The organism is Rhizobium mongolense subsp. loessense (assembly GCF_900099775.1).
GTDB classification, from domain to species: Bacteria; Pseudomonadota; Alphaproteobacteria; order Rhizobiales; family Rhizobiaceae; genus Rhizobium; species Rhizobium loessense.
In genome coordinates, this window is sequence record NZ_FMTM01000015.1 from 1 (window position 1) to 57,553 (window position 57,553).

The 57,553-nt window shown below is 60.2% G+C and carries 55 protein-coding genes and 1 pseudogene (1 of these 56 cut by a window edge); 27 read left to right on the forward strand and 29 right to left on the reverse strand.

The window, feature by feature from the left end:
- The coding region (locus BLP23_RS29170) for an ABC transporter ATP-binding protein (RefSeq protein ID WP_092588215.1) at positions 1–1,688 on the reverse strand (1,688 nt) is incomplete at its 3' end.
- Positions 1,689–1,724: 36 nt separating this feature from the next.
- Complete coding sequence (locus tag BLP23_RS29175; protein ID WP_092588216.1) at positions 1,725–2,921, reverse strand: aminotransferase class V-fold PLP-dependent enzyme; 1,197 nt, start codon at positions 2,919–2,921, stop codon at positions 1,725–1,727.
- Between the two features lie 102 nt (positions 2,922–3,023).
- Between BLP23_RS29175 and BLP23_RS29180 the strand changes: the two genes are divergently transcribed.
- Positions 3,024–3,863 carry an IclR family transcriptional regulator gene (locus tag BLP23_RS29180; RefSeq protein ID WP_092588217.1) on the forward strand — a complete coding sequence of 280 codons (840 nt, stop codon included), beginning with the start codon at positions 3,024–3,026 and terminating at the stop codon, positions 3,861–3,863.
- 11 nt (positions 3,864–3,874) lie between these two features.
- On the opposite strand, the gene BLP23_RS29185 is transcribed toward BLP23_RS29180, so the two are convergent.
- The 6 genes from BLP23_RS29185 to BLP23_RS29210 form a co-directional block, all read right to left on the reverse strand.
- Positions 3,875–4,387, reverse strand: coding sequence for a RidA family protein (locus BLP23_RS29185; RefSeq protein ID WP_092588218.1), 513 nt, complete (start codon positions 4,385–4,387; stop codon positions 3,875–3,877).
- A 20-nt stretch (positions 4,388–4,407) separates the two neighbouring features.
- Entirely contained in the window at positions 4,408–5,616 is a 1,209-nt protein-coding gene (locus tag BLP23_RS29190; RefSeq protein WP_092588219.1) for an amidohydrolase/deacetylase family metallohydrolase, read from the reverse strand.
- On the reverse strand, positions 5,617–6,486 hold the full coding sequence (locus BLP23_RS29195) for an ABC transporter permease (protein ID WP_092588220.1): 870 nt from the start codon (positions 6,484–6,486) through the stop codon (positions 5,617–5,619).
- On the reverse strand, positions 6,486–7,427 hold the full coding sequence (locus tag BLP23_RS29200; RefSeq protein ID WP_167364028.1) for an ABC transporter permease: 942 nt from the start codon (positions 7,425–7,427) through the stop codon (positions 6,486–6,488). The genes BLP23_RS29195 and BLP23_RS29200 overlap by 1 nt, the downstream gene beginning before the upstream one ends.
- A 79-nt stretch (positions 7,428–7,506) precedes the next feature.
- Entirely contained in the window at positions 7,507–9,033 is a 1,527-nt protein-coding gene (locus BLP23_RS29205; RefSeq protein WP_092588221.1) for an ABC transporter substrate-binding protein, read from the reverse strand.
- Positions 9,034–9,192: 159 nt separating this feature from the next.
- On the reverse strand, positions 9,193–10,068 hold the full coding sequence (locus tag BLP23_RS29210) for a sigma-70 family RNA polymerase sigma factor (protein WP_092588222.1): 876 nt from the start codon (positions 10,066–10,068) through the stop codon (positions 9,193–9,195).
- Between the two features lie 112 nt (positions 10,069–10,180).
- On the opposite strand from BLP23_RS29210, the gene BLP23_RS29215 reads away from it, so the two are divergent.
- Positions 10,181–10,639: a carboxymuconolactone decarboxylase family protein gene (locus BLP23_RS29215; protein WP_092588223.1), complete on the forward strand. Its 459-nt coding sequence runs from the start codon at positions 10,181–10,183 to the stop codon at positions 10,637–10,639.
- A 53-nt stretch (positions 10,640–10,692) separates the two neighbouring features.
- Here the strand turns inward: BLP23_RS29215 and rhaI are convergent, their stop codons facing one another.
- Positions 10,693–11,985, reverse strand: a complete 1,293-nt coding sequence (rhaI, locus tag BLP23_RS29220) for an L-rhamnose catabolism isomerase (protein ID WP_092588224.1) — start codon at positions 11,983–11,985, stop codon at positions 10,693–10,695.
- A gap of 80 nt (positions 11,986–12,065) precedes the next feature.
- Between rhaI and BLP23_RS29225 the strand changes: the two genes are divergently transcribed.
- Positions 12,066–12,224 (forward strand): YqaE/Pmp3 family membrane protein, encoded by a 159-nt coding sequence (locus BLP23_RS29225; RefSeq protein ID WP_074064766.1) that lies wholly within the window; start codon positions 12,066–12,068, stop codon positions 12,222–12,224.
- Positions 12,225–12,227: 3 nt separating this feature from the next.
- Here BLP23_RS29225 and BLP23_RS29230 read toward each other — a convergent pair whose 3' ends face one another.
- Positions 12,228–14,324, reverse strand: coding sequence for a bifunctional rhamnulose-1-phosphate aldolase/short-chain dehydrogenase (locus BLP23_RS29230; RefSeq protein ID WP_092588225.1), 2,097 nt, complete (start codon positions 14,322–14,324; stop codon positions 12,228–12,230).
- Between the two features lie 197 nt (positions 14,325–14,521).
- Between BLP23_RS29230 and BLP23_RS29235 the strand changes: the two genes are divergently transcribed.
- From BLP23_RS29235 to BLP23_RS29270, 8 genes are all read left to right on the forward strand, one after another.
- The gene (locus BLP23_RS29235; protein ID WP_092588226.1) at positions 14,522–15,334 is read left to right on the forward strand and encodes a DeoR/GlpR family DNA-binding transcription regulator; all 813 of its coding nucleotides are present in this window, start codon (positions 14,522–14,524) and stop codon (positions 15,332–15,334) included.
- Between the two features lie 50 nt (positions 15,335–15,384).
- A complete protein-coding gene (rhaS, locus tag BLP23_RS29240; protein WP_092588227.1) occupies positions 15,385–16,380 on the forward strand; it encodes a rhamnose ABC transporter substrate-binding protein in 996 nt (331 codons plus the stop codon).
- Positions 16,381–16,453: 73 nt separating this feature from the next.
- Positions 16,454–17,989: a sugar ABC transporter ATP-binding protein gene (locus BLP23_RS29245; protein ID WP_092588308.1), complete on the forward strand. Its 1,536-nt coding sequence runs from the start codon at positions 16,454–16,456 to the stop codon at positions 17,987–17,989.
- 9 nt (positions 17,990–17,998) lie between these two features.
- A complete protein-coding gene (locus BLP23_RS29250) occupies positions 17,999–19,000 on the forward strand; it encodes an ABC transporter permease (RefSeq protein ID WP_022717881.1) in 1,002 nt (333 codons plus the stop codon).
- Positions 18,997–20,007, forward strand: coding sequence for an ABC transporter permease (locus BLP23_RS29255; protein ID WP_092588228.1), 1,011 nt, complete (start codon positions 18,997–18,999; stop codon positions 20,005–20,007). Before BLP23_RS29250 ends, BLP23_RS29255 begins: the two co-directional genes overlap by 4 nt.
- Positions 20,004–20,324: an L-rhamnose mutarotase gene (rhaM, locus tag BLP23_RS29260; RefSeq protein WP_092588229.1), complete on the forward strand. Its 321-nt coding sequence runs from the start codon at positions 20,004–20,006 to the stop codon at positions 20,322–20,324. The genes BLP23_RS29255 and rhaM overlap by 4 nt, the downstream gene beginning before the upstream one ends.
- Positions 20,321–21,703 carry an FGGY-family carbohydrate kinase gene (locus tag BLP23_RS29265; protein WP_092588230.1) on the forward strand — a complete coding sequence of 461 codons (1,383 nt, stop codon included), beginning with the start codon at positions 20,321–20,323 and terminating at the stop codon, positions 21,701–21,703. Before rhaM ends, BLP23_RS29265 begins: the two co-directional genes overlap by 4 nt.
- 82 nt (positions 21,704–21,785) lie before the next feature.
- Positions 21,786–22,553, forward strand: coding sequence for a fumarylacetoacetate hydrolase family protein (locus tag BLP23_RS29270; RefSeq protein ID WP_092588231.1), 768 nt, complete (start codon positions 21,786–21,788; stop codon positions 22,551–22,553).
- Here BLP23_RS29270 and mmsB read toward each other — a convergent pair whose 3' ends face one another.
- Genes mmsB through BLP23_RS29305 form a run of 7 tightly spaced genes read right to left on the reverse strand, consistent with a single transcriptional unit; the run spans position 22,554 to position 29,635 of the window.
- On the reverse strand, positions 22,554–23,435 hold the full coding sequence (gene mmsB / locus BLP23_RS29275; RefSeq protein WP_092588232.1) for a 3-hydroxyisobutyrate dehydrogenase: 882 nt from the start codon (positions 23,433–23,435) through the stop codon (positions 22,554–22,556).
- 10 nt (positions 23,436–23,445) lie between these two features.
- On the reverse strand, positions 23,446–25,041 hold the full coding sequence (locus tag BLP23_RS29280; protein ID WP_092588233.1) for a GMC family oxidoreductase: 1,596 nt from the start codon (positions 25,039–25,041) through the stop codon (positions 23,446–23,448).
- Positions 25,042–25,058: 17 nt separating this feature from the next.
- Positions 25,059–26,048 carry a branched-chain amino acid ABC transporter permease gene (locus BLP23_RS29285; protein ID WP_092588234.1) on the reverse strand — a complete coding sequence of 330 codons (990 nt, stop codon included), beginning with the start codon at positions 26,046–26,048 and terminating at the stop codon, positions 25,059–25,061.
- A 1-nt stretch (position 26,049) separates the two neighbouring features.
- A complete protein-coding gene (locus tag BLP23_RS29290; protein ID WP_022717889.1) occupies positions 26,050–26,937 on the reverse strand; it encodes a branched-chain amino acid ABC transporter permease in 888 nt (295 codons plus the stop codon).
- Positions 26,938–26,941: 4 nt separating this feature from the next.
- Entirely contained in the window at positions 26,942–27,643 is a 702-nt protein-coding gene (locus tag BLP23_RS29295) for an ABC transporter ATP-binding protein (RefSeq protein WP_092588235.1), read from the reverse strand.
- A complete protein-coding gene (locus BLP23_RS29300) occupies positions 27,643–28,425 on the reverse strand; it encodes an ABC transporter ATP-binding protein (RefSeq protein ID WP_022717891.1) in 783 nt (260 codons plus the stop codon). The genes BLP23_RS29295 and BLP23_RS29300 overlap by 1 nt, the downstream gene beginning before the upstream one ends.
- 4 nt (positions 28,426–28,429) lie before the next feature.
- Entirely contained in the window at positions 28,430–29,635 is a 1,206-nt protein-coding gene (locus BLP23_RS29305) for an ABC transporter substrate-binding protein (RefSeq protein WP_092588236.1), read from the reverse strand.
- A 251-nt stretch (positions 29,636–29,886) separates the two neighbouring features.
- Between BLP23_RS29305 and BLP23_RS29310 the strand changes: the two genes are divergently transcribed.
- Positions 29,887–30,831, forward strand: a complete 945-nt coding sequence (locus BLP23_RS29310) for a LysR family transcriptional regulator (RefSeq protein ID WP_092588237.1) — start codon at positions 29,887–29,889, stop codon at positions 30,829–30,831.
- Here BLP23_RS29310 and BLP23_RS29315 read toward each other — a convergent pair whose 3' ends face one another.
- Positions 30,832–31,170 carry a cupin domain-containing protein gene (locus BLP23_RS29315; RefSeq protein WP_092588238.1) on the reverse strand — a complete coding sequence of 113 codons (339 nt, stop codon included), beginning with the start codon at positions 31,168–31,170 and terminating at the stop codon, positions 30,832–30,834.
- Positions 31,171–31,332: 162 nt separating this feature from the next.
- On the opposite strand from BLP23_RS29315, the gene BLP23_RS29320 reads away from it, so the two are divergent.
- Positions 31,333–32,520, forward strand: coding sequence for an acyl-CoA dehydrogenase (locus BLP23_RS29320; RefSeq protein WP_092588239.1), 1,188 nt, complete (start codon positions 31,333–31,335; stop codon positions 32,518–32,520).
- Here BLP23_RS29320 and BLP23_RS35000 read toward each other — a convergent pair.
- On the reverse strand, positions 32,517–32,651 hold the full coding sequence (locus BLP23_RS35000; protein ID WP_267890115.1) for a hypothetical protein: 135 nt from the start codon (positions 32,649–32,651) through the stop codon (positions 32,517–32,519). The genes BLP23_RS29320 and BLP23_RS35000 overlap by 4 nt on opposite strands.
- Positions 32,652–32,774: 123 nt before the next feature.
- On the opposite strand from BLP23_RS35000, the gene BLP23_RS29325 reads away from it, so the two are divergent.
- Positions 32,775–33,236 carry a DUF4126 domain-containing protein gene (locus BLP23_RS29325; RefSeq protein ID WP_092588240.1) on the forward strand — a complete coding sequence of 154 codons (462 nt, stop codon included), beginning with the start codon at positions 32,775–32,777 and terminating at the stop codon, positions 33,234–33,236.
- Positions 33,233–34,600: an FAD-containing oxidoreductase gene (locus BLP23_RS29330; RefSeq protein WP_092588241.1), complete on the forward strand. Its 1,368-nt coding sequence runs from the start codon at positions 33,233–33,235 to the stop codon at positions 34,598–34,600. Before BLP23_RS29325 ends, BLP23_RS29330 begins: the two co-directional genes overlap by 4 nt.
- Before the next feature lie 40 nt (positions 34,601–34,640).
- Here BLP23_RS29330 and BLP23_RS29335 read toward each other — a convergent pair whose 3' ends face one another.
- The 10 genes from BLP23_RS29335 to BLP23_RS29380 all read right to left on the reverse strand — a co-directional run bounded on the left by BLP23_RS29335 (position 34,641) and on the right by BLP23_RS29380 (position 44,769).
- Entirely contained in the window at positions 34,641–35,684 is a 1,044-nt protein-coding gene (locus tag BLP23_RS29335) for an NAD(P)-dependent alcohol dehydrogenase (protein WP_092588242.1), read from the reverse strand.
- Positions 35,685–36,062: 378 nt separating this feature from the next.
- The gene (locus BLP23_RS29340; RefSeq protein ID WP_092588243.1) at positions 36,063–36,809 is read right to left on the reverse strand and encodes an ABC transporter ATP-binding protein; all 747 of its coding nucleotides are present in this window, start codon (positions 36,807–36,809) and stop codon (positions 36,063–36,065) included.
- Entirely contained in the window at positions 36,806–37,663 is an 858-nt protein-coding gene (locus BLP23_RS29345) for an ABC transporter ATP-binding protein (protein ID WP_092588244.1), read from the reverse strand. Before BLP23_RS29345 ends, BLP23_RS29340 begins: the two co-directional genes overlap by 4 nt.
- A complete protein-coding gene (locus tag BLP23_RS29350; RefSeq protein ID WP_092588309.1) occupies positions 37,660–38,595 on the reverse strand; it encodes an ABC transporter permease in 936 nt (311 codons plus the stop codon). Before BLP23_RS29350 ends, BLP23_RS29345 begins: the two co-directional genes overlap by 4 nt.
- A 5-nt stretch (positions 38,596–38,600) precedes the next feature.
- Positions 38,601–39,698, reverse strand: coding sequence for an ABC transporter permease (locus BLP23_RS29355; RefSeq protein ID WP_092588245.1), 1,098 nt, complete (start codon positions 39,696–39,698; stop codon positions 38,601–38,603).
- A 6-nt stretch (positions 39,699–39,704) separates the two neighbouring features.
- Positions 39,705–41,291, reverse strand: coding sequence for an ABC transporter substrate-binding protein (locus BLP23_RS29360; protein ID WP_092588246.1), 1,587 nt, complete (start codon positions 41,289–41,291; stop codon positions 39,705–39,707).
- 81 nt (positions 41,292–41,372) lie between these two features.
- On the reverse strand, positions 41,373–42,314 hold the full coding sequence (locus BLP23_RS29365; RefSeq protein WP_092588247.1) for a dihydrodipicolinate synthase family protein: 942 nt from the start codon (positions 42,312–42,314) through the stop codon (positions 41,373–41,375).
- Positions 42,315–42,330: 16 nt separating this feature from the next.
- On the reverse strand, positions 42,331–43,206 hold the full coding sequence (locus tag BLP23_RS29370; protein WP_092588248.1) for an SMP-30/gluconolactonase/LRE family protein: 876 nt from the start codon (positions 43,204–43,206) through the stop codon (positions 42,331–42,333).
- A complete protein-coding gene (locus BLP23_RS29375) occupies positions 43,203–44,033 on the reverse strand; it encodes an NAD-dependent epimerase/dehydratase family protein (RefSeq protein ID WP_092588249.1) in 831 nt (276 codons plus the stop codon). The genes BLP23_RS29370 and BLP23_RS29375 overlap by 4 nt, the downstream gene beginning before the upstream one ends.
- A gap of 22 nt (positions 44,034–44,055) precedes the next feature.
- Positions 44,056–44,769 (reverse strand): FadR/GntR family transcriptional regulator, encoded by a 714-nt coding sequence (locus BLP23_RS29380; RefSeq protein ID WP_092588310.1) that lies wholly within the window; start codon positions 44,767–44,769, stop codon positions 44,056–44,058.
- 334 nt (positions 44,770–45,103) lie between these two features.
- Between BLP23_RS29380 and BLP23_RS29385 the strand changes: the two are divergent.
- The 12 genes and pseudogenes from BLP23_RS29385 to cysT all read left to right on the forward strand — a co-directional run.
- Positions 45,104–45,550: pseudogene (locus BLP23_RS29385) on the forward strand (enolase C-terminal domain-like protein); the annotation flags it as partial.
- A gap of 54 nt (positions 45,551–45,604) precedes the next feature.
- A complete protein-coding gene (locus BLP23_RS29390; RefSeq protein ID WP_092588250.1) occupies positions 45,605–46,792 on the forward strand; it encodes a galactarate dehydratase in 1,188 nt (395 codons plus the stop codon).
- A 305-nt stretch (positions 46,793–47,097) separates the two neighbouring features.
- On the forward strand, positions 47,098–47,220 hold the full coding sequence (locus BLP23_RS35005; RefSeq protein ID WP_267890116.1) for a hypothetical protein: 123 nt from the start codon (positions 47,098–47,100) through the stop codon (positions 47,218–47,220).
- Positions 47,221–47,235: 15 nt separating this feature from the next.
- Positions 47,236–47,325 (forward strand): K(+)-transporting ATPase subunit F, encoded by a 90-nt coding sequence (locus BLP23_RS29395; RefSeq protein ID WP_022717970.1) that lies wholly within the window; start codon positions 47,236–47,238, stop codon positions 47,323–47,325.
- 33 nt (positions 47,326–47,358) lie between these two features.
- Complete coding sequence (gene kdpA, locus BLP23_RS29400; RefSeq protein WP_092588251.1) at positions 47,359–49,062, forward strand: potassium-transporting ATPase subunit KdpA; 1,704 nt, start codon at positions 47,359–47,361, stop codon at positions 49,060–49,062.
- A 209-nt stretch (positions 49,063–49,271) separates the two neighbouring features.
- The gene (gene kdpB, locus BLP23_RS29405) at positions 49,272–51,359 is read left to right on the forward strand and encodes a potassium-transporting ATPase subunit KdpB (RefSeq protein WP_092588252.1); all 2,088 of its coding nucleotides are present in this window, start codon (positions 49,272–49,274) and stop codon (positions 51,357–51,359) included.
- A 12-nt stretch (positions 51,360–51,371) separates the two neighbouring features.
- Entirely contained in the window at positions 51,372–51,941 is a 570-nt protein-coding gene (gene kdpC / locus BLP23_RS29410) for a potassium-transporting ATPase subunit KdpC (RefSeq protein WP_092588253.1), read from the forward strand.
- Positions 51,942–52,000: 59 nt separating this feature from the next.
- The gene (locus tag BLP23_RS29415) at positions 52,001–54,709 is read left to right on the forward strand and encodes a sensor histidine kinase (protein ID WP_092588254.1); all 2,709 of its coding nucleotides are present in this window, start codon (positions 52,001–52,003) and stop codon (positions 54,707–54,709) included.
- A complete protein-coding gene (locus BLP23_RS29420) occupies positions 54,706–55,398 on the forward strand; it encodes a response regulator transcription factor (protein ID WP_092588255.1) in 693 nt (230 codons plus the stop codon). The genes BLP23_RS29415 and BLP23_RS29420 overlap by 4 nt, the downstream gene beginning before the upstream one ends.
- Positions 55,399–55,439: 41 nt before the next feature.
- Positions 55,440–55,895: a PTS sugar transporter subunit IIA gene (locus BLP23_RS29425; RefSeq protein WP_092588256.1), complete on the forward strand. Its 456-nt coding sequence runs from the start codon at positions 55,440–55,442 to the stop codon at positions 55,893–55,895.
- A 263-nt stretch (positions 55,896–56,158) separates the two neighbouring features.
- Complete coding sequence (locus BLP23_RS29430; RefSeq protein WP_092588257.1) at positions 56,159–57,184, forward strand: sulfate ABC transporter substrate-binding protein; 1,026 nt, start codon at positions 56,159–56,161, stop codon at positions 57,182–57,184.
- An 8-nt stretch (positions 57,185–57,192) separates the two neighbouring features.
- Positions 57,193–57,553: the 5' end (the start) of a sulfate ABC transporter permease subunit CysT gene (cysT, locus tag BLP23_RS29435; RefSeq protein ID WP_092588258.1), read on the forward strand. Its footprint extends 497 nt past the window's final position; 361 of the gene's 858 nt are visible here — the first part of the coding sequence; the start codon lies at positions 57,193–57,195; the stop codon falls past the right edge of the window.

A 57,553-nucleotide genomic window follows, 5' to 3' on the forward strand; every position in this document is an offset into this window, starting at 1 on the left:
GCCATCAGCGTCTTCGTATAAGGGTGCTGCGGGTTGGCGAAGATGGCAGCACGCGGGCCGATCTCGACGATCTCACCGAGATACATGACCGCAACACGGTGGCTGACGCGTTCGACGACGGCCATGTCATGCGAGATGAACAGGAAGGCGAGGTTGAGGCTCTGCTGCAGGTCCAGCATCAGATTGATGACCTGCGCCTTGATCGAGACGTCGAGCGCCGAGACGCTTTCATCGGCGACGATCACCTTCGGATCGAGCGCCAGCGCCCGGGCAATGCAGATGCGCTGACGCTGACCACCGGAGAACTCGTGCGGAAAGCGCGACGCCATATCGGCTGAAAGGCCGACCTTTTCCAGAAGGTCGGCAGCCTTCTCTTTGGCCTGCTTTGCCGTTCCCATTTTGTGTTCAAAATAAGGCTCGGCGATCGCCGCACCGACGCGGATTCGCGGATTGAGGCTGGCGAACGGATCCTGAAAAATCATTTGCACGGTCTTGCGCATCTCGCGCATTCCGTTCTTGTCGAGTGCCAGAACGTCCCTGCCCTCGGCCTTCACTGAGCCGCTTTGCGGTTCGATCAGCCGCATGATGGCGCGGCCGGTCGTCGACTTTCCGCATCCGGATTCGCCGACCAATGACAGCGTCTCACCGGCAAAGAGATCGAAGGAAACATTTTCAACGGCATGCACGCGTCCGCTCAAGCGGCCGAAGAGACCAGAGTGGATATCAAAGCGCTTGGTGAGGTTCCGCACCTCCAAGACAGGCCTTGCCGAAGCAGCAACCGTGTCGCCGACTTCCACCGGAACGTCGCATTCGCCCGTTGCTGCATTGACGACGGGAAAACGCAGCGGCCTTTCGTGTCCCTGCATTGAGCCCAGCACCGGCACGGCCGAAAGCAGCGCGCGCGTGTAGGGGTGACGGCCGCGATGGAAAATGTCGGCCGTCGCGCCCGTTTCAACCTGCTCGCCGCGATACATCACCACAGTTCTGTCGGCTATTTCGGCGACGACGCCCATGTCGTGGGTGATGAAGAGAACAGAGGTTCCTTCCTCCTCCTGCAGCATCTTGATGAGATCGAGGATTTGCCCCTGGATGGTGACGTCGAGCGCCGTAGTCGGTTCGTCGGCAATCAGCAGCTTCGGTTTGGAGGCAAGCGCCATGGCGATCATCACACGTTGGCGCATGCCTCCGGAAAAACGGTGCGGATATTCGTCGAAACGCGAGGCGGCGGAGGAAATGCGGACCTTTTCCAGAAGCCGGATCACTTCGCCTCGCGCTTCGGTCTTCGACATGGGCGAATGGCAAAGCAGCGCTTCGGAAATCTGGTCGCCGATCGTAAAGAGCGGATTGAGGCTCGTCATCGGCTCCTGAAAGATCATCGAGACGTCATTGCCGCGCACCTGCCGCATGGCACTTTCCCGAAGTGCCAGCAGATTGCGGTCTCCAAGCATGATCTTGCCTTCGATCCGGCTCGTATCGGGCTGCAGCAGCCGCATGATCGACAGCGACGTGACGCTCTTGCCAGACCCCGACTCGCCGACGATTGCAACCGTTTCGCCCGGCGCCACACGAAAGGAAACATCGCGGACGACAGGCTTCCACTCTCCCTCGACCAGAAACGATGTCGTGAGATTCTCGACGGAGAGAACGGGTTCTACCTGCTGGATCGCCTGCGCCTGAAAGCCTGCCATGTTCGATTCCTCTTGGATGCCTCAAAACCGGGAAGATCAATCCGGCCAGCGCAACACAGCGTCGAACCGGCGCTTGCCGCGGTTTTCGATGGGGGTTGCGATGATCTCGTTGGAGGCGCGCGCCTTGTCCAGTTCTTCGGCCAAGCGGTTTGCAACGATCTTTTCCTGGCCGGGGTGCAGATTGCAGGCGTCGAGATAGAAATACTGATGCTCGACTTCGTGGTCGCGTACGATGATCGGTGGCGTCCCGCGCGCCAGCGCGTCGGCCAAATCCCAGGCGGTGATGTGGGTTTCCTCCGGTTTGAGGATGACCCGCAGGCGATCAAGCGGATTCTTGGTCGGATCGGGTTCGAGCAGCGCAGTTACGCCGGGGCGGTCGTCCAGCATCTGCTTCCAGAGATTGAGGTAGCCGGTTTCGCGCTCGCGAATGCCGGCGTGGTCACGCTTTTCCCAAGCCTCCAGGGCGGCCATGACGCCGAAAATGCTCTCCTTGCCGACCTTCATGCCGCGGCCGATGCCCATGTTCTGCAGGAAGGCGTTGCGCACCAGGTCCTTCTTGCCGGCGACGATGCCGGACGTCGGACCGCCGAGGAATTTGTGGCCGGAATAGAGCGCGATATCTGCGCCCTGCTCCAGAAAAACACGCAGGTCATACTCCGACGCCGCATCGACGATGACCGGCACGCCCTTGGCGTGGGCGATCTCGACGAATTCCTTGAGGTTCAGAAGGCCATAGTCGACGACGTGGTGGGACACGACGTAGACGACCGCAGCCGTCCTTTCGGTGATTGCATTTTCCATGTGAAAACGATGGGTCGATGTCGCCTGACCGATCAGCACCGCCTTGGCGCCTGCAAGGCGGATCGCCTGATCGACGGGTGCGCCATAGCTCACAACATGGCCCATCTGCACCAGAACCTCGTTCTTTTCTGGCGTTACGTCCGGGAGTTTCTCGATCGCCAACAGGTCGTTACCGGTGATAGCACCTGCGACGGCCAGGGAAATGCCCGCGGAGCAGGATGCCGTCACGAAACCGGCTTCCGCACCCGTCAACCGCGCAATGACGGCGCTGGCCTTGCGCTGCAGATCGTTGATTTCGACAAATTGCGGCAGGATCGACGACATGGCCGCGATTGCCTCGGGGACGACGATTGATGCGCCGAGGCTGGTCATCGTGCCGGAAACGTTGATGACCGGACGAAGGCCGATCGACGCGCGAATGTCATCAGACATATGTATCTCCAGATTGAATGGCGAGATGGCGATTGTTGCAGCTTGTATCGTCGACCGCTATCCCATAGTAATGTAATAGACTCATGCCCGCATACGAGGAGCGTGGAATTGGACGGCAAGACATCATCAGTAGTTTACTCCGAAAACGAGGCACCTGTTGACGAACCCGGCGGTAAGGGCGCACGTCGCTCGCGGGTGAGCGGTATCGACCGCGCGCTGCAGGTCATTGATCACCTTTACGAAACCGGCTCTCCGACGGGAGTCTATGCAATCGCTAAGGCTGTGAAGGCGCCTCTCTCGACGGTCTACGTCATCGTTGATGATCTGGTCGAAAAGAACATGCTGACGCGCAATGGCGACGGCACGATCTGGCTCGGTCCGCGGCTCTACCATTACGGCCTTGCCTATGCCCGCTCGCTCGATTTCATGAGCGTCGCGACGCATGAGATGCACGATCTTTGCCGCCAGGTGGGCGAAACCGTTCAGGTTTGCGGCCGCGACGGCGACTATATGCTCGTGCTTGCCATGGCCGACGGCCCGAGCCATTTCCAGGTCGCTTCGCGTGTCGGCACACGCGTCCCGCTGAACTGGACCGCATCGGGCCGCCTGCTTGTCGGCCACCTGCCGCAAGAAGAGCGCATCGAACTTTTCAAGCGCTGCGCCAAATCCTCGCCGACCGGCCGCGCCGAGATGGACCCCGGCGTGCTTTCCGCCTCGGCGGCTGCGGCGTTTCAGTCCCGCCTGTCGATCCAGGCTGGCGAGTCCGACTATGCGGTCGCCTGCATCGCTTCGCCGATCTGCGACAGAGATGGCCAATGCGTCGCGACCATTTCCATTGTCCTTCCAGAACAGAAGGCTTTTTCCGACGAGAACCACTATACCGCGCACGTGCGGACATCGGCCGAACGCATCGAAAAGATCATGGGCTGGCGCAACCACTAGGCTTTCCCTCTTCAATCACGCAAGGCGATGATCGCCTCGATTTCGACTGTGATGTTACCCGGCAGCGAGCCGAAGCCAACCGCCGAACGGGCATGACTGCCGGTGTCTTTTCCAAAAACGTCGACGAAGAGATCCGAGCATCCATTGATAACGCTTGGATGGTCTGCAAACTGGGGTACGGCGTTGACCATGCCGAGCAGCTTCACGACGCGCTTTACCCGGGAAAGATCGCCAAGCGCATCGTGCATGACGGCGAGAAGATTGATGCCGGTGAGCCGCGCATGTCTATAGGCATCCTCGACGCCGATTTCAGCGCCGACCTTGCCAGAATAAAGAAAGCCATCGGCCTCGCGCGGCCCCTGACCGGAGAGGTAGAGAATATTACCCTCCAGCACATGGGTCACGAAATGGGCGATCGGCGGCGGCGCGGGGGGAAGCTCTATACCGAGCGCGGCAAGCCTTTCATAAGGCGAGCTTGCCGGCTTGGCGTTGGCTGGAGACATGTTCACGCAAACTCCTGTCATGCGGATTTCTGTTTTGGCTTTTAGCGGTAGGAATAACCGTGGCTGTGGCGCACGAGCCTGCGGGCACGCGGAATGTAACGGCTTGCGGCAATCGCCTCGTTGCCGATCACCGCATAGCGAGGCTCGAACAGCTTCTTAAGAACAGAAACGTCGCCGTTGGAATCGGTCGCTTCGACATCGGAATCGACGAGATCGAAGACCGTGAAATCGGCGCGCTGTCCGACGGCAAGCCGGTTTTCCATCGAAAGCTTGATGACGGAGGCAGGCGCATGCGTGACCGCTGCCACCACCTTGTCGAAAGGCATGCCAACGCAAAGCAGCTTCGACATGGTCGTCGCCAGATCCCAAACCGGAAAATTCATCGAATGGCCATGCAGGTCCGTCGAGATCGAGAAGGGCAAGAGGCCGCGCTTGATTGCGGCTTCCGCGACCTTGAAGGAGAAGGAGGCGCCGCCATGGCCGATGTCGAGGCGGATGCCCTCGCCCGCGCAACGCTGCGCGAGGTCGAAAAGGTCCTCGTCTTCCATGATGCTCGAACCGGCCTTGCCGTTGAAGCAATGGGTGATGACGTCGCCGGGACCCAGGATCTCCAGCACTTCATCATAAAGAGCCGGTGGCTCGCCGACATGCACCATCATCGGAACCTTGAGAATCTTGGAGATCTTCTTGCCGAGCTTTACCGGCGTCACACCCCACGAGCCGGTGATGACGTGGCTGGCGCGCACCTTGATGCCGACGATGTGCTCGCTGTTTTCAGCATAGCATTCAAGGATGCGGTCAAGATCAATATCGCGGATGTCCCGCAATTCAGCGACGCGGTTGCAGGCGACGAGACCGATCGAACCGAGGTTCAGGAAGGCTTTTATGCGCTCGCGCGATGGCTCGATGATATATTCGCGGAAACCGTGGAAATTGGCCTCACCGGCAGAACCCGCATCGACCAGCGTGGTTACGCCGCGCTCGGCACCGCATTCGGACGGACGGACCGAGATATCGGTGCCACCATGCCAGATATGGACGTGGAGATCGACCCAGCCCGGTGAAATCCAGGCCCCCTTGCCATCGACGCAGATCATCTCGTGAGAGACTGAAAGCTGCGGACCGACCTGTGCGATCCGGCCGTTGCCGTCGATGAGGATGTCAACTGCATTGCCTGCGACTTCAGCACCAAAGGCCATAGGCTTCACATTGGTGAGGAGGAGCGGCTCGCGCGCTTGTTCCCCGGTCATTCAAAGGTCCTTTCGAAGTTTTGGATCGAGCATGTCGCGCAGCCCGTCGCCGACCATCTGCAGTGAGAGCACGGAAAGAACGATGGCGACGCCCGGAAACAGCGTCATCCAATCGGCCTGGCCGATATACTGCCGCCCGGCGGCGATCATCGTTCCCCAGGTCGGAATTTCGGGGCTGACGCCAAGGCCGAGGAAGGAAAGGCCGGCTTCAGCCAGCATGGCGCTGGCAAAGAGGAAGGTGCCTTGCACGAGGATCGGCGAAAGCAGATTGCGCAGGACATGCCGGGTCATGATGTGGAAGGTTGAAATCCCGAGTGCTTGCGCGGCCTCGACATAGGGCAGTTCGCGGATGACCAGCGTCGATGCACGGACAATGCGTGCAAGGCGTGGCGAATAGACGATCGACAACGCTATGATGACCGTGGTTAGCGACGGTCCAAGGGCGGCGACCAACGCGATGGCCAACAGAATGTCCGGAAAGGCCATCATCGCGTCGATCAGCCGGGCGATTGGCGTGTCGAATTGCTTGAAGAAGCCCGCAAGCAGACCGAGGCTCACCCCGATCAGCGCCGAAAGCACGACGACGGCAGCGCCGACGAGCAGTGACAGGCGCCCAGCAAAGATCGTTCGCGAGAAGACGTCGCGGCCGAATTCATCCGTTCCAAAGAAGAAGATTCCGCTCGGCGGCTTCAGCCGGTTGACGATCGAAAGCTTGGAGGGCGAATATGGAGTGACCCATGGAGCAAGGATTGCCAAGAGCACGAAGATCGTGAGGATGAGCATGCCGAAGGCAACGGTCTTGCGCTTCAGGAAACGCCGGAGAAACTTGCTGCCCTCGCTTAAGGCGGGCCGCGTTGAAATATCCGTCATCAGTAGCGCACCCTCGGATCGACCAAAAGATAGAGCATGTCGATCGCAAAATTGATCAGCACGTAAAGGGCTGCAACGATGAGCAGCGCTCCTTGGATGACCGGGTAATCGCGACGAAGGACCGCCGAGACGACCAGATTGCCGACACCTGGAAGGCCGAAGACCGTTTCGGTCACGACCGCGCCTGAAATCAACACCGCCGCAGTCAACCCGATAACGGTCAGGATCGGGATCAGCGCGTTCTTGAGCGCGTGCTTGAGGATCACCCGGCGTTCGATCAGGCCTTTGGCGCGTGCCGTGCGGATATAGTCGTCGCCGAGCACGTCAAGCATCGAAGCACGTGTGAAACGCAAGATCAGCGCCGAGGAAACAATACCGAGCGCAAAGGCTGGCAATGTCAGGTGATACATGCGCCCAAAGAAATTCGCGCCCGGACCGCCATAGCCCGAAACCGGAAAGAAGTTGAAGCGCGCGGCGAAGAACTGCATCAGAATCAGGCCGAGCCAAAAACTCGGAATGCTTGCCGCAAACATTGCAAGCGTCGTGGCCGCCTGATCGACGAAGGAACCGCGGCGATAGGCGGCATAAATACCGATCGGCAGCGCGATGACGCAGGCAATCGCCAGCGAGAACACCGTCAGGAAAAACGTCGGCTCGGCGCGGTCTAGAAGGGCTGCGGTGACCGGCATGTTCAAGAAGATCGATTGCCCGAGGTCGCCTCTCAGGAGCTGGCTGATGTAATAGACATATTGCACCAGGAGCGACTGATCGAGCCCGAGACGACCGCGAAGCTCGGCGATATCCTGAGGCGTTGCATCTGGCCCCAGCATGACGGCTGCCGGATCACCTGGCGTCACGCGCACGATGACAAAGACAATCGTGACGACGAGGAACATCACAACGATCATGCCGAAGAGGCGCTGAAGAATGTAACGGATCATTGAAATGTGGTCCCTATGCCCAGCCGGGCACCGTGGAAGAGAGACACCGGCCGGCGACCGGCATCCCGAGGATCAGTCGTCACTTCTTGATCGAAGCGTTCCAGAAATACGGCCACGGAGCCGGATCGACACCTTCGAGCTTGTTCGATTCCGCCGAGACGGCGTTGAAGTCGCCGATCTTCATGAATGGCGCATCGTCATAGATCGCCTTTTGGACATTGGCCCAGAGTTCGATGCGCTTGGCAGAATCGACTTCAGAGGTGAAGGCATCGACGGCTGCCTTGCGGGCAGGCGTATCCCACCACCCCGGCGAACTGGTCGAGAGCGAGCCGATCAGCGCCGGCTCCGGCAGGAACGGGCTGTGGCTGATATAAATGTCCCAGAGCTTCGGATCGGCGCGGCGCTGCGTCAGGGTCGCCCAATCGACGACCTGCATGTCGACGGTAAAGCCCGCGAGCTTCAGATACTCCGCTGCAACCTGCGCCATCTTGTAGTGGAATTCGTACTGACGGCTGGTGAGGATACGCAGCGGTTCGCCGTTGTAGCCCGTGTTCTTTAAGGCTTCGGCAGCCTCTTCGGGCTTTGCAATATTGTAATTGCCTTCAACGCCGGCATCGGTGTGCCAGGAATAGGCTTCCGGATAGATATCGCCGTCCAGCGTGTAGAAATCGGTGCTGCCGAAGGCAGCGGCCAGCATGTCCTCCATGCTGAGGGCCTGGCGGATAGCCTTGCGGACCTCGATGTTCTTTGCAATGCCCTCCTTGGTGTTGAAGACGAAGACCGGATAGCCGAAGGGCTTGAGGATGATCGGCTGCGAGGCCGTCGATGCCTTCAGCTTGTCGAAGGATTCGACCGGGATGGAATCGACATAGTCATACTGGCCGGAGACGGCAGCCTCGACGCGGGTGTTCGGATCCGGCACCGGAACGAAACGGATTTCATCGAGATACTGGTGACGCGCGCCGCCATAGCCGTCGCTCTCGCCATCACGTGACTTGTAGCCGCTAAAGCGAACGAGCTGAATATACTGGTCGGCCTTGCGCTCCTTCAGCATGTAGGGACCGGTTCCGATGAATTCCTTCATCGGCTCGTCCTGCTTGTCGGAAGGGATGATGATTGCAGCGGAATTGTTGAAGGCAAGCAGAGAGGTCAGCGGCGCATAGGGCTGTCTCAGGGTGATCTTGACGGTTGCCGGATCGACTGCAGCGATCGCTTCGATGAAGCCTGCAGCCTGCTTGCCGCGCGAAGCGATCTTTGTCCAGCGGGTGAGCGATGCGACGACATCTTCCGACGTCATGTCGCTGTTGTCATGGAACTTGATGCCGGTGCGCAGCTTGATCGTGTAGCTTTTGCCGTCCCCGCTGATATCGGGCAGGCTTTCGGCCAGAAGCGGTGTGACGTTCCACTTCTTGTCGAAGGTATAGAGTGTCTCGAAGATGTGCTGTGTGACGATCCCGACGAGGTCGGCAGTCGAGGACATCGGATCAAGCGTCGGCGGCTCGCCGATCGTCGCGACATTGATGATACCGCCTTTTTCCTGCGCCATCAGGGTGGTCGGCAAGGAGGCGAGTGCCGTGCCGAGAAGGACTGCGACTAGAGTCTTCATTTCATGCTCCCGGTTTGTTGTTCCATAGTTATGTTATATAAGTCTTTATAATAGAATATCGGCCATAGTGGTCCTGTCAACCGGGAATGTGGACCTATGCGCAGAAATCAGAAGGCGCGCTAAGGGCTGGTGCTGCGCGCCGTCGTAAGCCGGGCTGACCTATCGGTCGAACAGGCGGTATTTGATCCGCTCGATATGATCCGGATCGGCGATCGCCTCGATCGTGGCGATCTTCTCGCCATCGAAACCGATTTTGACGACGATGCGCAGTTGATCCTGGATGCGAACGATGAAACCGAGGCCGCCGTCTACGAAAGCCGGCAGCGCGCCGCGCGCCCTCCCGTCGAATGTCGTTGCAACCGCCTGCGCGCCACGCAGTGCGCCGGCATGTCCGAAACGAGCGGCCGTCGCGTCAGGCGCGAAGACAACATCGGGATGAAGAACAGCAAGCAACGCCTGGAAATTGCCGTCGCGCGAGGCGGCGAGGAACGCCCGGACGACCTCTTTCTTGTGCTCGATGCCGGCCTCGGGCGCCTCGGTCGTCCCCTGCACGCGGCGGCGGGCACGGCTTGCGAGCTGGCGGGTTGCTTCCGGTGTGCGGCCGATGACCGGCGCAATCTCGTCAAAGGGCAGATCGAACATGTCATGCAGGACAAAGGCGACACGCTCTGCCGGCGCAAGCTGTTCCAGCACGACGAGCAGCGCGACGCCGATGGAGTCCGCCAGCACGATCTCCCGCTCGGGGTCGGCGGACTTCGCGGTATCGGCGATCTTTTCGTGCACCGGCGGATCGAGCGGTTCTTCGCGCCGGGATTTCCTGGAGCGCAGCATATCGAGGCAGATGCGCGCCACGACCGTCGTCAGCCAGCCGCCGAGATTGCCAACCTCGCTGGTGTCCGAGCGGCCGAACCTGAGCCATGCCTCCTGCACCGCATCCTCCGCCTCCGCACGCGAGCCGAGCATGCGGTAGGCGACAGTCTTCAGATGCGCGCGGTTGGCCTCGAATTCGTCCGCCAGAAGTTTTTTCTCGTCCATCGGTCACATTCCTTCATCGCGTTACGTCACCACCATGACGAACGAATTCCGGCCGATGTGACAGACAAGCGGCCGGCGGCGTCATTCGTTGAAACATCGCAGGAGACATATCATGCAATCGAGAATGGGAAATCCGGCCGTCGTCATCCCCGAAGCCATGCAGGCGCTGCTCGCTTTCGGGAATATTGCTCAAAAGTGCGGCCTTTCGCCAAAGCTGCTCGAGCTCGTCAACCTGCGCGCCAGCCAGATCAACGGCTGCGGCGTCTGCGTCGACGGTCATCCGCGCATCGCCCGCAGGCTCGGAGAGACCGATGAACGCCTCTTTGCCGTTTCCGCCTGGCGTGAGACGCCTTACTTCAGCCCGGCAGAACGCGCGGCCCTGGCGCTGACCGAAGCCGTCACCCGCGTCAGCGACCGCGCCGATCCGGTGCCGGACGAAATCTGGGACGAGGCGGCACGCCATTACGACGCCAAGAGCCTTGCGGCCCTCGTGATCGCCATCGCCAACATTAATGTCTGGAATCGGCTGAACGTCGCGACGCGCCAGATCGCCGGCGATTGGAAGCCCTGAGGCTTTCCTGTGGCCGCCGCTGTCGTCGCGGCGGCCCCAACGCCCTGGGAGGCCTAGATGATACCGCCGCCGCCAGCCACTGAAGCCGGACGTTCGGCGGAAACCTTTTTCCTGTAGCCGCTGGCGCGATAAGCAGCGACCGGATCAATGGCGCCGCCGGCGCGTCGACGCGCTTCGGCGAGGATCGGCTCGACGTCGGTGCGATACGCGCGCTTCAGCGTTTCCGCAGCCATCAGCGCATCATTTTCATTCTGATGGCAAGACAGCGCCTCGCGATCGACGATCAGGGCCTGCGCATAGGCGCGGCGGATTTCGTTTGCGCTATTGATAAGGCTTTCGATCGGGTCTGTGACATTATGCGACTGATCGATCATGTGAGCCGGATGGAAGCCCTTCACCCCGCGATACTCGGCGTCGACCAGTTCATTGAAGACGAGGAACAGACGGTAAGGCTCGATTGCACCGGCATCGAGGTCATCGTCACCATATTTCGAATCGTTGAAGTGGAAACCACCAAGCTTGCCAAACTGAATCAGCCTGGCCACGATCATCTCGATGTTGGTGTTCGGGGCATGATGACCGAGATCGACGAGGCACTGGGCTTTCGGCCCGAGTGTCTGCGCGATCAGATAGTTGGTGCCCCAGTCCTGCACGACGGTCGAATAGAAGGACGGCTCGTACATCTTGTGCTCGGAAAACAGCCGCCAGTCGTCGGGCAGCCCCTTGTAGATCTCCGCCATCGCTGCAAGATAGCGCTCGAAAGCCTTGGTAAAATTGCTCTGGCCAGGGAAATTCGAGCCGTCGCCGATCCAGACCGTCAGCGCTTTTGAGCCGAGCGCCTTGCCGATCTCGATGCATTCCAGATTGTGCTCGATGGCCTGCTGTCGCGTCGCGGCGTCCGTATGGCTGAGCGAGCCATATTTATAAGAGCGCTCCTGACCCGGCGCGTCCGAGAACGTGTTGGAATTCATTGCATCGAAGCTAAGGCCGAGCGCATCGCCTTTGGCCCTCAACTCACCGGCATCAGCCTTATCCCAGGGGATGTGCAGCGAAACGGTCGGCGTTGCCTGCGTCAGCTGATGAATGACGGCGCAGTCGTCCAGCTTGTCAAAGATGCCACGCGGTTCGCCGCTTCCGGGAAAGCGGGCAAAGCGCGTACCACCCGTACCGACGCCCCAAGAAGGAACAGCCACGAAGAATGCTGCGACCTTCGTCGTAATGGCGTCGATATCAACGCCGCGGCGTCCAAGATTTGCGCCGAGCGCGTCGTAATCGGCCTTGAGAGCCGCCGCGCGCTTGGCATTTTCCTCGGCAATCAGATGCTGCGCAATCTTAAACTCGGCCATCAAATCCTCCCTGAAAACGCGAACCATAGGCCCTGTTCTGCGTTGTATTGCTTTATCTCTCAGCCACCAAAGAGGCGCTAGTGGACGTTATCCGCATCCTTCTCGCGATCATCCTGCCGCCACTCGGTGTCTTCCTGCAGGTCGGGCTCGGCCTGCATTTCTGGCTCAATATCCTACTGACGCTTTGCGGCTACCTGCCCGGGATCATCCACGCCATTTGGGTGATCCTCCGGAAGTAGATCCTAGCGCGGGAAGCTCTGGGCGTTGCCGGCATCCACGTTGATGATGTTGCCGGTGGATTTCGCCGAAAGATCCGACGCGAGGAAATAGATCGCCTCGGCGATATCTTCGGGAAAGACGTTGAGCTTCAGCATCGAGCGCTTGCGGTAGTGTTCCTCCAGGTCGTCGACTTCGATCTTCGAAGAAGCCGCACGCTGTTCGCGCCACTCGCCGTTCCAGATCTTCGAGCCGCGCAGCACCGCATCCGGATTCACGGTGTTCACGCGAATGCCTGCTTCTGCCCCCTCCAGCGCCAGGCAACGGGCCAAATGGATCTCCGCAGCCTTCGCTGTGCAATAGGCAGCCGCATTCGGCGAGGAGGCAAGGCCGTTCTTGGAGGCGACGAAGACCACGTTGCCGCCGAGGTTCTGACGGCGGAACAGGCGGAAGGCTTCGCGCGAAACCAGGAAATAGCCGGTCGTCAGAATATCGATATTCTTATTCCACATCGAAAGCTCGGTGTTTTCGATGGGCGCTGAAGACGCAATACCGGCGTTCGAAACGAGTATGTCGATGCCGCCGAACTCGACGCAGGATTCGGCAAAGGACGAGACCACGGCATCTTCCTTGGTGACGTCGAGCTTCACGCTGCGTACCGCATCGGCACCGTACGTCTTCACAAAATCGGCTTGCGTCGCCTCCAGTGCCGGCTGATCGATATCGGCAAGCACCACGCAGGCACCCTCGCCTACCAGACGGGCCGCCGTCGCACGGCCGATACCGCCGGCACCGCCTGTGACAAAGGCCACCTTGCCGGCAAGGCTCTTCGGCTTCGGCATGCGCTGCAGCTTTGCCTCTTCCAAGAGCCAGTATTCAATATCGAAGGCTTCCTGTTCAGGCAGACCCTGATATTCGGAGACCGTCGAGGAACCGCGCATCACGTTGATGGCGTTGACGTAAAATTCGCTCGCGATGCGGGCCGTTGCCTTGTCGCGGGCAAAGGACAGCATGCCGACGCCGGGGATGAGGAAAATGACCGGATTGGCATCTCGCATCGCCGGTGAATTGCCGTGCTTGCAGTCATTGTAATAGCGCGCGTAATCGACACGATAGTCTTCCAGCGCCTTGTCGAGACCGGCAACGATCGCCCCTACGTCCGGTTTTGCCGGGTCGAAGTCGAGGATCAGTGGGCGGATCTTGGTACGCAGGAAGTGGTCCGGGCAGCTGGTACCAAGCGCGCCGAGCGAGCGGAGATCCTTCGAGTTGACAAATTCGAGTACGCCTTCCTGATCGTCGAAATGGCCAAGCTTGCGCTCCTGCTTGCCGATCCGCCCGCGGATTTCCGGCATCAGGCGGGCAGCGATGGCCCGGCGTTCAGCCACCGGCAGGCTTTGGGTCGCCTGGCCGCCGAAGATCTTCTTGCCTTCGGTCTGCTGGGCGAACCATTCGATGGCCTTGTTGATAATGGCGAGCGTCAGCTCGTAGCAGGCCCTGGCGTCGTTCGCCCAGGTGAAAAGGCCGTGGCTCTCGAGGACGACACCCTTGGCATCCGGGTTCGCCTTGACGAATGCTTCAAGATCGAGACCGAGCTGGAAGCCGGGGCGGCGCCAGGGCAGCCAGCCGATTTCCTCGCCAAAGACCTGCTTCGTCAGTTCCCTGGAATTCTTGGCTGCAGCGATCGCGATGATGGCGTCCGGATGCATGTGGTCGACATGCGTGAAGGGCACAAATCCATGCAGCGGCGTGTCGATCGAGGCGGCGCGGGAATTCAGATTGAAGGTGCAATGCGGCAAAAAGCCGACCATGCGATCTTCGTCTTCGACGCCCTTATAAATGCTCTTAAGCGAATCAAGCTTGTCCTGATAAAGCGTCGCAAAGCCGTCGAGCTTAATGGTCCCGACATCGCCGCCAGAGCCCTTGACCCAAAGAACCTTGACCTTCTCGCCGGTCAGTGGATCCGTTTCCATCACCTTCGCCGAAGTATTGCCACCGCCGTAATTGGTGATGCGCTTGTCAGCGCCAAGGAGGTTCGAGCGGTAAAGCAGCTTGCCGGGTTCATCGAGCCCTGCTGCGTAAGAATCATCCCAACGGTTCTCAAGAAGCCGGACGGTGGCCGCCATGTCATCCTCCCTTGTGTGTCTTAGGCGCAGCCGAAAGCCACGCTGTATCCTGTGATGATATCGCTCATCAAAATGCATATTGTCAATCAAAAACCATCAAAAACAATTATTGTGCAGCGCAGTATGAGATTTTTTGATCGTTTTTGATTGACAGCTTTTAACGGATACGAAATAAATACGGACAGGGGAGGAGCCAAATGCACGAACGCGAACGCCATCGCATCATCCTGAGCGCTGTCCAGGAAAAGTCGGTCGTCACGATCCAGGATATTGCTGAGCTCACCGAAGCTTCCGAGGCCACGATCCGGCGTGACATCGCGGCTCTCCATGTGCAGGGCAAGATCCGGCGGGTGCGCGGCGGCGCAGAAGCCGTCCATCCGCCGCAGCTCGGCAATCTTGCGGGGCGTCCCTTCAGAGTTTCAGAATCAGTCAATATCGATAAAAAACGCGCAATTGCGCGTGCCGCCGTGGATCTGTGCGACCCGGGCGATGCGATCATCATCAATGGCGGCACGACGACGTTTCAGATGGTCCACTTCATGTCGGCGCACCGCATGCAGGTCATGACCAATTCGTTCGCGATCGCCGAACATCTGGTAAAACATTCCAAGAATACGGTGACGGTGCCGGGCGGTGTGATCTACCGTGAACAGAGCCTCATTCTGTCGCCCTTCGACAACGACGCCATCCGCAATTTCTATGCACGCCGCTTTTTCATCGGAGCCCAGGGCGTCGGCCCGCTCGGCATCATGGAAGCCGACGCGCAGATCATTCAAAGCGAACAGAAGCTGATGCATCAGGCCGACGAACTCGTCGTGATGGTCGATTCCAGCAAATTCCGCCGTCGGTCGAGCCTCATTCTGTGCCCGCTCGACCGTGTTTCGGCGATCATCACCGACGACGGCATTCAGGAAGATTCCGTCAGGATGATCGAGGATGCAGGCATCAAGCTCGTCGTCGCGAGCGCTGGCCTGCAATCGGCAAAGGAGGATTCCTCGTCGGTCGCCTGAGAGCGCCGGCCAGGTGTAGTTAGTCTCAATCAACGTGGGAGGATGAAAGCATGAAACTCGCAAAGAAGCTCGCGGTGGGCGTTGCACTCGCCGTCGCCATGCTGGCAGGCACGGCCAGTGCTGCCGACATGAAGATCGGCCTCGTCGTCAAGTCACTCGGCAACGGATTTTTCGACGCGGCCAACAAGGGCGCCCAGGAAGCCGCCAAGGAGCTCGGCGGCGTCGAAGTGATCTATACCGGCCCGACCTCGACGACGGCCGAAGGCCAGATTGAAGTCATCAATTCGCTGATCGCACAGGGCGTCGATGCCATCGCGATTTCGGCGAACGACCCGGACGCAGTCGTTCCGGCTTTGAAGAAGGCGACCCAGCGCGGCATCAAGGTCATTTCCTGGGATTCCGGTGTTGCTCCTGAAGGCCGCATCCTGCAGCTCAACCCGTCGTCCAACGAACTGATCGGCAAGATGTGCCTGACCCTTGCGAAAAATCACCTCGACGGCGGCAAGGGTGATTTCGCGATCCTTTCGGCAACGACCACCTCGACGAACCAGAACATCTGGATCGATCAGATGAAGAAGCAGCTCAAGGACTTCCCCGGCCTGAACCTCGTCACCACCGTTTACGGCGACGACCTTTCCGACAAGTCCTACCGCGAAGCCGAAGGCCTCTTGAAGTCCAACCCGAATGTGAAGGTCATCGTCGCTCCGACGACGGTCGGCGTTCTGGCGGCATCCAAGGTCGTCGAAGACAAGGGCCTCGTCGGTAAGGTCTATGTCACGGGTCTCGGCCTGCCGTCCGAAATGGCCGGTGCGATCAAGTCGGGCGCCACGAAGGAATTCGCCATCTGGAACCCGATCGACCTCGGCTATTCGGCCGCGCAGATCGCCTATCGCCTCGTCAAGGGTGAAACTGACGGCAAACCGGGCAGCGAGATTGAAACCGGGCGTATGGGCAAGATCAAGGTTGGCGACAACGGCGAGGCCGCCATGGCAGATCCCTTCGTCTATAACGCTTCAAATATCGACCAGTTCTCCAAGGTCTTCTGATCTGAACCATCACGCATAAAGCCCGGCGGCCTTGGGCCGCCGGGATTTCTCATTCGACACCGGTAAGGCGCTGATGAACACTGCCCTTCAACAACCCGCCGCGGACCGCAAGGCCGCAGATGCGCCCGCCATCCTCGAAATGCGAGGCATTTCGCAGATCTTTCCCGGCGTAAAGGCGCTCGACAAGGTCAGCATCGCACTCTACCCCGGCAAAGTGACCGCGCTGATCGGCGAAAACGGCGCAGGCAAGTCCACTCTCGTCAAGATCCTGACCGGCATCTACAGGCCGAACGAAGGCGAGATCATCGTCGACGGCCAGCCCGTCACCTTCGCCAGCGCGCAGGCCGCAATCGATGCGGGCGTCACTGCCATCCATCAGGAAACTGTTCTCTTCGACGAATTGACGGTTGCCGAAAACATCTTCCTCGGCCATGCGCCGCGCACAAAATTCCGCACCATCGACTGGAAGGCGATGAACAGCCGCTCGAAAGAGCTGTTGACTTCACTCGAAAGCAGCATCGATCCGACAATCCGGCTGAAGGACCTCTCGATCGCACAACGTCATCTGGTGGCAATTGCCCGCGCGCTTTCGATCGAGGCCCGTATCGTCATCATGGATGAGCCGACGGCTGCCCTTTCGCGCAAGGAGATCGACGATCTCTTCCGCATCGTTCAGGGCCTGAAGGAAAAGGGCAAGGCGATCCTTTTCATAAGCCACAAGTTCGACGAACTTTACGAGATTGCCGACAACTTCGTCGTCTTCCGCGACGGCCGCGCTGTCGGAAACGGCAGGCTGAAGGAAACGCCGCAGGACGCGATCGTGAAGCTCATGGTCGGCCGCGATGTCGAGAACGTGTTTCCGAAGTTTCCGGTAGAGATCGGCGGCCCCGTTCTCGAAGTCCAGGATTACTGTCACCGGACGGAGTTCCGCGATATTTCCTTCACGCTTCGCAAAGGCGAGATCCTCGGCGTCTATGGCCTGATCGGCGCTGGACGCTCGGAACTCTGCCAGTCGCTTTTCGGCATCACCAAGCCGCTCTCCGGCAGGCTCATGCTCGACGGCAAGAAAATTTCGATGGCATCGCCGCTCGACGCCATCCGTGCCGGCATTGTGTATGTGCCGGAAGAGCGCGGCCGCCACGGCCTGGCACTGCCAATGCCGATCTATCAGAACATGACGCTGCCTTCACTGGCGCGCACCTCGCGCAAGGGCTTCCTGAAGGCTGCCAACGAATTTGCGCTCGCCCGCAAATACGCCGAGCGGCTGGACCTTCGCGCAGCCGCACTGTCCGTCCCCGTCGGCACGCTGTCTGGCGGCAACCAGCAGAAAGTCGTCATCGGAAAATGGCTGGCGACGCAGCCCAAGGTCATTATCCTCGATGAGCCCACCAAGGGCATCGATATCGGTTCCAAGGCGGCGGTCCACGGCTTCATCAGCGAGCTTGCCGCCGAAGGGCTCTCGATCATCATGATCTCCTCCGAACTGCCGGAAATCATCGGCATGTCGGACCGTGTCCTGGTGATGAAAGAGGGGTTGTCGGTCGGTCTGTTTGAGCGCGCAGAGCTTTCGCCAGAGACACTGGTGCGCGCAGCGACCGGAAATGCATGAGGTGATGGAATGGCACGACTGATCAGAAAACGCGAAACCCTGCTTTTCCTCATCATCGTCTTGATGATCGCGGTCTTTTCGGCGCGCGCTGCAGATTTTGCGACGCCCTCCAACCTCGCCGGCATCTTCAACGATACCTCGATCCTCATCATCCTGGCGCTCGCGCAGATGACCGTTATCCTCACGAAATCGATTGACCTTTCGGTCGCCGCCAATCTCGCCTTCACCGGCATGGCAATCGCGATGATGAATGCCGCCTTCCCTGATCTGCCGCTGGTCGTCCTGATCCTTGCAGCGATCGCGATCGGCGCCTGCCTCGGTGCGATCAACGGCTTTCTTGTCTGGGCCCTTGAAATCCCCCCGATCGTCGTCACGCTCGGGACGCTGACCATCTATCGCGGCATGGCCTTCGTGCTCTCCGGCGGCGCCTGGGTGAACGCCCATCAGATGACACCGACCTTCCTTTCCGTGCCCCGCACGCCGCTCCTCGGCCTGCCAGTTCTGAGCTGGGTGGGGATCGCAATCGTGCTCCTGATGTATATTCTGCTGAAGTATACCCAGTTCGGCAGATCGGCCTATGCGACTGGCGGCAACCCGACGGCGGCCGTCTATGCGGGAATCGATACCGGTTGGACGAAATTCCTGGCCTTCGTGCTGTCGGGTGCGCTCGCCGGCCTTGCAAGCTACCTGTGGGTCTCGCGCTACGCGGTCGCCTATGTCGATATCGCCAGCGGCTTCGAGCTCGACAGCGTCGCCGCCTGCGTCATAGGCGGCATCTCGATCGCCGGCGGCGTCGGGTCAGTTATCGGCACGGTGCTCGGCGCACTCTTCCTCGGCGTCATCAAGAATGCGCTTCCCGTCATCGGTATTTCGCCCTTCACCCAGATGGCGATCTCAGGCACCGTCATCATCCTCGCCGTCGTCTTCAATGCCCGACGCGAGCGCAGTCGCGGCCGTATCATCCTGCGCGACAAGGCAGCTGCAGAAACTCCAGCCGAGGTCGTCGCATGAGCACCGTTTCCGCCCCAACCGAAAAGCGCGTCATTCCCGATCGTCTCGGCACACCGTTCCGCCGCATCATGGCCAGCTGGGAAGTGCTGCTTTTCGGCGTTGCCATCCTGATCTTCGTCTTCAACTCCATGGCATCGCCCTACTTCCTGAATGCATGGAACCTCTCGGACGCAACCTTCAATTTCACCGAAAAAGCGATGATCGCCTTTGCCATGGCGCTGCTTGTGATCGCAGGCGAGATCGATCTTTCGGTTGCAGCCATCATCGCGCTTGCATCGACGGCCATGGGAGCGGCCGCGCAGGCCGGCATCGCCACGCCGGGCCTCGTGCTGATCGGCATCGGTACCGGGCTGGTTTGCGGGGTTTTCAACGGCGTCCTCGTCTCCGTGCTGAAACTGCCGTCGATCGTCGTCACCATCGGCACGATGAGCCTCTTCCGCGGCATCTCCTATATCGTGCTGGGGGACCAGGCATACGGCAAATACCCCGCCGATTTCGCCTACTTCGGCCAGGGCTATGTCGTCTGGGTCTTTTCCTTCGAATTCGTGCTGTTCTTCGTGCTGGCGATCCTCTTTGGCATCTTGCTGCACGCCACGAACTTTGGCCGCCAGGTCTATACGATTGGCAATAACGATTTTGCTGCCCGCTTCTCCGGGATTCCGGTCGAACGCGTGAAATTCATCCTCTTCATGCTGACCGGTGTCATGAGCGGTATTGCAGCCGTGTGCCTCACCTCGCGCCTTGGCTCCACCCGTCCCTCGATTGCGCAGGGTTGGGAGCTCGAAGTCGTCACCATGGTCGTGCTCGGCGGTGTCTCGATCCTCGGCGGCTCTGGCACGATCGGCGGCGTCGTCATCGCGGCCTTCGTCATGGGTCTCGTTACCTTCGGCCTCGGCCTGCTCAACGTTCCGGGCATCGTCATGTCGATCTTCATCGGCCTGCTGCTCATCACCACCATTGCCATTCCGATTATCGCCCGACGTATCAAAGCCATGAGTTCCAAATGACCCTTGAAAGACACGCCTTCAAGATGAGACTCAATCCAGGCATGGAAGCCGAATACAGGAAGCGGCACGACGAGATCTGGCCGGAGCTCGTCGAGCTGCTGCACAAGTCCGGCGCGAGTGACTATTCGATCCATCTCGACCGCGAGACGAACACGCTCTTCGGCGTGCTGACGCGGCCGAAAGATCATACGATGGCGAGCCTGCCGGAACATCCCCTCATGAAAAAGTGGTGGGACCATATGGCCGACATCATGGAAACCAATCCGGACAATTCACCGCTACAGAGCGACCTCGTCACCGTCTTCCACATGCCATGAGCAAACCACCCGCTTACCGGCGTATCGCCGTTCTCGATATTGGCAAGACGAATGCAAAAGTCGTCGTGCTCGACAGCCAAACCGGCATGGAAATCGCAGCCGCAAAGACGGCGAATACAGTTGTCCGGTCCGGCATTTATCCGCACTATGATATCGGGACCCTTTGGGGTTTTGCGATCGATGCGCTGAAGTCTTTCGCGGCAAAGCCGGGATTCGATGCGATTTCGATCACGACCCATGGCGCCTCAGCAGCACTGCTCAGCGCCGACGGCACGCTTGCGATGCCGGTTCTCGACTACGAGCATGAATATCCGCAAGAGATCCGAGACGCCTATACGGCGCTGCGCCCTCCCTTTTCGGAGACTTATTCACCGCGCCAGTCGATGGGGCTGAATGTCGGCGCCCAGCTTCATTATCAAAAGACCGCCTTTACGCAGGAATTCGCGAAAGTGGCAACGATCGTCACCTATCCGCAATATTGGGCGGGACGGCTGACGGGCGTTACAGCCAACGAACTGACCTCGCTCGGCTGCCATACAGATCTCTGGAACCCAAAAACAGGCGAATATTCCTCGCTCGTCGATCGGCTCGGCATTCGCAATCTCATGGCGCCGATCCGCTCGGCTTTCGACGCACTCGGCCCCGTCCTGCCGGACATAGCCGCCGAGATCGGCCTCACCACAGACATCCCGGTCTATTGCGGCATCCATGATTCCAACGCCTCGCTGCTGCCGCATCTCGTTGCGCGCACGGCGCCCTTTGCGGTTGTCTCGACTGGCACATGGGTCGTAAACTTCGGCGTCGGCGGCGATCTCACCCATCTCGATCCGAAGCGCGATGCGCTCGCCAATGTCGATGCCTTTGGCCGGGCCGTGCCGTCCTCCCGCTTCATGGGCGGCCGCGAGTTCGAAATTCTTTCCGCAGAAATCGGCAATGTTCCGCTTGAAGACGTTGCGGCAGCTCTCGGCCCCGTCGTTGCAGGAAACCTGATGCTGCTGCCGAACGTGGCCCCCGGCTCCGGCCCCTTTCCCGACCGCAAAAGGCACTGGCTGAATGCCGATGGCGCAAGCCCTGCGCAACGCTACGCCGCCATGTGCCTCTACCTCGCTTTGATGACCGAGGCCTGCCTCGCCCTGATCGGCACCAATGGGCCCGTCATCGTCGAAGGGCCGTTCGCGCTGAACGAGACGTATCTCAAGGTACTTGCGGCATTGATGGGACGCGACGTGATCGCACTGCCCGGCTCGACCGGCACCAGCCAGGGCGCCGCGCTGCTGACCGGCATCAGATCCGCGCCCGGTCCGGAACGACGTTTCACGCCGGCGGCGATTGCCGGTCTCAAGGACTATCGCTGCGCCTGGCAAAAGGCGATGGAATAACGGTCTTTCGATTCGTGCTCTTTACCTGATCTTAGGCCGGCAGCTAATGTCGGGTCGTTCAAACTCAGGGGGAGGAAATATCATGACGGATTCAAACGCGGTCTTCGATCCGCGTGGCCTTGCCGCGCGGCTTCGCAGCCTCCACAACGCGGGCAAGCAGGCGCCGACCGCCGATTTCGTACTTCCAACCGACCTCCGCCACGCCATGGACGCGCAGAATTTCCTTGCCGCCGAGCAAGGCATTCCCAGCAATGCGTGGAAAGTGGCGGCCTCGCCGGATGGCCAGGCTGTGGCTGCGCCGCTTCATCCCTATATCGAAGCCGATTCCGGCGCCGAAATTCCCTGGGCGGAGGGCACGAAACTTGAAGCGGAGATTGCCATTCGCCTCGGCACGGATCTGCCGATCCGCGACAGCGGCTACAGCCGGGACGCAGTCGCCGATGCAGTCGCGACCGTCCATCTCGGCGCAGAACTCCTGGTTTCCGCCATTCAGGAGGGCGGCAGGGCCTCCTTTTTGCTTTTCCTTGCCGATCGCCTCGGCAACAGCGGCTATGTGCTTGGTCCGCCCGTGCCAAAAACGCTCATCGACACGGCGACCGGAACGCCGCTGAAAGTCACCTTCAATGGCCAGCCGATCTACGATGCCCCCGCGCAGCATCCGAAGGGCGACGTGCTCACCTGGCTTGTCGGCTACGCGAATGACAGGTTGCGGCCGAAAAGCTCGCTGAAAGCGGGAGCGCTGATTACAACGGGTACCCTCTGTGGCGCGATCGAACTTCATTCGCCGGGCGAGGTCGACATCCTTCTCGGCGAGACCAGCAAGCTGCACCTTTCGCTCGTCGCGAAATAATCAGACCTTGTTGCGAAACATCTCGATGATGGCGGAAAAGTCCCTTGCGCCATTGCCCTGCTTTTCGAAGAGCGCGTAAAGCTGCGCGGCTTCGGCACCAAGCGGGGTTGACGCGCCGCTCAAAAGTGCCGCCTCCTGCGAAAGGCGCAGATCCTTCAGCATCAAGGCAGCGGCAAAGCCCGGCTGATAGCCATTGTTTGCAGGCGAGGTCGGAACCGGTCCCGGCACCGGGCAATAGGTATTGATGGACCAGCACTGACCGGACGATGTCGATGCAACATCAAAAAGCGCCTGGTGTGAAAGGCCGAGTTTTTCAGCCAGCACGAAAGCCTCGCAGACGCCGATCATCGAAATTCCGAGGATCATATTGTTACAGATCTTGGCCGCTTGCCCAGCACCGGCCTCGCCACAGTGGACGATCTTCTTGCCCATGGCTTCAAGGATCGGCCTGGCCTTGGCGAAACTCTCCTGCGAACCACCCGCCATGAACGTCAGCGTTCCCGCCGCAGCCCCGCCCGTTCCGCCGGAGACGGGGGCGTCGAGCGAAAGGCAGCCCGCCGCCTTGGCCATCGCATGGGCCTTGCGCGCGCTTTCGACGTCGATGGTCGAGCAGTCGATCACCAGGGTTCCGGCGGGAATGGAAGCGAGAATGTCCGGCCATGCGGTCAGCACATGTTTACCTTGCGGCAGCATCGTGACGACAGTCTCGGCACTGGCCACCGCCTGGCTTACGTGGCTTGCGGGTTTCACGCCGGTTTCCTCTGCCGCCTTGAGAACCGGCACGGCGAGATCGAAGCCCGTCACCTCATGCCCGGCCTTGACGAGATTGGCCGCCATCGGCCCGCCCATGTTTCCAAGCCCGATAAATGCAATCCGTGCCATCATGGCCTCCCTATCTGTTATCTTCGAGGATCATCGCTGCCGCCTTTTCGGCGATCATGATCGTTGGAGAATTCGTATTGCCTGACGTGATCGACGGCATGATGGAGGCATCCGCGATCCTGAGCTTGGCGAGCGCGCGCAGCTTCAGGCGCGGATCAACGACGCTGTCTTTGTCTGCACCCATCCGGCAGGTTCCGACCGGATGGAAGATTGTCGTGCCGATGTCGCCGGCCGCCCGCTCCAGATCGGCCTCCGTCTGATAGGAGGGACCGGGTTTGAACTCCTCGGGCTGAAAGCGCGCAAAGGACGGCTGTGAAACGATCCGCCGTGTCAGCCTTATCGATCGAACAGCTATGTCGCGATCCCGCTCCGTCGAGAGGTATTTCGGAGCAATCGTCGGCTGCGTTGCAAAATCCGGGCTTGCAAGATGCACGGAGCCACGGCTTTCCGGCCTGAGATTGCAGACGCTTGCGGTGATCGCCGGAAAGGCGTGCACCGGATCGCCGAACTTGTCGAGCGAGACCGGCTGCACATGATACTGCAGGTCGGGTGTTTCCTTGTCTGGCCCCGAGCGCGTGAAGATGCCAAGCTGGCTCGGTGCCATGGCCATTGGTCCGGAACGGCGGATCAGGTATTCGAGCCCGATCGCCGCCTTGCCGATCAACTTTGTCGCCTTCTCGTTCAGCGTCGGCACGCCGGTGACCTTATAGGCGAGGCGAAGCTGAAGATGGTCCTGCAGGTTCTCCCCGACCCCCTTGACCTCGGTAACGACATCTACGCCGGCATTGTTGAGCACGTCGCCGCGCCCGATGCCGGAGAGCTCCAGGATATGCGGCGAGCCGATGGAACCGGCAGAAAGGATCGTCTCTTTGGCCGCATATGCGCGCTTGGCCGTGCCGTCGTGCTGGAACTCGACGCCGGAAATGGCACCCTCCTCCACAAGCAGCCGCCGCGCTTGCGCCTTCACCAGGACAGTCAGATTGGTGCGCTTCATAGCCGGCCGGAGGAAGGCCTTTGCCGTGTTCCAGCGAATTCCGGAGCGCTGGTTGACGTCGAAATAGCCGGAGCCTTCGTTGCTGCCGCGGTTGAAATCCTCCGTAATCGGAATGCCGGCTTCCCGAGCTGCCTGCTGGAAGGCGTCGAGCACGGCCCAGCGCACCCGCGCTTTTTCGACGCGCCATTCGCCACCCGCACCATGCATCTCGTCGGCGCCGCGGTAATGATCCTCCGATCTCCGGAAGAAGGGCACAATATCGCTCCAGCTCCAGCCGCTGCATCCCATCTGCCGCCAAAGGTCGTAGTCGCGCGCCTGGCCGCGCATGTAAATCATGCCGTTGATCGACGAACAGCCGCCGAGCACCTTGCCGCGCGGATAGCCCAGAGCCCGGCCGTTCAGCCCTTCCTCGGGTGCCGTGGTAAAGCACCAGTCGGTGCGCGGATTGTTGATGCAGTAAAGATAGCCGACCGGTATGTGTATCCAGTGGTAGTTGTCGCTGCCGCCGGCTTCCAGCAGGAGCACGCGGTTATTGCGGTCTTCGGATAGCCGGTTCGCCAGCACACAGCCCGCACTGCCAGCGCCGATGATGATATAGTCGTAGCGATCCATCTGATGTCACCGGCCGCTCAACGGCGATACACGAAGCCCAGTTTCCGGCCGATCCACGAGGCGTAGAACTCGCCGACGATCCCGCGACGGAAGATCAACACGCAGATCATGAAAACGACGCCGGTGATGATCGTGACGGGGAATTCCGATGTCGCGAGATAGTTCTGCAGTGTCACGACAAGCCCCGCCCCGAAGATCGGACCAATCAGCGTGCCGATGCCGCCGAGAAGCGTCATCAAGATCACCTCGCCCGACATCTGCCAGGCGACGTCCGTCAGCGTCGCGAACTGGAAGACCAGCGACTTCAAGGCTCCAGCCAACCCGGCAAGGGCTGCCGACATCACGAAGGCGCCGAGCTTGTAACGCGCCACCGAATAGCCGAGCGAGATCGCTCGGTTCTCGTTTTCCCGGATCGATTTCAGGATCATGCCGAAGGGCGAATGGATGAAACGCCAGATCAAAAGCATGCCGATGACGAAGACCGCCAGGACGAAGTAGTACATGCTGGTCGAATTATTCAAATCGATGAAGCCGAAGAGATGCCCCCTCGGGACGGACTGGATGCCGTCCTCGCCTTCTGTGAATTCCGCCTGCAGGCAGAAGAAGAAAAACATCTGCGAAAGCGCAAGCGTGATCATCGCGAAATAGATGCCCTGACGGCGAATGGCGAGATAGCCCATGACGAGGCCGAGGAGTGCAGCACCCGCAACGCCGATCAGGATGCCGAGTTCGGGGGGCACCCCCCATGCCTTGACGGTGTAGGCAGTGAAATAGGCGGCCCCGCCAAAGAAGGTCGCATGCCCGAATGAAAGCAGCCCGGTATAGCCGAGCAACAGGTTGAACGCGCAGGCAAAGAGCGCAAAGCACAGCAGCTTCATCAGGAAGATAGGGTAGAAGAAGAACGGCGCGAGCAGCAGGAGCAAAAGGCCGATGATCAGGAAGCCGGCCTGTACCGACAGTGCGGTGCGGCTCTTTTCTGCACGAATGGTTTCGGTGATGTCGGTCATCTTACGCATCCCGGCCGAAGAGGCCCGCGGGCCTGACGAGAAGCACGATCGCCATGATCACGAAGATCACGATGTTCGAAGCTTCCGGATAAAATACCTTGGTTAGCCCCTCCGCAACGCCCAGAACGTAGCCGGTGACGATCGCCCCCATGATCGAGCCCATGCCGCCAACCACGACAACGGCGAAGACGACAATAATGATGTTCGACCCCATCAACGGCGAGACCTGGTAGATAGGTGCGGCCAGTACGCCGGCAAAGGCTGCAAGACCGGCACCCAAGGCATAGGTCAGCGTCAGGAGAACCGGTACGTTGACACCGAACACCTGCACAAGCACGGCATTTTCCGTCGCCGCGCGAAGATAGGCTCCGAGCTTGGTCTTCTCGATAAGAAGCCAGGTGCCGATGCAGACCACCAACGACATGACGACCACCCAGCCGCGATAGATCGGCAGGAACATGAAACCGAGGTTGGTACCACCGGCAAGGGCTGACGGCGTGGCATAGGGTTGACCGGAAGACCCGTAGAGATAGCGGAAGGTCCCTTCGATCGCGAGCGCCATGCCGAAGGTGAAGAGCAATCCGTAGAGTGGATCGAGATCATAGAGCCGCCGCAAGAAGAGCCGTTCCACGACGGCACCGAAAAGGCCGACTGCAAGCGGAGCAAGAACAAGTGCGGGCCAATAGCCGATGCCGCCATAGGCGAGCATCAGATAGGCAACGAAGGCGCCGAGCATATATTGCGCGCCATGCGCAAAATTGATGACGCGCAACAGGCCGAATATGATTGCCAGGCCAAGGCTCAAGAGCGCGTAGAAAGAGCCGTTGATGAGGCCGATCAGCAACTGGCCGAGCAGTGCCTGAACGGGAATTCCGAATATCATCGTCATGGCATCAGACTCCCAGCACCCGGTGCAGCGTATCCATCCGCTGCGGCAATTCGCCGACCGGGAACTCGGATACCATCTGGCCATGGTCCATCAGATAGAAGCGGTCTGCAATGCGGCTTGCAAAGCGGAAATTCTGTTCGACGAGGAGTATGGTCATGCCGCGCTCCTTCAGCTTCTTCAGGACCTCACCGATCCGTTGGACGATGACGGGCGCAAGACCCTCTGTCGGCTCGTCCAGCAGCAGCATCTTGACACCGGTGCGCAAGACGCGAGCGATCGCCAGCATCTGCTGCTCGCCGCCGGAAAGCTTGGTCCCGGCGCTCGCGCGGCGCTCGTAGAGGTTCGGAAAAAGCTCGTAGATCTCGTCGAGGCTCATGCCGCCTTCGGCAACGACCGGCGGCAATAGCAGGTTTTCCGACACGGTCAGTGTCGAAAAGATGCCGCGCTCCTCGGGCACGAAGCCGATGCCCTTGTGTGCGGTCTTGTGCAGCGGCACCTGCATCATATCGGCCCCGTCGAAGCTGATCTTGCCCTTGCGGGCCCGGACGATGCCGGTGATCGTGCGAAGCGTCGTTGTCTTTCCGACGCCGTTGCGGCCGAGGATAGTAATCGTTTCACCTTCGCCAACGCGCATGTCGACGCCGTGCAGGATATGGCTTTCGCCGTACCAGGCATTGAGACCGCGAACTTCCAGCAGGGCAGCCATCAACCTTCCTCCGTGCCCATATAGGCCTCACGGACGCGCGGATCCTGGCTGACGGAGGCATAATCGCCCTCTGCGAGGATCTCGCCACGCTGAAGTACGGTCACCTGCTGGCAGATATTCGCAACGACGGAGAGATTGTGTTCGACCATCAGTACCGCGCGCACGCGGGCAACCTCGCGGATGATGGCCGAAACGACGCTGACGTCCTCCTGCCCCATGCCGGCCATCGGCTCGTCGAGAAGCAGAACCTTCGGATCGAGCGCAAGCGTCGTGGCGATCTCCAGAACGCGCTTGCGGCCGTAGGAAAGATCGGCGGCGATATGGTCGCGCTCCTTGGAAAGGCCGACACTTGCCAGCAACTGTTCGGCGCGGTCGTTCAGGCGATCGAGGGCAGACACCGGCCGCCAGAACTGGGTGGAGAGATTGTTCGGTCGCTGCAGGGCGACGCGCACATTGTCGAGCACCGACAGGTGCGGGAAGACCGCCGAAATCTGGAAGGAACGCACCAGCCCCATGCGCGCCACCTTGTCCGGCGGTGTCCTGGTGATATCCGTCCCCATCAGCGTGATCGTGCCGTGTGTCGGCTGCAGGAACTTGGTCAGCAGGTTGAAAACCGTCGTCTTGCCCGCGCCATTTGGTCCGATGAGGGCATGGACGCTTGCATCATGCACGTCGAGATCGACATTCTTGACGGCCGTGAAGCCGCCGAAATCCCGGCGAAGGCCGCGGGCGGAGAGCACCACCCGCGGCGTTGCATTCGTCTGTGTTGCGGGAACCGCCATGGGCTTATTTCACCAGAACGCAGCCGCTCTTGGCGGGATCGATATAGGCGTCCTTGCCGGGGATGGTGGCGAGAACGTTGAAGTAGTCCCAGGCCTCCTTGCTCTCGTCCGGCTTTTTCACCTGCAGGAGATACATGTCATGGATCATGCGGCCGTTCGGGCCGACGGTGCCGCCGCGGCCAAAAACGTCGTCCACCGGCATTTCATGCAGTTGCTTCGCAACAGCCTCCGTTTCGTCCGTTCCGGCCTTCTGGATTGCCTTCAGGTACTGAAGCACGGCGGAATAGGTCCCCGCGTGGATCATGTTCGGCATCTTGCCGGTGCGATCGAAGAATTTCTTTCCGAAAGCGCGGCTCTCGTCGTCACGGTTCCAGTAATAACCTTCGGTGAGCGTCAAGCCTTGAGCGGCCTCGAGACCGAGGCCGTGGACGTCAGCGAGCGTGAACAGCAACGCCGCGAGGCGCTGGCCACCCTGCGTGATGCCGAACTCGGCCGCCTGCTTGATTGCGTTTGACGTGTCGAGGCCTGCATTGGCAAGGCCGACGACCTTGGCGCCGGAAGACTGGGCCTGCAGCAGGAACGACGAAAAATCCTGGCTGGCGAGCGGATGGCGGACGGAGCCGACGACAGTGCCCCCATTGGCCTTGACGAAATCACTCGTCTGCTGTTCCAGCGAATAGCCAAAGGCATAGTCGGCCGTCAGGAAGAACCAGCTGTCGCCACCCTGCTTCACAAGTGCGCCACCGGTGCCGACAGCAAGGGCATGCGTGTCATAGGCCCAGTGGAAGCCGTAGGGCGAACAGGCCTTGCCCGTCAGATCCGTGGTTGCCGCACCCGTGACGATGTCGATCTTCTTCTTCTCTTTGCCAATTGCCTGGACAGCAAGCGCAACCGACGAGGTCGTCAGTTCCATGATAGCGTCGACCTGCTCGGTGTCGTACCACTGCCGGGCGATGTTCGATGCGATGTCCGGCTTGTTCTGATGGTCGGCGTCGACGATCTCGATTGGAGCGTCGAGCACTTTGCCGCCGAAATCTTCGACCGCCATCTGGGCGGCTTCAACGGACGATTTACCACCAAAATCGGCATAGACGCCGGATTGGTCGTTCAGGATGCCAATCTTTACCTTGCCGTCGGAAGCACCATCAGCGAGTACGGCGGTGCCGCTGGCAAGCAGGAATGCCACGGACGCAATGAAATTCTTTCGCATATGTCTCTCCTCCCAGAGATGGCCAAATCGCGCGTCTGTTCAAAATTGGCCAGCCGCTCTCCTCAAACCAGCCGACGCTTCGCCTACGATCAAGGAAAATCCGCCTTGAGGCAACCGCTGGTTTGCAGTTAATTACAAACAGTATCTGTTCGTTTTTGAACAGAAGGTTGAAACCGACACTTAGGGCGCTTTCCATTCATGGGCAGCGACCGGCGATGAGACCAAAGACGTAGACGGACGCGCGACGCTGCATGAGCAATCCTCCGCAATTTACTTGGGACGACCTTCAGTTTTTTCTAGCCGTGGCGCGCACCGGCCAGCTATCGACGGCTGCGAGGCAGCTGCGCAGCAGCCATGCCACCGTCTCGCGGCGCATCGACCGGCTTGAATTTGCCCTGAAGGTCAAGCTTTTCGAGCGCAACGCGCGCGGCTACGTGCTGACGGCGATGGGCACGCGTTTCGTAGACACCGCCGAAAGAATGGAACAGGAGACCGAACGCCTGCGCGCCGATCTTGCCGCAGGGTCGATGACGCAGCGCGGCGTCGTGCGGTTGAGTGCGCCGGAGGGTTTTGCGAATTTCTTCTTTGCGAGCGTGCTGCCGAAATTCGCAGCACACCATCCGCATCTGTCGCTTGAGCTTGTGACGATCCAGCAGATCATGTCACTGTCCCGCAAGGAGGCGGACATTACCGTCGTCTTGGACGAGCCGAAGGGCGGACCGTATTTTTCAGAGAAGCTGACCGACTACCATCTGCAGGTCTACGGCTCGCGGGATTATCTTGCCAAGAGCCCGCCGATCACCTGCCGCGACGACCTGCTGAACCATCCTTTCATCAGCTATATCGAGGAGATGATCTTCGCGCCGGGGCTTGATTATCTCGGCGACGTGCATCCGCGCATCAAGCCGCAGTTCCAAAGTTCCAGCATCTTTGCGCAGCTGACGGCCACGCGAAACGGCCTGGGGCTTTGCGTGCTCCCCTACTTCTTCGCAAGCCTTTATCCGGAGCTTGTGCGCGTCCTGCCCGATGAGGTGGACCTCTGCCGCAACTATTGGGTTACTTGTCATCAAGATATGAGACAAGCGCCACGCGTGCGCGCCGTCATCGACTTTCTGCGCGAGGCCGTGAAAGGCGAAGACGCACGTTTCATCCCGCCATTTGCGGCCGCAATCCACTCCGGCCGAAAGCCCGGATGACTATTTCAGAAATTCTGCGCGGTGCGGTGTGAAGGTGTCGATCAGCCGCCCCTTCTCCAATGCCTTGACGCCGTGAACAAGGTCCGGCGGCACGATGAAGCTACCGCCTTTTTTCAGCACCTCGGTCTTCCCGTCGATGGTGACCGCGAAGCTGCCTTCGGCAACATAGCTCGCCTGGATGTGAGGATGCGAATGCGCAGCACCGATTGCATCTTTTTCGAAGGCAACTTCAACCATCATCATCTCGGGCAGGTAGACCATGATCCGGCGCGTGACGCCCGGCTCCGGACTGATCCAGTCAGCGCCTTCGGCATGCACGAAAAGAGCGCTCGATGTCATGTTCGCCTCCTCACTTCGATTCCGATCGGGCCGCAAGTTGGAGCATTGAAGTCTGTTTGAAAAGGGCGCATCGGTATATTCCGTCCAATTGACGCCGAAGCTGGCCGGGTTTATGGCGGGGCTTGATCAGGCTTGCCTGGAAAATGGTGAGGAGACGCCGTCATGCAGCATAGCCGCGAAACCTTCGACTGGGCCGATCCCTTCCGGCTGGAAGAACAGCTGACCGACGAGGAGCGCATGGTGCAGGACACGGCACGCGCCTACGCTCAGGAAAAGCTCGCTCCCCGGGTACTCGATGCCTTCCGCAATGAAAGGACCGATCCGACGATCTTCCGCGAAATGGGCGAACTCGGCCTGCTCGGTCCGACGATTGCGCCGGAATACGGCGGAGCAGGCTTGGGTTATGTCGCCTACGGCCTGATTGCCCGCGAAGTCGAGCGCGTCGACAGCGGCTACCGCTCAATGATGAGCGTGCAGTCGTCCCTCGTCATGGTGCCGATCGAGGCCTTCGGCTCAAATGCGCAGAAACAGAAATATCTGCCCAAGCTTGCAACCGGCGAATGGATTGGCTGCTTTGGGCTCACCGAACCGAATCACGGCTCCGATCCGGGCTCGATGGTGACGCGCGCCAAGAAGGCCGATGGCGGCTATAGCCTCACCGGGTCCAAGACCTGGATCACCAATGCGCCGATTGCCGATGTCTTCATTGTCTGGGCCAAGACGGAGGACGGCGTGATCCGCGGCTTTATCCTGGAAAAGGGCTGGAAGGGCCTTTCAGCGCCCGCCATTCACGGCAAAGTCGGTCTGCGCGCCTCAATCACCGGTGAGATCGTGCTCGACAATGTTTTCGTGCCGGAGGAAAACCTGCTGCCCGATGTGACCGGTCTGAAGGGTCCGTTCACCTGCCTGAATTCCGCCCGTTTCGGCATTGCCTGGGGCGCGCTCGGTGCGGCCGAAGCCTGCTATGCGACGGCCCGGCAATACACCCTCGATCGCAAGCAGTTCAACCGGCCGCTTGCCGCCAATCAACTGATCCAGAAAAAGCTTGCCGATATGGCGACCGAGATCACGCTCGGCCTGCAGGGTTGCCTGCGGCTCGGCCGCATGAAGGAAGAGGGCCACCCGCCGGTGGAACTCACCTCAATCCTCAAACGCAACTCCTGCGGCAAGGCACTCGACATTGCGCGCACTGCCCGCGATATGCTCGGCGGCAATGGCATCTCCGACGAATTCGGCGTCGCCCGCCACCTCGTCAATCTCGAGGTCGTCAATACCTACGAGGGTACGCATGACATCCACGCCCTCATCCTCGGCCGCGCGATTACGGGAATCCAGGCCTTCGCGAACTAGCGTCCCGCCCGGCGGCGCCAGAGCGTATAGGCAACCGAAACCAGAACGCCTACCACGATGCCGAGCGTAATGCTGCCGTAGGTGGCACCAAGCCCTACCCCCGGCGATGCCGATCGCGAACGGAAATGCAAGATCCATTCCAAGCTCCTCTGCGCATTTCGCAAATGGGCCGTGGGGCGTGAATTGCAACCGTTTGGAGATTGTGCAAGGCTGCCGTCGCCGATACAGCGCCAATAGGGGAAGGGGTTTCTCATATGCTTCTATTCCTTGCATTTTTGATCGGAATTATTGCCGGCCTCAGGGCCATGACTGCGCCCGCCGCCGTTGCCTGGGGCGCTGCACTTGGCGGGTTCGACGTTTCTCAAACGTCTCTCGCCTTTATGGGGTACCGGTGGACGCCGTGGATTTTCACGGTGCTTGCCGCCGTCGAAATGATCACCGACCAATTGCCGACAACGCCGAGCCGCAAGGTGCCGATGCAGTTCGGCGCCCGTATCATCATGGGCGCATTGGCAGGCGCCACGATCGGCGCTTCGGGTGGTTCCCTGACAGCCGGGCTTATTGCGGGCATCGTCGGTGCCGTTGTCGGAACGCTCGGCGGTGCCTTTGTCCGCGGCAGGCTTGCGAAGGCTTTCGGCAAGGATTTGCCGGCGGCACTTATCGAAGATGTCGTCGCCATCGGCGGCGCGCTGTTGATTGTGGCGGCCGTGCCATGAAAAGTTACGACGCGATCTTTATCGGGGCCGGTCAGTCCGGCCCCTTCCTCGCCGCCCGCATGTGCGAGAAGGGCATGAACGTAGCGCTGATCGAGCGAAAATATCTCGGCGGTACCTGTGTCAATGCCGGCTGCATGCCGACGAAGACGCTGGTCGCCAGTGCCCGGGCCGCCCATGTCGCGCGTCGCGGGGGCGACTACGGCGTGAAGATTGCTGGCAAGATCGCGATCGACATGACGATCGTGCGCCAGCGCGCCGAAACCGTTACCATGAACGCCCGCAACGGCCTGATCAGCTGGCTTGACAGCATGGAAACAATGGACGTGATCTATGGCCAGGCCAGATTTGCCGGTCCGAAGACAGTCATCGTCAACGACGAGATGCTGTCGGCGCCGCAAATCTTTGTGAATGTCGGTGCCCGCCCGGTCATTCCGGATTTTCCCGGTATCGAGGACATCGACTATCTCACAAGCACGTCGATCATCCACCTCGACACGTTGCCACGCCACCTCGCCGTCATCGGCGGCAGCTATATCGGTCTCGAATTCGCGCAGATGTACCGCCGCTTCGGCGCCGAAGTCACGATCATTGAACGCGGGCCGAAGCTTGCCTCACGTGAAGACGAGGATATCTCCGATGCAATCGCGGAGATTCTCGGCGCCGAAGGTATTGCGGTTCATACTCAGGCAGATCATATCGCATTCGTAAAGAATGGCGATGCTGTTGCCGTCAGCACCGGCGCCGGCAAGCCGGCGATCGAGGCAAGCCATGTGCTGATTGCAACCGGCCGCAGGCCGAACACCGACGATCTGGGCCTCGATGCCGCCGGCGTTTCGATGGACAAGCGCGGCTACATCACGGTGGACGACAGGCTGATGACCAATGTCGAGGGCATCTTCGCGCTCGGCGACTGCAACGGCCGCGGAGCCTTTACGCATACGTCCTATAATGATTTCGAGATCGCCGCAGCTAACCTGATTGATGGTGGCGATCGCAAGGTGAGCAGCCGCATTCCCGCCTATGCACTTTATATCGATCCGCCGCTCGGCCGCGTCGGCATGACAGAGAAGGAAGCGCGCGCTTCCGGCAAAAAGATCATGGTCTCGTCCCGCCCGATGAGCCGCGTCGGTCGTGCCAACGAACGAGGCGAGACCATGGGTTTCATGAAGATCGTCGCTGAGGCCGAAAGCAAGCGAATTCTCGGTGCCGCAATCCTTGGCATCGAAGGCGACGAGGCAATCCACGGCATCATCGATGCCATGAATGCCGGAACGACCTACCCTGCCCTGCAATGGTCGGTGCCGATCCATCCGACCGTTTCGGAACTGATCCCGACGGTGCTTGGAGATTTGAAGGCGGTTTGAAATATTTCCTTCTCTGCGACGCAAAGAAGTTTAGAGGTCCTTATTCCATGACGATCTGCAGCTTGACATCCGTCGGCCGCGCTTCGACGGCACGATCGAAAGCCTTGATCGAATCCTCGAACTGGAAAACCCCCGAAATCAGCGGCTTGAGGTCGACGCGGCCGGAGCCGAGAAGTGCGATCGAGCGCTCGTACTGATGCGCGTAGCGGAAGACCGTTTCGATGCGGATTTCCTTGGTCGAAGCCGTCGAAACGTCGAAGCCGACAGGGGTCACCGGCAGGCCGACGGCAACGATGACCCCTCCGGGTCGCGCCAGATCCATGATCGTTTCCCAGGCCTTTGGCGACCCGGAGCACTCGAAGATCACGTCTGCGCCCCACCCGGCGGTCAGCCGGCTCACCTCTTCGGTGAGACTATTCTCGCGGATGTTGACCGGAATGACGCCCTGATACTGCGCGGCGATGTCGAGCTTCGGCTGGGCGAGATCGGCAACAATCGCGCGGGCACAGCCTCCAGCAAGCGCGGCAATCGCCACCATCGTGCCGATCGGGCCGGCGCCGAGGACGACGGCCGTGTCGCCGGGTGCGATTCTTGCTTTGGCCGCGGCCTGCATGCCGACCGCAAATGGTTCAACCATCGCGCCCTCCGCAAAGCTTACATTGTCCGGCAGCTTGTAGGTATAGTTGGCGGGATGAACCACTTCCGGTGTCAGCACGCCGTGAACCGGGGGCGTCGCCCAGAAGGTAACAGCAGGATCGACATTGTACATGCCAAGCCGGCTTGCCTTGGAGTTCGGATCGGGAATGCCGGGTTCCATGCAGACGCGGTCGCCGGCTTTTAGATGTGCCACGCCTTCACCGACTTCGACCACTGTACCAGCTGCTTCGTGCCCAAGCACCATCGGCTCACTCACCACAAAGGGCCCAATCCTGCCGTGCGTGTAATAATGCACGTCCGAGCCGCAGACGCCGACGGTATGGATCTTAATCTTCACCTGTCCCGGCCCGGTTTCCAGCGGTAGATCGATATCGCGAAGGGCAAGCTCATGCTGGCGCTCCAGCACCAGCGCACGGACTTTGGCCATATGTCGGTTTCCTTCCCTGATAGTCGTTCGATTCACCCGGACGTTAATCGACTATACGACCCTTGAGGCCCGCAGTTCAACAAAATTGCGAGGCTTTTGCTCACAGTGCGATGAATTGCTCAGTTTATCGCGGTGATCGGGAACTGCGCAAGCTTGCCGCCGATGGCAAGCGGGCCGAGATCGAATCCCGAAGAAGCCGAGCCTGGCCATCAGCGCCGACCTCCGCCTTTGGTGCGGTGTCATCGCCGGAATTAAAGCACGCTTGCCGCCTTCAGCCTGGGGATTGCCGATACGGGCAGCAGATGATTGAAATATCGCACGTTTCTGTCCCTCATGGCTGCGAAGGCAATCCGGAGCTATCTGTTTTTTCGCTCCCGATCAATGCGTCCTTCCGTAGTTTCTGCTCGCATCCAGCAGGTGCCGAGAGTAGCCATGTTCGACGGCTCCTTTTCGCAGCCGTTCGATATCCACCTCTTCGACGATCTCGCCTGCCTCCATGATGGCGACGCGACCGCACATGTGCGACACGACGGCCAGATCGTGGCTGACGAGCAGATAGGTCAGACCGCGCTCCTTGCGCAGATCCTCCAGCAGATTGAGAATTTCCGCTTGAACCGAGACGTCGAGCGCCGACGTCGGCTCGTCGAGCAACAGCACGGCCGGATTAAGCACGAGGGCTCGGGCGATGGCCACGCGCTGACGCTGCCCTCCGGAAAGTTGGTGCGGGAAGCGGTAGGTGAGCGATGGATCGAGGCCAACCGCCAGCAGCAGGGCATCTACGTCCACCGAATTGGTGGCAAGGCCCTGGTTGCGGAGCGGCTCCTTAAGCTGCGAGCGGATTGTCTTGCGGGGATGAAGTGAACCGTAAGGGTCCTGAAAAACCATCTGCACTCGGCGGAAGAACTGCCGGTCGCGCTGCCGGTCCAACGTATCTCCATCCAGCTTGATCCCGCCTTCGTAGTTCGGGTTGAGACCGGATATTGCCCGCAGGACAGTGGACTTTCCGCAGCCGGATTCACCAACCAGACCGAATGCCGTGCCCCTGTCGATGCGAAGGCTGACGTTCCTGACGACCGGCCTCTGACCGGAACCGAAACGAATCGTGAGATTGTCAATTTCGATCAATGCGGCGTCTCCAAAGTGATGTCATCGAACCAGGCCGGATCACGCTTCAGTACCGGCAGTCGGGCGGGCGGATTTTCGATCGACGGCAAGGATGCCAGCAGGCCTTGCGTATAGGGATGCCTTGCATTCTCAAGTTCAGAAGCCTTGAGAACCTCGACGACCCGCCCGGCATACATGATGAGCACGCGGTCGCAGAAGTTCCGGACGAGGTTCAGGTCGTGACTGATGAAGATCAGCCCGAGGTTGCGGCGGGCGACGAGTTCATCAAGCAGCGCCAGGATTTCGAGCCGCACCGTCACATCGAGGGCAGACGTCGGCTCGTCGGCAATCAGAACCTCGGGTTCCACAATCAGCATCATCGCGATCATGACCCTCTGACCCATGCCGCCTGAAATTTCGTGAGGATAGAGCCGAGCCACCCTTTCGGCATCACGGATCTGGACCGCTTCGAGCATCTCGATCATTTTCCGGTCAGCCTGTTTTGCAGTCGACTTCGGATAGTGAAAGCGAAAGGTTTCGGCGATCTGCTCGCCGATGCGCATAACAGGGTTGAGCGAATATTTCGGATCCTGCAGGATCAGTCCGATGCGCCGTCCCCTGATTGTCATCATCATACGCTCGTCGGCCTTGAGCAGATCCACGTCGCGAAACGTCATCCGCTCGGCGCGGACGATTGCCTTCGGCGGCAGCAACTTCATGACGGCGCGCCCGACGGTCGACTTGCCCGACCCGGATTCGCCGACGATGCCTAGCTTTTCGTGTCCTAGCGAGAAACTGACGCCGCGCACGGCGCGCACGGTTCCGCCGCCGAAGGCGATCTCGAGATTGCGGATGTCGATGAGGGAAGACGTCATTCCGAACCTCTCGGGTCAAGAACGTCGCGAAGGGCATCGCCGACAAGATTGAACGCAAGGCTGACCAGCGCGATGGCAATGCCGGGCGCTGCAATGACCCATGGACTGTCGAGCATGAATTCACGCCCGGTCGCGGCCATTGCTCCCCATTCCGGCCAAGGCGGCTGCGCGCCAAGACCGAGGAACCCGAGGCCTGCCGCCGTGATGATGATGCCGGCCATATTCAGGGTCACGCGAACGATCACCGAGGGAATGCACATCGGCAGGATGTGGCGGGTGATGATCGCCATTGGCGTCGCCCCTTGCAGGCGCACGGCGGCGATGAAATCGGCCTTGCGCAGACTGAGTGTCTCGGCGCGCGCGAGCCGGGCGATTGGTGGCCATGCCGTCAACGAAATCGCGATGATCGCGTTGGTGATGCCGGGACCGAGTGCCGCCGCAAATCCCAACGCAAGCACCAGGCCTGGAAAGGAAAGGAAGATGTCGGTGATGCGCATCAGCACTTCATCGACGATGCCGCCGAAATAACCCGAACAGGTGCCGATCAAAAGGCCCAAGGGAGCGACGATGACGGAAACCAGCATGATGATGTAGAGCGTCGTGCGCGCACCGTAGATGACCCTTGAAAAGACATCGCGGCCAAAATTGTCGGTGCCGAGCCAATGTTGTGCCGAAGGCGGTGCGAGCCGCCCTGCCATATCCTGGACGATCGGATCGTAACGCGCAAGCAATGGCGCAGCGAGCGCGACCAGGATCAGCAGGGCGATGATTCCGAGCCCTGCCAGGCCGAGGGGATGAAGTCGGAACTTGAGCCAGCCCTGGTGGAATTGCTGCGCTGAGGACTGAAACCGGCCCTGCGGCTCGGGCGCTAGCAACCATCTGCGAAGGCTGCTTGCGTTGACTCGATCTGCATGTTCGGCGGACAGTGTCATCGGCATCACCGTGTTCTCGGATCAAGAATGCGATAAAGGACATCCGAAAGGATGTTGATGGTCAGGAAGACGGCGCCGATCGTCAGCACAGCGCCCATCACGACGTTCATGTCGTTCATCTGAAGTCCGCGGGTGAGATACTGGCCGAGTCCCGGCCAGCCGAAAACGGTCTCGATGAGCACTGCCCCTTCAAGGAGGCCCCCGAAGGTGAGCGCCATGATGGTCAGAAGTTGCACGCGAATATTTCTGAAGGCATGACGCCAGACGACCTTGCGCAGTCCAAGCCCCTTTGCTCTCGCCGTTGTAATGTATTCCTGCCCGAGCTGCTCCAGCATGAAGCTGCGAGACATGCGGCTGATATAGGCCACCGAATAGTAGCCAAGGATCGTGCCCGGCAGGATGATGTGTCCGAGCGCGCTTCGAAATACGTCCCACTGTCTCTCGATTGCCGAATCGATCAGGAGAAAGCCGGTCACCGGCGTGACGAGCCCCTCGTAAAATACGTCAACCCGGCCAGATGCGCCGACGAGCTTCAACTTCGCATAGAAGACGAAAAGCGCCATCAACCCGGTCCAGAAGATCGGAATGGAGTGGCCGGCAAGCGCGATGATGCGTGCGATGTGATCAATGATCGTGCCGCGCCTGACAGCAGCGGTGATACCGAGCGGAACGCCGACAAGGGCGCCGACAATCATGGCGATGACGGCAAGCTCAATGGTTGCGGGGAAGATGGTCAGCAGATCGGTGAGGATCGGCTGACCGGTCGTTGCCGATGTGCCGAGGTCGCCCGTTGCGACCTTCTGCACATAGTTTAGGAATTGCACCCAGATCGGGCGTCCCAGGCCCAGCTCGTTGTAGACGCGATCATAGACCTCCTTGCTGACCTCGGCTCCGGTGATGGCAAGCACCGGGTCGGCAGGAAGCAGACGTCCCATCGAAAAGGTGAGGAAGAGCAGGCCAAGGAGTGTGGTCACCACCGCCACGACGCGCCCTGCCAACCGTCGCAGGAGCATGACAAGCGGATGGGACGGCGTATGTGCCAAGCCGTCCTCATCCAGATTGCGGTCCGCATCCCGTTTCAATGTCAGATCTGCGCTCGCCACGGCCCCTTACTCCTTAGTCACGCCATGCCAGCGCGTCGACCAGGTCGTATGCCCATGATAACCTTTGACATTGGCGCGCATGACATAGGGGTCGGTGCGCTGGAAGAAAATGACGAGCGGGGCGTCCATGCCGCTGTAGATGCCGTCCATCTTCTGGAAGATTTCCGTGCGCTTGCCCGTATCAGGTTCCTTCATGGACTGATCGACGAGAGTATTGAGTTCGTCCACCTTCATCCCGGCTCGCCAGAGATAATAGCTGCCGAGACGCGCCTCGTCGCTGTTGTCGGGATTATAGGCGTACTGCGTGGCAACCGCGAAAGGATCCGGCAGCCGGGCACCCGAATTGCCGAGCAGGATTTCATATTTGCGTTCGCGAAATGCGGGCGTGAATTCGCCGGGCACGAGATTAAGATCAAGACCGGCGGCACGGGCGCTCGCCTGCAGCGCTTCGGCGAAGGGCAAGGTCGCCGCTCCCGACGGATTGAGCACTTTCTTCAAGCCATTCGGGTATCCGGCCTCGGCCAGCAATTGCTTGGCCCTGGCGGGATCATAATCGTGGCGGGACGTCGCGTCCTCTGGTGCTCCAATCATGCCGCGAGGGATCATCGACTGCCACGGAAAGCCGGTATAGCGCATAATATTGCCGGAGATCGCCTTCCAGTCGAAAGCATGCTGAAACGCTTCGCGGACCTTGGGCTTCTGCAGGTCCGGATCCTTTTGATTGAGAGCGATATAGTAGAAACCGAGGCCCGGAACGCTATCGATCACTATCTCTTCGCTATTGGCCAAGGCATCAAGGTCGCCGCTTGCGAGATATTGCCCGACATCGACGTCGCCGGCTTCGAGCTGGAGGCGGAGATTGCCGGATTCGGGAATGTGGCGGGCGACAACCCGTGCCATGGCCGGCGGGCCAGCCCAATAATTCTTCTGCGCGTTGAAGATCGCAACGTCGTTTGGCCGCCATTGCGCAAGCGTGAAGGGTCCACTTCCTGCCGAGTTGGCCGACAGCCACCCGCCGGCGAGATCGCCGTTCGCCTCATGCGACAATGCCGTCTTCTTGTCGATGATGCCGATCGAAGAGCCAGCGAGAGAATAAAGCACAAGATCGGTATTGACGGCGTGCGGCAGTTCGATCTCCAGCGTTTGCCCATCTTTGGCCCGGACGAGCTTGTCCACGTTTTCGGGCGTGAAACCCCAAAGGGCGACATCGGTGGAGCCGACTTGCCCCATCTTGATGACGCGCTGGATGGACCATGCGGCATCTTCGGCCGTGACAGCATTGCCGCTTTGGAAGACCGCGTCGTCACGCAAGGTTAGCGTAATGAGCCTGCCGTCTTTAGAGACAGTCCATTTTGTGGCAAGCATCGGCTTCAGCGTCTTAAGATCATCCGGCGACAACTGGACGAGGTTGTCATAAAGGTTGGAGATCAACTCGGAGACCGTGCGGGCATTGTTCTGCGCCGGATCGAGCGTTCGAATGCCGGTGAGATTGGTACCGATCACCAGCATGTTCGGCGGTGACGCCGCAAAAGACGGCTGTGCCGTGACCAAAGCACCGGCCAGTGCGATCGTCGTCAGTAAGTTCTTCAGCATCTCAAGACCTCCCAATCTCGTGGCGCAGTGGACGAGCGCCTCTTGCCTGCCTGAAATTATGGTGTCGAACTCAGCCAGCCCTTAGCGGGAAGGCCGCAGATCTTCACGCACATGGATGTCGCCTGCGGCCTCCCAACCTTGGAGCAAGCGGAACAATTCTTCGCGATCCGTTTGATCGAGTAGTGGCAGCCCCGGCACGCGCACGGGTCCGACGTCGAGGCCGGAATGCGTCACAGCCTCCTTCACGACCGTCACATTCGCGCCATTGCGGAAGTTCGTGCGCATGCGTTCGAACGGTTCGAGGCGGTTGATGATGGCGCGTGCGGCAGCAAAATCGCCCTTGGAGAGCGCATCGTGGACGGCGAGCGACAATTGCGGGGCAACATTGACAAGGCCGGATGTGAAGCCACGTGCACCAGCGGCAGTGAACGACAGCGCCCAGCTCTCCGCAAGACCGCAGACGAACAGCGCCCCCGCCGGATCCGACGCCGCAATGGCCCTCGAAAGCAGCATCAGATCCGGCGTCGCGAACTTAATGCCGGCAATGTTGCCGTGACCGGCAAGACGGACCATTTCATCGACACCAAAGCCATCCGCCCGCACGTAGGCGACCAACGGCAAAGGCGAAGCATCCGCAAGATTGCAGAAATAGTCGATCTGAGCCGACGGTGCAGCAAAGGGATCGACGGGCTGGTGCGACATCACCGCAGCTGCGCCGATGCTGGCGGCATCCTTCGCCATCCCGATTGCTTCGCGCAGCGACCTGCCGATCGCCGCAGTCACCGGCGCCTTGTTGTCAACGCCGGAAACCGCCGCTTCATGGACGCGGCGGATCTCTTGCGGCGTCAGAGCATAGAATTCGCCGGTGTTTCCCGCAGCAACAATATTGTGGATGCCAGCGGCTGCCACCCTCCGGTAGACCATTGCCGTGATTTGCGGTTCGACTTCGCCATTTTTGTCATAGGCCGTGACCGGCACACCCGACACGCCCATCAGCGCCTGACGCATGATTGCAATGCCCATCTTTTTTCCCTTTCCATCAATTGCCGAAGCGGAAGGGCGGCAAGCCCTCGGCGTCCACGTCGAAAGCAACGACCGTGCCCGCTTCGAAATGTCCGCTGCGGTTGGTCGACAGGCTCGTGACGAAGAGCGTCCGCATGTCAGGACCGCCAAAACACGGCATCGTCGGCGCGGCGACCGGCAGAATGTAGATTTCAAGGATCTCACCGGCGGGAGAAATCCGGTTAAGCCGGCCGGCGGAAACACCCGCACTCCAATAGTAGCCGTCCCGGTCGGTTGCGCCGCCATCGGGCCGGCCCTCCTCCTCCGAAAAGACGCGAAGCCGCCTGGCGTTCGCGAGCTCGCCCTTTTCCGGATCGAAATCAAAAGCCTGCAGGAAACATTGGCGGCTGTCGGAGTGATACATGCGCCGGCCCTCTGGTGACCAAGCAAGCCCGTTGGAGCTGGTCAGCCCTGTTGCGACGGTCCGTGCGCTGCCGTCCGGCCCCAGGCGGTAGAGCGCAGCGTCACTGGTCTGCGGCTTGGCCTCGCTCATGGACCCGACCCAGAAATGGCCGTCGGGGCCGACCTTCCCATCGTTGAGACGACAGTTGGCGCGCGCCACCGGATCGCACAAAAGCTCGAAGTCTCCGGAAACGGGATCGAAGAGATGCAGGCCCGTTCGAAGTGCGACCACTACACGCCGGTCGCGGCAAAGCCCAAGGCTGCCGGTTGCGGAGGGCATGTCAAAGCGATCGACCTTTCCTTGCGGTGAGATCCGGATGACGGCTGGCGCTTGTATGTCGACAAGCCAGAGCGTGCCGCTCTTTTCGTCCCATACCGGCGATTCACCCACTCCCAGCGGCTGCTGCAGCACCGGACGGACTTGCGGACGGACGATCCGCGGCGCCGTCATGGAACCGTCTCCGGGTTCTTGGCCAAACCCTCGGCATCCCGCAAGCGGATGTTGCCGTCGTGATTGGTCTCGCAGAACGCTCCGCCCTGGAAGGCAAGGGCGACCGGCCCTTCGGACGGCTCCTCGATGCGAGCATGATCACGAGGCCGGTCTTGGGGCTGGTAGCCAAGTCTGCTTGCCAACCCGTTGTTCCACCAACGCTCCTCGGCGTCGGAAACGCCATAGACGACGGTTGCGGCGATGAGGGGGTGGGTAAGGCCGATTCCGACCAGTTGCGCCAGGTCACGTGCACTGATCCAGATTGCCACGGACCGCTCGCTGTCCGGATAGGTGCCCGCGTTGCCGATGCGGATGGAAAGAGTGCGAATGCCGCAGGTGTCGTAATATAACCCTGCCACGAGTTCGCCCCAGCACTTGGAAAGCCCGTAGGGGCTGTCCGGACGCATCGGATCCAGCGGCGAGACGAGCTGGCCGCGCGGATAAAAACCGGTCACATGGTTGCTTGAGGCGTAAACCACCCGTTCAACCTTGTTGATCCGCGCCGCTTCATAGAGATTGTAAGTGCCGAGGACATTCGCATCCAAAATAGCGCGCATGTCGAGGCCGCTTGCTATCCCGGCCAGATGAACTACGCCGTCAACCTCTTGCAGGGCAGCATTTGCCTCATCGCGCCCTGCAAGATCGGCTCTCACGAAGCTTTCGTTCTTGCCCAGCGCTGCAGGCTCGTCGATGTCGATCAGACGCAGTTGCTCGGCATGCGGCCGAAGAAGCGGCCTCAGCAATGTGCCTACGCGCCCGGCAGCGCCTGTGAGGGCCAGCCGTTTCATCGTTCCTTCCTCCCATTATCGCTCAAACGCCCTGGAACATGCGGGCGCGCGCATTCAATATGTGTCTCTTCATGGCGTCGTGGGCCTCGGCTTCGTTTCGCGCAAAGATCGCCGCCACGATGACCGCGTGTTCATCCTGGACGCTTCGTATCTGTTCGGGCGTCCGTTTGAGGCTCAAGCTTCGCGTCACGGAATGTCCGATTGCGAAATGCGGCCTGAACCATTCGCGTACCGTGATGTGGAACTGGTTCCCAGTCGCCATGGCAATCGCATCGTGAAGCGCCTGATCCTCCTCGGCGCCAAGCTTGCCGTCCCTCAGACATTGTTCAATCGCAGAAAGGGCAGCCATTATCCGCTCCTTGTCGGCTGGTTGCCAGTTGCGTGCAGCAAGTTCGGCAGCCTCGGCCTCCAGGCCGGCGCGGAACTCGAAGAAGCGCTGCACGTCGGCAAGCGAGCCGACCGGGACCATTTTCAGCATGGAGGAATCCGGCCGCTGGCGTACATAGGAGCCCGACCCCTTGCGCGAGACGACCAGTCCGTCGACCCTTAAACGCTCGAGCGCTTCACGCACGACCGGCCTCGATGCGCCAAACATGACGGCAAGCTTCGATTCCGGCGGCAGCCGTTCATTCACCGGAAAGTTTCCGTCCGCGATCATCCCCACGATCTTCTCGTAGATGATGTCGCTGAAACGTGTCGCGCCCCTGCTGGGGTCGGCAACGGCCGACAGTTTCATCATCGTCCTTCTTCCTTCTGCCGCCAGGCAGCAAATTTCGCAGAGCCCCCATCACCGGGACCGTTAGGGCCGAGTATGCTCTGGCGCGACCATCTTTTGCGGCGACTCCAACCACTTTCCATGTTCAAGAGCTACTAAATCTGTCATTATCTGTCAACTCTTGTAATTATTTGAGAAGATGTCTATGGTCGGCTCATGGCGCTGAGAAGGGCGTCTTGCGCCGGGTTGGGAGCTCGTCGCGCCGGTTCACACCAGGTCGTTCCGGCACAAAAGGGGAGGAACTTCGATGCGTGACGAAATATTGTCTCGCGACGTGACGAGGCGCGCCGTGCTCGGCGAGCGTTCGGCGACCATCTTCGGCGAACGGGAACTTATCGAAGAAGAGCTGGTGGACGTGATCCAGCCGGATACCGGCCGGGCTGGCGGCATTACCCAGATGAAGAAGATTGCGGCGATGGCCGAGGCGCATCATATCCAGGTGGCACCGCATTCCGGCTCGCTTGGCCCGGACGCCGAATATGCGGCCCTGCACGTGCTTGCTGCGATCCCCAATGCCCTCATCCTCGAGCGCATCGATGACGACTGGGACGGCCGCCGGCATACGATCGTGCCTCATCCCGAGCAGGTCGACGGATTGATTGCAGTTCCTGACGCGCCGGCGCTTGGCTGCGACATCGATGAGACTTTCGTGGCTCGCTTCCCAAGTGGCGGTAACGTCTCGGTACCCGTGCCGGAGGATGGCGGCTCCTACAATCCCGGAACCTACAACGAGCATCTCTAAGTGCAGACGCGTCTGTCGCGCCGCGCCTTTTTCAATCGATAGCAGGACAACAAGATGAAGATCGACCGCATGCGGGTTTTCATGACCCGCGACAAGGACCGTCCCCGCGTGATCGTGGCACTCGACACGGATGACGGCCTGACAGGATGGGGCGAATGCTATAACCATGGTCCGGACAAGGCGCTTCCGCCGCTCTTGGATTATCTCTACGCCTTCCTGTCCGGCCAGGATCCGACACGTGTCGACTATCTCGTTAATCTGCTCATCCAGCAAAGCAGATTTCCGCCAGGCGCATTGGGGCTGGCTGCAATCTCCGCCCTCGATCACTGCCTGTGGGACCTAGCCGCCAAAGCCGCAAACGTCCCCGTCTACAAGCTTCTGGGCGGCGAAGTGCGCGATCGCATCAAGGTCTATGCGGGCGTCTATACGGCACCGGATGCGCCTGCGGCCCGCGACGAGTTCGACCGTTTGAATGCTGATTGGGGTTTTACCGCTTTCAAGCTCAGCCCGTGGCGCATCGACATGCACGCCCATCGCTGGGGCAACGTCGTCAAAGCCTCGGCGGATTATTTTCGCACATTGCGGGAAACCGTGCGCGACGACTATGAAATCGCGTTTGATGCGCACGCCAAGATCTTCGAGCCGATTGCAGCCCGCCAGCTCGGCAATGCGCTCGCACCTTATGATCCGCTGTTTTACGAGGAACCGCTTCGTCCGGAAAACATCGAAGCCTGGGGCGACCTCAAGCAGGGGCTCAACTGTGTGCTCGCGACCGGGGAATCGCTTTACAATCGAAATGAGTTCCTGCGTCTGCTGCAGGTGAAGGGCGCCGATCTGATACAACCCGATATCTGCGTGGTTGGCGGCATCAGCGAAATGCGGCGGATTGCGTTTCTCGCCGAGGCTTTCTTCGTCGGCGTGGCACCCCACAACCCCATGGGCCCGCTGGCGACCGCGGTCAACGTTCACTTTTCGGCTGCCGCCCAGAACTTCCGCATTCTCGAATACCGATTGCCGAAGGGCCAGGCCTACGTCTATGGCGGCAACGACATAGAGAAGCGGCAGGGCGAGACGCGATATGTCGTCGATCCATATCTGCCGAAGGACGGCTATCTAGAACTGCGGCCCGATCGGCCCGGCTGGGGCGTGGAGATGGACGAAGAGGCAATGACTGAGGAAGGTTACGTTCATTGGCAACGGCGCGTCCCGAAACGGCCAGACGGCTCCTATGCCTTTGCTTGAAAGCGAGACACGCTCCAAGAGCAGCCCGCTGACCGGCGCCATCCGGCGGTCAACGGGTTGCAACATCGTTTTCATCCCAGTCACAGTAAAATGCTGGTTCCACTCGCGCTGAACCCTTCATCAGCGATACCGTCGAGGGCAAAACCCAGCCCAGGGCATTTATAAGATTTTTATATTGGCGCTCTTCGCCCCGTCTCGAACCTTTATGCGGTTCGGCCGCATATTGATGCTCGAGAGGTCGACCAGATCATCTCCACGCCAGAAAGCATGAAAGGTGTCCGTTTTTCAAAACGGCGCCTCTCGTCTTGTCTGACGCCAAAGAACAACAACAGGAGCCAAGATCGATGATGGACATCATCCTGCTCGGCATCGCGGTGGCATTCTTCGCACTGTGCTTTGCCTATACCAGCGCCTGCGACCGGCTCTGAACGGAGAACGACATCATGACGCTCGATTATATCCTAGGCGGCGCGGTGACGGTGTTTCTGACCGTTTACCTCACCTATGCCCTCATTCGCCCCGAGCGCTTCTGACTAGGAAGCACCGGGTACTGAAAGTTACCTCTCATGACCCTCAACGGATGGCTTCAGATCCTGCTTTACTGCGGGATCGTCCTCGTGCTCGTCAAACCGCTCGGCGGCTACATGACGCGTGTCTTCAACGGCGAGCGCACGTTCCTCTCGCCGGTCCTCGTTCCGATCGAACGGGGGCTTTATGCCATTGCCGGCACCAGCGCGCGCGAGGAACAGCATTGGACCTCCTATGCTTTTTCAATGCTGCTTTTCAATTTCCTGGGCGTACTCGTGCTTTATGCGTTGATGCGCTTGCAGGCCGGTCTGCCCTATAACCCCGCCGGCATGACCTCCGTGCCGCCGGAACTGTCGTTCAACACCGCCGTCAGCTTCGTCACCAACACGAACTGGCAGAATTACAGCGGCGAAGGCACAATGTCCTACCTTACGCAGATGGCAGGGTTGACTGTTCAGAACTTCGTGTCGGCGTCAACCGGCATCGCCATCGCTATCGGTTTGATCCGCGCCTTTGCGCGCGCCTCCGGCAAGGCGATCGGCAATTTCTGGGTCGATATGATCCGCAGCACACTCTATGTGCTCCTGCCGCTCTGCATCGTACTGACGCTGGTCTATGTTTACCTCGGCGTGCCGCAGACACTCGGCTCTTACGTCGAAGCGACGACGCTTGAGGGCGCCAAACAAACGATCGCTGTTGGCCCCGTCGCCTCGCAGCTCGCAATCAAGATGCTCGGTACCAATGGCGGCGGTTTTTTCAATGCCAATTCCGCGCATCCCTTTGAAAATCCCGATGCCATCTCAAACCTCGTCCAGATGCTGTCGATCTTTGCGATTGGCGCAGCCCTGACCAACGTCTTCGGCCGCATGGTCGGCAACCAGCGTCAGGGCTGGGCGATCCTTGCCACCATGGGTGTCCTGTTCGTCGTCGGCGTTGGCATCACCTACTGGGCAGAAGCCGCCGGTAACCCGCTGATGCACGCCTTCGGTCTCAATGGCGGCAATATGGAAGGCAAGGAAGTCCGCTTCGGTATTGCGCTCTCCTCGCTCTTTGCGGTCATCACGACCGCCGCTTCCTGCGGCGCGGTCAATGCCATGCATGGCAGCTTTACGGCACTCGGCGGGCTGGTCCCTCTCGTCAACATGCAGCTCGGCGAAATCATCATAGGCGGTGTCGGCGCTGGCTTCTACGGCATCCTGCTCTTCATCATCGTTGCCGTTTTCGTGGCAGGCCTGATGGTCGGCCGCACACCGGAATATCTCGGCAAGAAGATCGAAGCCAAGGAAATGAAGATGGCTGTCCTTGCCATTCTCTGCCTGCCTTTGGCCATGCTCGTCTTCACCGCGATTGCCACGGTGCTACCATTGGCCGTTGCCTCAGTCGGCACGACGGGTCCGCACGGCTTCTCGGAAATCCTCTATGCCTATACGTCGGCTGCGGCAAACAACGGTTCGGCTTTCGGTGGCCTGACCGGCAACACGCCCTGGTACAACATCACGCTCGGTATCGGCATGCTGATGGGCCGCTTCCTGGTCATCATTCCGGCACTGGCGATCGCAGGTTCGCTGGTCACCAAGAAGACGGTTCCGGCCTCCGCAGGCACCTTCCCGACCGATGGCTTGCTCTTCGTCGGGCTTCTGACGGGCACGATCCTGATCGTCGGCGGCCTCACCTTCTTTCCGGCGCTGGCGCTTGGCCCGGTCGTCGAGCACCTGATGACGATCACCGGCCAAACCTTCTGAGGTGATGTCATGATCCTTGGTCACAGGCTCCGAAAGACTTTCAGTTCACGTCCCGGTTTGCCGGGACGTGAAAGCGAGCGGATGACGCGCGCTTCCAACATCATCCTCGTCATGATGGCCAGCCTCCTCGTCCTCCTCGCCGCTCTTAGAATTTTTCATGGCTGACCGGAAACCCGGTCGCCCCACCTCGTTTCAAGCTGGAGTCTCTTATGAGCCAGGCAAAATCCGCGAGCATCATGGATTCTCGCATCCTCATTCCGGCCGTGGGCGCCGCTTTCAAGAAGCTTAACCCGCGCACGCTTGCCAAGAACCCCGTCATGTTCGTCGTGGCCACGGTTTCCGCCCTCACGACCATCCTTTTTATCCGCGACCTTGTCGGCAGCAGCGCAGACCTGGGCTTCTCATTCCAGATCAATCTCTGGCTCTGGTTCACGGTGCTCTTTGCGAACTTCGCGGAGGCTGTCGCCGAGGGCCGCGGCAAGGCGCAGGCCGATTCGCTCCGCAAGGCCCGCACGGAGACGCAGGCCAAGCTGCTTACCGCCAACAACGGCAGCGGCTATCGCCTGGTGCCCGGCACGAGCCTCAAGATCGGCGATCTCGTCCTCGTCGAGGCCGGTGACATCATCCCGTCCGACGGCGAAGTCGTCGAAGGTGTGGCCTCGGTCAACGAAGCGGCCATCACGGGTGAATCTGCCCCGGTCATCCGCGAATCCGGCGGCGACCGCTCGGCTGTTACCGGTGGCACGCAGGTGCTTTCCGACTGGATCCGTGTTCGCATCACGGCGGCTGCGGGATCGACCTTCCTTGATCGCATGATCTCGCTCGTCGAAGGTGCGGAACGCCAGAAGACACCGAACGAGATCGCGCTCAATATCCTGCTCGCAGGCATGACGCTGATCTTCGTTCTGGCGACCGCAACGATCCCGAGCTTTGCGATCTATGCCGGCGGCTCGATCCCGATCATCATCCTCGTTGCACTCTTCGTGACATTGATCCCGACGACGATCGGCGCCCTGCTCTCGGCGATCGGAATTGCCGGCATGGACCGCCTCGTCCGCTTCAACGTGCTGGCCATGTCCGGTCGCGCCGTCGAAGCCGCCGGCGACGTGGATACGCTGCTGCTCGACAAGACCGGCACGATCACGCTCGGCAACCGTCAGGCAACTGCCTTCCATCCGGTCGGCGGCGTTTCCGAAGAGGAGCTTGCCGACGCAGCCCAGCTCGCTTCGCTTGCCGACGAAACGCCAGAAGGCCGCTCGATCGTCGTGCTCGCCAAGGAAAAATACGCAATCCGCGGCCGGGAGATGGCGAACCTGAAGGCACATTTCGTGCCCTTCACTGCCCAGACCCGGATGAGCGGCGTCGACCTCGAGGGCTCGTCAATACGCAAGGGCGCAGTCGACGCAGTGCTTTCCTATGTCGGCTCGGGCTCTGCTTCCATCTCGGGCAACGCTGCGGTCGCCATTCGAACCAAAAGCGACGTGGTGAAGGAGCTGCAGGCAATTGCCGACCAGATTGCCAAGGCCGGCGGCACGCCGCTTGCCGTTGCCCGCAACGGCCATCTTCTTGGCGTCATCCAACTCAAGGATATCGTCAAGGGCGGCATCCGCGAACGCTTCGCCGAATTGCGTCGCATGGGTATCCGCACCGTGATGATCACCGGTGACAATCCGATGACCGCTGCTGCGATCGCCGCAGAAGCCGGCGTCGATGATTTCCTGGCGCAGGCAACGCCGGAAAACAAGCTGACACTGATCCGCCAGGAACAGGCGAAAGGCAAGCTCGTCGCCATGTGCGGCGATGGCACCAACGACGCACCAGCCCTTGCCCAGGCCGATGTCGGTGTCGCGATGAATACCGGCACGGTCGCCGCCCGTGAGGCCGGCAACATGGTCGACCTCGACAGCGATCCGACGAAGCTCATCGAGATCGTCGAAATCGGCAAGCAGCTGTTGATGACCCGCGGCGCGCTGACGACCTTTTCGATCGCCAATGATATCGCCAAGTACTTCGCCATCATCCCGGCGATGTTCCTGACCTTCTATCCGCAGCTTTCCGCGTTGAACGTCATGGGTCTGTCGTCGCCGCAAAGCGCTATCTTGTCGGCAATCATCTTCAATGCGCTAATCATCATCGCGTTGATCCCCTTGTCGCTCAAAGGCGTGCGCTACCGTCCGATTGGTGCCGGCGCGCTGCTTTCCCGCAACCTTTTGATCTACGGTCTTGGCGGTATCGTCGTCCCCTTCGTCGGCATCAAGGCGATCGACATGCTGATCACCGCTGCCCGCCTCGCATAAGGAGTTCGAGCAATGTTGAAACAACTTCGTCCGGCAATCGTCATGATCGTTGCCACCACGGCCATCACCGGCCTGCTTTACCCGCTCGCCATGACCGGCGCAGCCCAAGCACTCTTCCCAGTTCAGGCAAACGGCAGCCTGATCGAGAAGGACGGCCAGGTGATCGGCTCGGCGCTGATCGGCCAGGCTTTTACCGCAGACAAATATTTCCACGGTCGTCCTTCGGCGGCAGGCGACGGCTACAATGCCGCAAGCTCCAGCGGTTCGAACCTTGCCCCGACCAGCCAGAAGCTGATCGACCGCGTGAAGGCCGACTACGAAGCGGCCAAGGCCATCAACCCTGGTGCAGAGGTCCCGATCGATCTCGTGACCGCCTCCGGAAGCGGCCTTGACCCGGATATCTCGCCGGAAGCGGCCTATTTCCAGGTGCCGCGCGTCGCCAAGGCCCGCAACATGGACGAGGCGGCGGTGAAAACCCTGGTGGACAGCGTCATTCAGCGCCCTGAACTCGGCATCCTTGGCGAACCCACGGTCAATGTGCTGGCATTGAACCAGTCCCTTGATGCTTCTATGACTGAGTAAAGGCTGAGGGCTCCGGCACTTGAGCGCGCCAGGCCCTGCTTGCAAGAAAGACGACACGCATGCCGGACGACAAAAGCGATCAGGCCGCAAGGCCCTCGCCGGACGCGCTTCTCGAGAAAGCGCGGGCGGAAACGCGCGGCCGGCTGAAGATATTTCTCGGCGCCGCACCTGGCGTCGGCAAGACTTATGAGATGCTGGTTTCGGGACGGGCAAAGCTTGCCGACGGCATCGACGTCGTTGTTGGGGTCGTCGAGACCCACGGCCGCAAGGAAACGCAGGCGCTGCTCGACGGCTTCCGTATCATTCCGCGGGCGAAGGTCCAGTATAAGGGCCACACCCTGGAGGAGATGGATCTCGATGCCATCCTCGCCCGCAAGCCCGATCTCGTCCTCGTCGATGAGCTCGCCCATACGAACGCAGAAGGCAGCCGCCACCCGAAACGTTATCTCGATGTCAAGGAGCTGCTGGACCGCGGCATCGATGTCTATACGACGTTGAATATCCAGCATGTCGAGAGCTTAAACGACGTCGTTTCGCAGATCACCCGTATCCGCGTTCGCGAGACCGTACCGGACTCGGTGATCGACTTGGCTGACGATATCGAGATCATCGATTTGACGCCCGACGACCTGATCAAACGCCTGCACGACGGCAAGGTCTATGTGCCGAAAACGGCCGAACGCGCGCTGAGCAACTATTTTACGCCCGGAAATCTGACAGCGCTTCGTGAACTCGCATTGCGCAAGACCGCACAGCGCGTCGACGACCAGCTCGTCAGCCATATGCAGGCGCATGCCATCTCCGGTCCCTGGGCTGCCGGCGAGCGTGTGCTTGTTTCGATCGATCACCATCGGCGATCAGCCTCGCTGGTGCGTTATGCGACGCGCATGGCTTCGCGGCTGCGCGCGCCGTGGTCAGCGGTCTATATCGAAACCAATCAATCGATCAGCCTGACAGAAGAACAGCGAGATACGATCGCTGCCACGCTGCGGCTCGCCGAGCGGTTAGGCGGCGAGGCTCTTACCCTTCCCGGCAGCGGGGTCGCCGAGGAATTGCTTCGCCACGCAGGCGCCAACAACGTAACACATATTGTGGTTGGATCGCCACAGAAGGCGACATGGCGCCAATGGTTTCAGCACTCGCCGGTCGACGAGCTGATCCGGGGCGCCGGTGGCATCAGCGTTCACGTCATCTCCGGCAACGAGAACGACGGCAATGCAGGCCGCGGTATCAAGCCGGCACCCGCATTGCCGGCCTTCAACATCAAGGCCTATCTGCTTGCAACGATCTATGTTGCGGCAGCACTCGCCTTCAGCACGGTGCTCGATCAGGTTCTGGACGTACGCAACCTTGCTCTCGTCTTCCTGATGGCCGTCCTCACCTCCGCCGTACTCCACGGCTTGCGGCCGGCACTCTACAGCTGCATTCTGGGCGCACTTGCCTTCAACTTCTTCTTCCTGCCGCCGCGTTTCACCCTGACGATCAGGGACCCCGAAAGCGTGGTCGCCTTCTTCTTCTTCATCGGCGTTGCCGTGATTGCGAGCAATCTCACGGCGACCGTTCAGCGCCAGGCAGCGGCCGCTCGCCAGCGTGCGCGCACCACCGAGGACCTTTATCTTTTTTCCCGCAAGCTTGCGAGCACCGGCACGCTCGACGATGTACTGTGGGCGACGGCCTTTCAGATCGCCTCGATGCTCAAGGTGCGGGTCGTCCTGCTCCTGCCCGAAGGGGATACGATCGCAGTCAAGGCTGGATATCCGCCCGACGATACGCTGGACGATGCCGACATCGCCGCAGCAGGCTGGGCTTGGGAACACAATCACGCCGCCGGGCGCGGCGCCGATACGCTTCCCGGCGCAAGGCGCCTTTACGTGCCGCTTAGAACCGGGCGCACCGCCGTCGGCGTCATCGGTCTCGACAGCGATCGCCGCGACGGCCCGCTCTTTACACCCGAACAGCAGCGGCTCCTGGATGCGCTTGCCGATCAGGCAGCACTTGCCATCGAGCGCATACAGCTTGTCGCCGATGTCGATCGCGCCAAGCTTGCCGCCGAAGCCGATCGCTTGCGCTCCGCCCTGCTGACATCGATCTCGCATGATCTGAAGACCCCGCTCGCAGCAATTCTCGGCGCCGCCGGCACGCTGCGCGACTATTTCAGTTTTATGCCGGTGGAAGACCGAAACGACCTTCTGGCGACGGTCATCGATGAATCCGAACGCCTGAACCGGTTCATCGCCAACCTGCTCGACATGACGAAGATCGAATCCGGAGCCATGGAGCCGAACTATGGTCTGCACTATCCCGGCGACATCGCGGGTAGCGCGCTCAGAAGGGCCGCCAAGATCCTTGACCGTCACAAGCCTGAGATGATCATGCCGGCTGACCTGCCGATGGTGCGCGTCGATCCGGTGCTCTTCGAACAGGCGCTCTTCAACCTGCTCGACAATGCCGCGAAATATGCGCCTGAAGGTTCGGCAATCCGTATCGAGGGATGGGCCGACGCCGCAGAGGTCGTCATTCAGGTCGCCGATGAAGGCCCAGGCATTCCACCGGCTGACCTGACGCGCATCTTCGACACCTTCTACCGCGTCCGCAAGGGCGATCAGGTGCGCGCCGGAACGGGCCTTGGCCTTTCCATCTGCCGCGGCTTCATAGAAGCGATGGGCGGCACGATCTTCGCCGGAAACCGCAAGGACCGCTCCGGTGCCGTCTTTACGATCCGTATGCCAAAACCCAATGACATTCCCAAATTGGACGAACTCAAATGACCGGTTCAGCCGTGAAAATTCTCGTCGTCGACGACGAGCCGCCGATCCGTAAACTGCTTCGTGTCGGGCTCAGCGCACAGGGCTACGCGGTTCAAGAGGCGCCGAATGCCGCCAGCGCCCACCAGGCGGTAAAGGATAGTGCGCCGGATCTCATCGTTCTGGACCTCGGACTTCCCGACAAGCCTGGCCATGATCTGCTGCGCGAATGGCGCGAGGACGGTCTTTCGATGCCCGTCGTCATTCTTTCCAGCCGCACCGACGAAGCGGGCATCGTCAAGGCGCTTGAAACCGGCGCCGACGACTACGTGACGAAACCCTTCGGCATCAACGAGCTCGGGGCCCGCATTCGCGTGGCGCTCCGCCACCGGCTGCAGCAGCAGGGAGAAAAGGCAATCTTCCAGACGGGCGGTCTTTCCATCGATCTCGTCAAGCGGATCGTCAAGCTCAACGACAAGGAGATCAAGCTGTCTCCGAAGGAATACGATATCCTGCGCGTCCTTGCCCAACATGCTGGCAAGGTGCTGACGCATCAGTTCCTCCTGAAACAGGTCTGGGGGCCGGCTGCCGACGTTCAGTATCTGCGCGTCTACGTCCGCCAGCTGCGGCAAAAGGTGGAGCAGCTCCCGGACCAGCCGCAATATATCACGACCGAGACCGGCGTCGGTTATCGGCTCAGAGAGCCGGATTGAGTTCCGGCATCTTATCCTGCCAATACGACAACGGGAGAGACATGAAGCTCGCAGACATCATCCGGCCGGAGCATACCTTCATCGGCGTTTCCGTGTCGACGAAGTGGCGCGCGCTGCAAAATCTCGCCGAAAAGGCCGGCAATGCGTTTAACATTGAGGAAAAGACGATCCTCCAGGCGCTGGAAACCCGTGAAAACCTCGGCTCGACTGGCATCGGCAATGGCATTGCCGTACCACATGCGGTGATCGCCGGCATGACGAGCCCGCGCGGCCTTGTGGTGCGCTTCGCCCAGCCGCTGGACTTCGAGGCGATCGACGATCTGCCGACGGATATCGCCTTCTTGCTGCTTTTCGGAGAAAGCAACCGTGGCGAATATCTCAACGTGCTTGCCGCCATCGCGCGACGCCTGCAATCGGAAGGCGTCCTTCAGTCGATGCATAAGGCGAGAAACGTCGATGAGTTCTATTCGAGTTTCATTGGAGATTCACGGCCATGAGCGAACGCGGCTTGAGTGCCGCGCTTTGCGTCTGTTGATCCGAGCTGAAAGCGTGTTGCCCGCGGTGCGGGGTGCGTCATGGCGAGCGGGCCGAAATGGTGCTTTTCCTGTAACGGCACACGATCGGTGACGGTCGGGACGTCCGTTTCGATTTTGCCCGCGGAATGGGATGGGTTTCTAAAAGCACATCAGGAACCGGAAGAACTTTCGTTCCGTTATACGACCAAGTTGATAGAGTTTACGTAGAACGAAGGAGGTTCCCCATGCCGTCAATACGGATCACCCGATTCCTCGCGGCCGCTGTCTTTGCAGGCAGCATCGCAATCGGCGCCACTGCCCCGGTTTTCGCCGATCAGACGCTTCTCAACGTGTCTTACGATCCAACGCGTGAATTGTATAAGGATTTCAACGCGGCCTTTGCCGCAAAGTGGGAGAAGGACACCGGCGAGACGGTCACGATCCAGACCTCGCACGGCGGTTCGGGCGCCCAGGCGCGTTCCGTCATCGATGGTCTTGAGGCCGACGTCGTGACCCTCGCACTCGAAGGCGACATCGATGCGATCGCCAGCAAGACCGGCAAGATCCCGGCAGATTGGAAATCCAGATTCCCGAATAATTCGGCGCCCTATACCTCCACCATCGTTTTCCTGGTTCGCAACGGCAATCCGAAGGGTATCAAGGACTGGGGCGACCTGATCAAGGATGACGTTCAGGTTATCACGCCGAACCCGAAGACTTCGGGCGGCGCGCGCTGGAATTTCCTCGCCGCCTGGGCATGGGCCAAGCAGGCAAACGGCGGTGACGACACCAAAGCGCAGGATTTCGTAACGAAGCTGCTGCAGCACGTTCCAGTTCTCGATACCGGGGCTCGCGGCGCAACGACGACCTTCGTCCAGCGCGGCCTGGGCGATGTTCTGCTTGCCTGGGAAAACGAAGCCTATCTCTCCTTGGAGGAGCTCGGGCCGGACCAGTTCGAGATCGTCACGCCGACCCTGTCCATCCGCGCCGATCCGCCGATTGCGGTCGTCGACGGCAATGTCGATAAGAAGGGCACGCGCAAGGTTGCCGAAGCCTATCTCAACTATCTCTACTCCGACGAAGGCCAGAAGATCGCTGCAAAGCACTTCTACCGCCCGAGCAAGCCGGAGGTCGCCGACAAGGCGGACATTGACCGCTTCCAGAACCTGAAGCTCGCAACCATTGACGACTTCGGCGGCTGGAAGGAAGCACAGCCGAAATTCTTCGGTGATGGCGGCGTATTTGACCAAATCTACAAGCCGGCCCAATAATACCTCGCATGAAAGCACATAGCCCCACGCGGTGGCGGTTCAAACGGCCGAGCGTCATTCCAGGCTTTGGAATGGCGCTCGGCCTTACCTTGACCTGGCTCACCCTTTTAATCCTCATCCCCCTCTCGGGCCTCGCCTGGCGTTCGAGCGAGCTTGGCTGGGACAAGTTTTCGTCAATTGCATTCGATCCGCGCACGCTGAGCGCGCTTCGCATCAGCTTCGGCGCGGCTTTTGCCGCCGCCTGTGTCAACGCCGTTTTCGGCGTCGTCCTTGCCTGGGTGTTGGTGCGGTACCGTTTTCCCGGCAAGCGGGTGATCGATGCTATGGTTGATCTGCCTTTTGCACTGCCGACCGCGGTTGCCGGCATAG

Coding starts and splice junctions, on each gene's coding strand:
- BLP23_RS29175 (WP_092588216.1), bottom strand. CDS start 2,921: ATGTCTGATGACATTCGCGCGTCGATCGGCCTTCGTCCGGTCATCAAC.
- BLP23_RS29185 (WP_092588218.1), bottom strand. CDS start 4,387: ATGACAGGAGTTTGCGTGAACATGTCTCCAGCCAACGCCAAGCCGGCA.
- BLP23_RS29190 (WP_092588219.1), bottom strand. CDS start 5,616: ATGACCGGGGAACAAGCGCGCGAGCCGCTCCTCCTCACCAATGTGAAG.
- BLP23_RS29195 (WP_092588220.1), bottom strand. CDS start 6,486: ATGACGGATATTTCAACGCGGCCCGCCTTAAGCGAGGGCAGCAAGTTT.
- BLP23_RS29200 (WP_167364028.1), bottom strand. CDS start 7,427: ATGATCCGTTACATTCTTCAGCGCCTCTTCGGCATGATCGTTGTGATG.
- BLP23_RS29205 (WP_092588221.1), bottom strand. CDS start 9,033: ATGAAGACTCTAGTCGCAGTCCTTCTCGGCACGGCACTCGCCTCCTTG.
- BLP23_RS29210 (WP_092588222.1), bottom strand. CDS start 10,068: ATGGACGAGAAAAAACTTCTGGCGGACGAATTCGAGGCCAACCGCGCG.
- BLP23_RS29215 (WP_092588223.1), top strand. CDS start 10,181: ATGCAATCGAGAATGGGAAATCCGGCCGTCGTCATCCCCGAAGCCATG.
- rhaI (WP_092588224.1), bottom strand. CDS start 11,985: ATGGCCGAGTTTAAGATTGCGCAGCATCTGATTGCCGAGGAAAATGCC.
- BLP23_RS29230 (WP_092588225.1), bottom strand. CDS start 14,324: ATGGCGGCCACCGTCCGGCTTCTTGAGAACCGTTGGGATGATTCTTAC.
- BLP23_RS29235 (WP_092588226.1), top strand. CDS start 14,522: ATGCACGAACGCGAACGCCATCGCATCATCCTGAGCGCTGTCCAGGAA.
- rhaS (WP_092588227.1), top strand. CDS start 15,385: ATGAAACTCGCAAAGAAGCTCGCGGTGGGCGTTGCACTCGCCGTCGCC.
- BLP23_RS29245 (WP_092588308.1), top strand. CDS start 16,454: ATGAACACTGCCCTTCAACAACCCGCCGCGGACCGCAAGGCCGCAGAT.
- BLP23_RS29250 (WP_022717881.1), top strand. CDS start 17,999: ATGGCACGACTGATCAGAAAACGCGAAACCCTGCTTTTCCTCATCATC.
- BLP23_RS29255 (WP_092588228.1), top strand. CDS start 18,997: ATGAGCACCGTTTCCGCCCCAACCGAAAAGCGCGTCATTCCCGATCGT.
- rhaM (WP_092588229.1), top strand. CDS start 20,004: ATGACCCTTGAAAGACACGCCTTCAAGATGAGACTCAATCCAGGCATG.
- BLP23_RS29265 (WP_092588230.1), top strand. CDS start 20,321: ATGAGCAAACCACCCGCTTACCGGCGTATCGCCGTTCTCGATATTGGC.
- BLP23_RS29270 (WP_092588231.1), top strand. CDS start 21,786: ATGACGGATTCAAACGCGGTCTTCGATCCGCGTGGCCTTGCCGCGCGG.
- mmsB (WP_092588232.1), bottom strand. CDS start 23,435: ATGGCACGGATTGCATTTATCGGGCTTGGAAACATGGGCGGGCCGATG.
- BLP23_RS29280 (WP_092588233.1), bottom strand. CDS start 25,041: ATGGATCGCTACGACTATATCATCATCGGCGCTGGCAGTGCGGGCTGT.
- BLP23_RS29285 (WP_092588234.1), bottom strand. CDS start 26,048: ATGACCGACATCACCGAAACCATTCGTGCAGAAAAGAGCCGCACCGCA.
- BLP23_RS29290 (WP_022717889.1), bottom strand. CDS start 26,937: ATGACGATGATATTCGGAATTCCCGTTCAGGCACTGCTCGGCCAGTTG.
- BLP23_RS29295 (WP_092588235.1), bottom strand. CDS start 27,643: ATGGCTGCCCTGCTGGAAGTTCGCGGTCTCAATGCCTGGTACGGCGAA.
- BLP23_RS29300 (WP_022717891.1), bottom strand. CDS start 28,425: ATGGCGGTTCCCGCAACACAGACGAATGCAACGCCGCGGGTGGTGCTC.
- BLP23_RS29305 (WP_092588236.1), bottom strand. CDS start 29,635: ATGCGAAAGAATTTCATTGCGTCCGTGGCATTCCTGCTTGCCAGCGGC.
- BLP23_RS29310 (WP_092588237.1), top strand. CDS start 29,887: ATGAGCAATCCTCCGCAATTTACTTGGGACGACCTTCAGTTTTTTCTA.
- BLP23_RS29315 (WP_092588238.1), bottom strand. CDS start 31,170: ATGACATCGAGCGCTCTTTTCGTGCATGCCGAAGGCGCTGACTGGATC.
- BLP23_RS29320 (WP_092588239.1), top strand. CDS start 31,333: ATGCAGCATAGCCGCGAAACCTTCGACTGGGCCGATCCCTTCCGGCTG.
- BLP23_RS29325 (WP_092588240.1), top strand. CDS start 32,775: ATGCTTCTATTCCTTGCATTTTTGATCGGAATTATTGCCGGCCTCAGG.
- BLP23_RS29330 (WP_092588241.1), top strand. CDS start 33,233: ATGAAAAGTTACGACGCGATCTTTATCGGGGCCGGTCAGTCCGGCCCC.
- BLP23_RS29335 (WP_092588242.1), bottom strand. CDS start 35,684: ATGGCCAAAGTCCGTGCGCTGGTGCTGGAGCGCCAGCATGAGCTTGCC.
- BLP23_RS29345 (WP_092588244.1), bottom strand. CDS start 37,663: ATGACGTCTTCCCTCATCGACATCCGCAATCTCGAGATCGCCTTCGGC.
- BLP23_RS29350 (WP_092588309.1), bottom strand. CDS start 38,595: ATGACACTGTCCGCCGAACATGCAGATCGAGTCAACGCAAGCAGCCTT.
- BLP23_RS29360 (WP_092588246.1), bottom strand. CDS start 41,291: ATGCTGAAGAACTTACTGACGACGATCGCACTGGCCGGTGCTTTGGTC.
- BLP23_RS29365 (WP_092588247.1), bottom strand. CDS start 42,314: ATGGGCATTGCAATCATGCGTCAGGCGCTGATGGGCGTGTCGGGTGTG.
- BLP23_RS29370 (WP_092588248.1), bottom strand. CDS start 43,206: ATGACGGCGCCGCGGATCGTCCGTCCGCAAGTCCGTCCGGTGCTGCAG.
- BLP23_RS29375 (WP_092588249.1), bottom strand. CDS start 44,033: ATGAAACGGCTGGCCCTCACAGGCGCTGCCGGGCGCGTAGGCACATTG.
- BLP23_RS29380 (WP_092588310.1), bottom strand. CDS start 44,769: ATGAAACTGTCGGCCGTTGCCGACCCCAGCAGGGGCGCGACACGTTTC.
- BLP23_RS29390 (WP_092588250.1), top strand. CDS start 45,605: ATGAAGATCGACCGCATGCGGGTTTTCATGACCCGCGACAAGGACCGT.
- BLP23_RS29395 (WP_022717970.1), top strand. CDS start 47,236: ATGACGCTCGATTATATCCTAGGCGGCGCGGTGACGGTGTTTCTGACC.
- kdpA (WP_092588251.1), top strand. CDS start 47,359: ATGACCCTCAACGGATGGCTTCAGATCCTGCTTTACTGCGGGATCGTC.
- kdpB (WP_092588252.1), top strand. CDS start 49,272: ATGAGCCAGGCAAAATCCGCGAGCATCATGGATTCTCGCATCCTCATT.
- kdpC (WP_092588253.1), top strand. CDS start 51,372: ATGTTGAAACAACTTCGTCCGGCAATCGTCATGATCGTTGCCACCACG.
- BLP23_RS29415 (WP_092588254.1), top strand. CDS start 52,001: ATGCCGGACGACAAAAGCGATCAGGCCGCAAGGCCCTCGCCGGACGCG.
- BLP23_RS29420 (WP_092588255.1), top strand. CDS start 54,706: ATGACCGGTTCAGCCGTGAAAATTCTCGTCGTCGACGACGAGCCGCCG.
- BLP23_RS29425 (WP_092588256.1), top strand. CDS start 55,440: ATGAAGCTCGCAGACATCATCCGGCCGGAGCATACCTTCATCGGCGTT.
- BLP23_RS29430 (WP_092588257.1), top strand. CDS start 56,159: ATGCCGTCAATACGGATCACCCGATTCCTCGCGGCCGCTGTCTTTGCA.